The sequence below is a fragment of the Pseudomonas sp. ITEM 17296 genome (assembly GCF_028895205.1).
GTDB lineage: Bacteria > Pseudomonadota > Gammaproteobacteria > Pseudomonadales > Pseudomonadaceae > Aquipseudomonas > Aquipseudomonas kermanshahensis.
On record NZ_WJRS01000022.1, the window covers coordinates 1 to 56,814 of the forward strand.

A 56,814-nucleotide genomic window follows, 5' to 3' on the forward strand; every position below is an offset into this window, starting at 1 on the left:
TGGAGCAGCCTTGTGCTGCGAAGAGGCCAGTGACAACACAGAGAATCTTCGCTGCTGTTGCCGACCTCTTCGCAGCACAAGGCTGCTCCTACAGTGGCGTGCGTCAGCAGCGGGTTAGGCCCTACTACTTTAGTACTGGCTTTACTGTCTATCGTCGCATTCACAAAGCACCGCCGCTGGCATGTAATGGGCCTATAACAAAAAGGATAAACCCCATGCCTCGTGCCCTGCCCAGGCTGCCACGTGCTTTGCTGGCAGCCCTTTCGCTAAGTCTGCTGCTGGGCGTCGCCCAGGCCGACACCACGCCGCTGTTTTCTGCCGAGGGGTATCGCACCACCCTCTACCGCAGCCCGACACCGCACCAGGTCGAGGGCGCCCAGGTCATCGACACCGCCACCTTGCAAAGCCTGCTGGGCCAGCACCCCAAGCCGGTGCTGGTCGATGTGTACCGCCGGCAATGGCTGCAAGGCCGCTTCATCGAAGACGAAGCCCACGCCAACCTCCCCGGCAGCCACTGGTTGGCCAACACCGGCGACGGCGAGCTGAGCCCGGCCTGGCAAGACTACTTCGTGCACCACCTGCAAAAAGCCACCGCCGGCCGCCTGGAGCAACCGCTGGTCTTTTACTGCCGCTCCGATTGCTGGTTAAGCTGGAACGCGGTAAAACGCGCAGCATCCCTGGGCTATAAGACGCTGTATTGGTACCGCGACGGCCTGGACGCCTGGGAAGCTGCCAACCTGCCACTGCAGCCGGCCCAGCCAGAGCCCTTTCCCTGAACTCACCACCGGTAAACGCGTGCGCGCCCCATCCAATAAAAACGAGGTGAAAAGGCCATGTACAAAATTCTGATTGCCGACGATCACCCACTGTTTCGCGAAGCCATCCACAACGTCATCAGCGATGGCTTCCCAGGCAGCGAAGTCATGGAGACTGCCGACCTGGACAGCGCCCTGGCGCTGACCCTGGAGCATGACGACCTCGACCTGATCCTGCTCGACCTGAACATGCCCGGCATGCACGGCCTCAATGGCCTGATCACCCTGCGCAACGAGGCCCCGACCACACCGGTGGTGATCGTCTCGGCCGAGCAGGAAAAACAAATCGTGCTGCAGGCCATCACCTATGGCGCCGTGGGGTTCATCACCAAGTCCTCGCCACGTTCGCAGATGATCGAAGCAATCGAGCAGATCCTCACCGGCAATGTCTACCTGCCACCCGACATCATTCGCGCCAACAAAAGCAGCACCAGCCGGCGCCAGAGCGATACCCCAAGCTTCCCACCCGAAATGCTCCAGGCCCTGACCCGCAAGCAGTTGCTGGTGCTCGAGCGCATGACCAAAGGCGAGTCGAACAAGCAGATCGCCTACACCCTGGACATCGCTGAAACCACGGTCAAGGCCCACGTTTCGGCGATCTTGCGCAAACTCAACGTGCACAACCGGGTGCAGGCCATCCTCAGTGCTGGCGATATCGACTTCGGCGACTACCTGCGCCGTTAAAGTGGCTGAACGGGGCTGTTGGCCAGCAAATGGCTCATCGCAGCCTTGAGTTTCATTGGCCGCACCGGCTTGTGCATCAGGGTGTGGCCCCGCTCGCGGATCTGTTGCTTGAGTTCGTTGCTGTAGTTGGCGGTAATCATCAATGCCGGAATCGGCACGGCGCGGCGGGCACTGATCCTGGCCACGGCATCGACACCATTGCAGTCGTTGTCCAGGTGGTAGTCGGCGATCAACAGGTCGGCTTCGGCGTGGTAGTTGTCCACCTGCCGCGCCAGGTCTTCCTCCGACAGCGCAGTGACCACCCGGCAACCCCACCCTTCCAGCAGGGTGCGCATGCCGGCGCAAATCGCCGCATCGTTATCCAGCACCCACACCCGCGCACCGCGCAGGCGTTCGAGCATGGGCTCGCTGATGGCCAGGCTCGGCGGGGCCTTGGGCGCGGTTGCGCTCAGCGGCACTTCGACGGCGAACACCGAGCCTTTGCCGAGCCAGGAACGCACCCGAATCCGATGGCCGAGGATGCCCGCGATCTTTTCGACGATCGCCAGGCCCAGGCCCAAGCCACGGTCTTGGTCCGGGCGCTGTACATCGCCCCGTTTGAACTCCTGGAACATTTCGTCCAGGCGCTCTTCGGCGATGCCGATCCCGCTGTCCCAGACTTCGATCCACAGGCCCCGGCGCTGGCGCCGACAGCCCAGCACCACGCGGCCGCTGCGGGTGTAGCGGATGGCATTGCTGAGCAGGTTGCGCAGGATCCGCGCCAATAGCTGGATGTCACTGTGCACCAAGGCCGAACAGCCCACGAAGTGCAGTTCCAGCCCTTCGCTGCGCGCCACCTGGGCGTATTCGGCAGCCAAATTGTCCATCAGTTCGCTAAGGGCGAAGGGGGCGATATCGGCCTTGATCACCCCGGCGTCAAGCTTGGAAATATCCACCAGGGTGCCTAATAGGTTTTCCACATCCTCCAGGGAATTACTGACGTTGCGCACCAGTTGAACGCTCTGGTGCGGCTCGCGGCGTTCGAGCAACGCGCTGGTGAACAGCCGCGCCGCGTTCAGGGGTTGCAGCAGGTCATGGCTGACCGCAGCGAGAAATTTGGTTTTCGACAGGTTGGCCTGCTCGGCCTCGCGCTTGGCCTCGCGCAACCGTGATTCGGCCCGGCTGCGCTCATCGATCTCGCGCAGCAACTGGTCGTTGAGGCTGGTCAGCTCGGCAGTGCGCTCGCGCACCCGTTGCTCAAGGTTCTGGTAAGCCTGGTGCAGCGCCTCGGCGCTCTTGCGCCGCTCGGTAATGTCGCGGATCAACACAAAAATCCCCACCACTTCGCCATTGGCCAGGCGGTTGGGGACGTAGGAGCGCAGCATGTAGCGCTCCTGGCCGTTGATGTTGTTTTCGGCAAACTCGAAGGTCACGCTCTCCCCCGCCAACGCGCGCGCCACGTAGGCCTCCAGGCGTTGGTAATGCGACTCGCTGTGGGCCTCGCGCAGGCTTTGGCCCAACATCACGCCGCGGGGCCAGCAGTACCACTCCTCGTACACCTTGTTGGTGAATTCGTAGACCAGGTCAGCATTCAGGTAGGCGATCAGCGCTGGAACATGGTCGGTGATCAGGCGAATCAGTTGCGATTTCTGCGCCACCGCTTGCTCGCGGCGCAAGGTCTCGCTGAGCTTGACCTCGGTGATGTCGGTGAACAGGAACACCCGCCCGCCTTCGCAAGTGGGCCGTTCGCTGACTTGCAGCCAGCGCCCGTTCTGCAGGCGGTACAGCAGGTGCTCATCGGCCGGCCCGCGGGGCTCTTCGGTGAACACCCCGCTGGCGGTCATCAGTTGCTTGACCTCGGCCAAGCGCATGCCGGCGATGATCCGCACCCGGCTGTTGGCCCAGAACGCCTTGAAACGGCTGTTGCACAGTACGATGCGCTGGTTCTGGTCGAACAGCACGAAGGCGTCGGAGATGCTTTCAATGGCGTCGATCAAGTGTTGGTGGGCGGTCTCGGCCCGCAGCCGCGCTTCACTGAGCAGGTGGTTACCGGCCTTGAGCTCGGCCATGGCCTGGTTAAGGGCGTCGGTGCGTTCGCGGACCTGCTCAGCCAGCACCACCGAGTGCTGAAATGCCGCGTAGGGGTCGTTGCCGCGGGTCACGCCCGACTCGACGCGTTCGATCAGCGCAGTGTTGATGCGCTGCAGCTTGCGGTTCTCGTGCTGCAGCCGAACGACCTCGGCCTGCAGTTCAGCGGCTGACGGGTGGCCGGTTGCGGGCAATGGCGACCCCGGTGAAGGTCTGGTTGATATGCATGCCATTGAACTGTTCTCCATAGGTGTTGAAGCCCATCACCCGCTGCTCGCGCAAGAACGCGCCGACCTGCTCCAGGCCGTCGTGCGCTTCCAGTTCCAGGCGCCGCAGGAAACAGTCGCAGCCAATGGTCAGCAGCAAGGGGCCCAGGCGCTGGTGCAGCCCGTCGAACAGGGTGTGCAGCTTTGGCAACAGCGGGCCCGGTGTCATGGCCGTGAGCACGATGCCGTTTTCCACCGCACAGTAAAAACTCAGGCTCAGGTCCGGGTGCACCTGCTGGATTGCCCGGACGTAATACTGATCGTGAATCCGCACCGCCAACGGGTGGGCAGCGAATACCCGGTGATCGAGCTCGGCCACCGGCACGCCGATGTGCCGGGCGTATTCCTCGGCAGCGGGTTCGGCATTGAGTTCGAAGACCCGCCGCTGAGCGCTGTCGGCGCCGGTCACCACCAGCTTTTCATCGCGCGGCAGGATGTGGTGCGTGGTGAACACTTCAAAGTCGAGCCAGGTATTGACCAGCACCACTACCGCTGCGCCGCTGTGGAACGCCCCGCCGAAGTACACGTGGGTACGGGTCAGGTAGTTGTCGTCGCCGGCCGACCCGCCGAAATGCGGGATGTCCCCCAATGCCGCGCTCAGGGCGCCAAGGAACATCTCCTCGCGGCTGGACAAGCCGTCGAGCAGGGTCAAAGCAAAGCTGTGGCCTTTGATCGGCGCGAGGGTATTGCTGCGGCACGTGCCGACCAGCCGTTCGACCATCTGCTGGGCGTCGATCAGGCTGAAGCGTTCCATTTCATCGATCAGTTCGGTGGCGATGGAAAACTGCCGATGATCGAACCCCAGCGCCGTCACGCAATTACGGCCGTAGCCTAGCGGGGTGATTTCGCCGGCACTGGTGCAGCCCACCAGGCGAATGCCGCCGAAACCCTGTTCCAAGGCCTCGCCCAGTTCCTGCAGGTCATATTCAGCAGAACAGAAGAACAGCACGAACCCCAGGTGCGGGTGCAGCAGCTGCCGCGCCAGGTCCTGGGCTGCAAGCCGCGCATCGGTTGCCTGGGACATGGCGCTGACCACACCGTCGTTCTGGGCCTGCTGCATCGTGGTCTCCGGCGCGGGTTGGCTGAAGGTTGAGTGTACGGAGGACGTCCAGGGGGGCGAATGCTACTTGGGTAGCGGGTAGGCGGTTCCATGGGAGTATGGGTTGGTTGTAGGGGCCTGCCTTGGGGGTTGTGGTGGGGCGCAGATCGAGCGCCGCGCGGGCGGCGCTCGATCTCATGGGCGCAGAAAATGCCGAGGCGAACACCTCGCACGCCAAAACGCTACCAGGTCAGCACCGCCCCCAATGCAAGGGTATCGGTGTCTTCGTTCTGATCGCTGGTGTCATGCCCATCAATGGAAAACTGGTTGTACTCGGCCACCAACGTGAGGTTGTCATTGACGTCATGAAACAGCGCCACACCCCGCGTCTCGTAATCCGCGCCACTGCCCACCACCCCGTTGCCATCGTCCTTGGTCTTGCCGTAGGACAACGCCAGGCGGTTTTTGCCAACTTTGTACGACCCTTGCAGCAGGTAGCCGTCGCTGTCGACATTGCGCAGGGTCGGCTCGCCGGCGTTGTTGGTGAAGAACGGGTTGATACCCTTGGCCTGGAAGCCGGAGCCGGTGAGCGACAGCCCGCCCATCTTCGCCTGCACGCCATAGCCGACACCTTTGGAGGTGATCGACTTGACCGTCGAGTCGGTGTTGTCCGAGGTCTGGTAGCTGCCATTGATCCAGCTATAGATCTTGGCGCCGGCCAGGTCGAACTGATAGGTGATCTCGCTCTCGGTGCGGGGGTTTTCCTGATAAGCCTTGCCGGTCGGGCTACTGTCGTTGGTGTCCACCGGGTCCATGATGCCCACCGCCACCCGCAGGCCCTCCATCACCGGTGTGCGGTAGGTGATCTGCGAGGTAGGGAACGGGTACGGGTAACCGCTGCCGATGTTGCCGAACGATACCCCGCCGCCGTCCACCAGCCCCAGGCTGTCACTGACCTGCCCGTAACCAGCAAGCAGCTCGTCCAGCAGAATGTTGGAACGCGCAAACAGCCCGAAGTCCTTGCCGATCAGCACCTCGCCCCACTCGGGGTTGGCCACGGTGCCGTAGAACTGACGCACGTCGATGGCGGTGTCGGTGCCGTTGGTTTCGCTGTCGTTGATGGTCACCCAGAACGAGGCACGCGCCCCGAGCTTCAGGTCATCAACTTGTTTACCCATGTTGAAGCCCAGGTAGTTGGGCAAAAACCCCATTTTCACCCGTGACTGGCGGCGGTCAAACTGGTCGCCCGCCCGGTCGACATCACTGTTGACGTAAAAGGCATTGATGTAGCCGTCGGTGGAAAACGTGGTCTGGTCCTTGTCGTACAGCATGATCTCGGCCTCGGCGACGCCGCTCAGGCCCAGGGTCGAAAGGCTGGCGATGACAGCCGTCAGGATACGAGGCGATAGTTTCTTATTGTTGTTGTGCATGACGCGCTCCAAAAACGTGGGCTCGGTGTTGGAGGCGATTATCAGAAGCAGGCTCACCGCTCGGTACACTGCCTTGGAGGGGGTTGCAGACTGCTTTGGGCCTGCGCGCGTGGCGCGATGATTAAGGCCCGAGACCGGCTTAGGCCAAGAGGCAACACCAAGGGTGTACGCCTGATGAACAGCCAGGCACCCAGTGTGTCATCATCCGCATGACCCCTTTCGAAATTGCAGGATCATCCATGCTCTACGTCGTCATGCTCGGCGGACGCCACCCCCGCGCCAGCATCGAAGTTCACGATGTGGTATTTGCCCAGGCCGACTCGCTGGAGCAAACCTACCCCCTCTTGCGCAACGCCTGGTTCGGCAGCCCCAAAGGGTTGCACATCGACTCCTGGCTGGAAGTGCACGGGGTGGAGGGTTATCGCATCGAATTCAGCCAGGCAGCACCACCGCCAGGGGCCATGCGCCTGTTCTTCCTGAACCTGGGGGGTTACGAGCGGCAGGTGTTTGGTGAAGCTCACCGTTACCTGCTAGTGGCTGCTACTGACAAAGCCGCCGCCAAGCAACTGGGTAAGCAGCGTATGGCGGCAGGTTGGTTGAAACCCCATACCGACGCGGTGCTCGATGTCGACGATTGCTTACCGATTGATCTGCTGGAAGGGCGCTATGTGCACCTGGTTGAGGGTGAGCATGACGGCATTGTGCAACGTAGCGATTACATTCTGATTTGAGTGACAGGTCATCAACGCCTGTACATTCCGTGCAGATGACGCGCGACTAACAGGGGATCACATAGTCTCTTCGATTGTTCTGACCGTTATCGTTTTCGCGAAGAACAGCCGATTGGTTAACACATTCGCGCGGTTTTTAGCGTTTTCGCTGCCTCTCACCAGCGCAACATCCGGGGCCCTGCCAACGCCCCCACCAACGTGGGGACCAGCATGCCCAACAGGTACCAGGTCCCCCAGAACGGCACCTGCATTTCCGGGCAGTGCAGGCAATACGCCAAGGTCGCAGTCGAACCAGCGAGTAGCCCAGCGGCGCCACCAGCCTGGCGCAACCGTATTGGGGCCAGGCCGCGCACTGCCCAGAACACGGCGATGAACACCGGCACGCTCAACAGCGAGATATTCAACGCGCAGGTGCGCCAGGTACGGCCGAAGATCAACTCAGCACGGGCCTCGACCGGGGCGCCCGACAAGCTGATCGCCGCACCCACCCAGACCAGCAGCAACGGCAGCCCCAGCAGCCCCCAGGCCAGCCCACCCTTCACACCCGGCCGGGCCAAACGTTGCGTGAGCCATAGCGCAAGCAGCGCGAGGCTGCCAGGCAAGGCCAGCTTGGCCCAGAACAACGGCGTGCGCGCCACGTCGGCAAGGTCGCTGCGCACGCCATAGAGGGCCACTGTCATCAGTACTGCGGCGAGCAGGCCCGCGAGCAACGCCTGGGCCAGGCGCCGCGCCAGGGCATGGCGGTCCACCGGCCCTTCGCCAGCGGCCAGCAGGGTAATCAGTTCATCGGTTTTCATCGTCTTCACTGCCTCGAATCAGCCTGGCCAAGGCCTTGAGCCCACGGTGTATGCCTACCTTGACCGCCGAACTGGAGAGCCCGGTGATACGCGCGGTCTCCTCCACCGACAGGCCCTCGAGCTTGACGTGGACGATCGGCAAGCGCTGGCGCTCCGGCAACTGCCCCAGCAGTTTACCCAGGTCTCGGCTGGCCTGGGCTGGCGCTTCGTCGCTGGCGGCGAACAGGTCACTGTCGTCGTCCAGCAGGTCGTGCAGCGCATCGTGATGCGCGTAGCGGCGCAGGTAATCCGCCAGTTTGTAGCGGGCAATCGCCTGCACCCAGGCCGTCAGCGGCTGTTGCGGCTGATAGGTTTGCCGCGCGTTATGCACGGCCAGCAACACCTCCTGCAACAGGTCTTCGACCTCGGCAGGGCGCTGTTGCAGGCGCCGCTTGAGAAAACCCCGTACGTGCAGCGCCAGTGCCGCGAGAAATTCGCGGTAGGCCTGCGCATCACCCGCCAGCCCGCGCAGCAGCAAACCCTGCAACTGCGTCTCGCGAGCGGCGAGGAGGTCCTGTGGGTTAGTTCGTTGCATTGGACGCCAGGGTTACACCGTCGGAAGGTTTCTTTTATCGAACCTTAGATGAGCCACAGCCAGTGGAAAAAAATTTTCGTCGGCCTGTAACCCGGGCAGCGATCGCCGCGAACTACTCAATGAGCCTTCGGTACAACACCCTGGCCCCATCCTCTGGAGACACCCTCATGAAAACCCTCGCCCTCGCCCTCGCCACCGCCGCCCTGGCCCTCGCTTCAATGGCCAGTGTCGCCTTCGCCGGCACCACCGCCGGCACGGGTACCGCCATGGAAAAATGCTACGGCGTCGCCATGGCCGGCAAAAACGATTGCAAGGCCGGCGCTGGCACCACCTGCGCCGGCAGCGCGAAAAAGGACTACGACGGCATGCACTGGAAGAACGTCCCAGCCGGTACCTGCACGTCGATCAAGACCCCCAACGGCATGGGGTCGCTGACCCCGATCAAGTCCTGAGCAGAGGCCGCCGACCATGAACCGGAACTTACCCCTGGGCGCTGGGCTAGGGCTCAAGGCCGAACACTATGCCCAGGCCCTGGCGTGCAACGCCGAAGGCCTGTGGTACGAGGTCCATCCGGAAAACTACATGGTCGGCGGCCCGCGCCTGGCCTGGCTGCAGCGCATGGCCGAGCGCCATCCGCTGTCGCTGCATGGCGTGGCGCTGTCACTGGCAGCGGACGCCGAGCCGGACGCCACCCACCTGCGCCGCTTGCGCACGCTGATCGACCAGGTAAAGCCGGCGCTGGTGTCCGAGCACCTGGCCTGGTCGACCTGGCGCGGCCAATACCACCCCGACCTGCTGCCGTTTCCCCGCAGCAGCGAAGCGCTAACGCGCATCAGCGACAATATCCTGCGCACTCAGGATGCACTGGGGCGGTCAATCGCCCTGGAAAACCCCAGCCACTACCTGCAGGTGCAAGGGCATGAGTGGGACGAGATCGATTTTCTCGACGATCTGGTGCGCCGCACTGGGTGCACCCTGCTGCTGGACGTCAACAACGTGCATGTCAGTGCCCACAACCTGGGTTTCGACGCCGCAGCCTATCTCGACCGCTTCCCTGCCCAGGCCATCAGCGAAGTGCACCTGGCCGGGCACACCCACGACGCGCAGGGCGCGCTGCTGATCGACTCCCACGATGCCGCGATTGCCGAACCTGTATGGGCGCTGTTCCGCCGCTTGATCGCACGAATCGGCCCACGCCCGACGCTGATCGAGCGTGACGGCAACCTGCCGGCGTTCGACGACTTGCTTGCCGAACGCGCCATCGCCCAAACCACCCTCACGTCTGCGGGAGACTTGCCATGAACCTGCCCCTCGGCCAGTTCCAGGACGCCTTCATCGACGCGCTCTACCAGCGCCCTGCCCCGGCGCTGCAAAGCCTGACCGGGCAAGCGGCGTTCGCGGTCTACCGCAATACCGTGCTGGCCGGTTGCGTCGACGCGCTGCGGGCCAACTTCCCCAGCGTCGAGACCTTGGTCGGCGCCGATTGGATGCAGGAGGCCGCGACCGCCTACGCCCAGCAGTCCCCCCCGGACGATGCCCGGCTGATCCACTACGGTGCGGGCTTTGCGGCGTTTCTGGAACAGTTGCAGGCCAGCCATGGGCTGCCCTACCTGGCCGATGTGGCACGCCTGGACTTGTACTGGTGTGAAGCGTTCAGTGCTACCGAAGACCCTTGCCTGGCGCTCACCGACTTGGCTGGCATGACCGCCAGCGACTTGATGCACAGCTACCTGGCCCCCCGCCAGAGCGTGCGCTGGCAGTGGTTCGATCCGCACCCGGTGCTCAGCCTGTGGCGCTGCAGCCGTGAAGGCCTGCCGTGGTCGGGCGCGCAACCGTGGGTGGCCGAAGGCGTGCTGCTCAGCGGCGGCCTCGACGGCGTCAGCTATCAGCCGCTGGAAGCCGGTGGTTGCGCCTTTCTCGATGCCTGCGCGGCAGGCCATACGCTGGAAACCGCTTCGCAATGCGCCCAGCAACGCCAACCCGACCTGGACTTCAGCGACCTGCTCGGCCGCCTGATGCAAGCCCGGGTCTTTCGCCCACTCTCATTCGCATGAAGGAATGGCCATGGACACCCTGCGCCCCACTGCCCCGGCAATCAGCCTGCGCCAACGCTGGAACGGCTTGGCCGAACGCCTGCAATTGCTGCTCAACGACACCGTGCTGTGCCTGGTCGCACGCCTGGGTATCGCCTCGGTGTTCTTCATGTCTGGCCGGACCAAGGTGGAGGGCCTTCTGAGCATCACGCCCAGTACCTATGAGTTGTTCCAGAGCGAGTATGCGCTGCCACTGGTCTCACCCTGGCTCGCGGCCCACTTGGCGACCTATGCCGAGCACCTGTTCCCGCTGCTGCTGGTGCTTGGCCTGTTTACGCGGCTTTCGGCGCTGGCCCTGCTGGGCATGACCACAGTGATCGAGGTGTTCGTCTACCCGGACGCCTGGCCTACGCACCTGTCCTGGGCGGGCCTGCTGCTGTTGCTGGTGGCCAAGGGCGCTGGCGCGCTGTCACTGGATAGCGTGTTGCGGCTGCGCTGAGCGCCGCCTAACAGGCTCTGTACGAAACGTTTTGTGGGAGCGGGCTTGCCCCGCGAATGGGGCTACGCGGTGCATGGCACCGGCTTCGCCGGTGTTCGCGGGGCAAGCCCACGTGCGTCAATGTTTAGAAATTGCGCAACAAAGCCTAAGACCTAGGGCAACCCGACGCGCTGGCACGCACGGCGCTGGCGAGCTTCTGCAGGTTGGCCTGCTGGGCGCCGACCAGGCTGCCGACGCTGTTTTGCGCGGGGGTCTGCACGGAGGTGCGGCAGGTGATCTCGTCCTGCCCGGGGCGCTTCAAGCGCCACACCGCCTCCAGCAGTGCGTACTGGCCAGGGACTGAGTCGAAGCGCTGCACATCCACCCGCAGCAGTGTGCTGGGCGTGCCGCCGACCGGCCCGCCTAGCTGGTCCTGCAAGGCGCTGCGGAACTCATCGACCAGGTTGGCGCCCCACCACTCGGTTTCCAGGATTACCAAGCTGCTCGTGCCCTGGCGGATCACCAACTGCGGGCGGTCCACCTGCGGCGGCATGCTGACCCGCTCGACCAGGATCTTCTCGCCCGCCGCGTGGCTGGGCTGCGCAGCGACCAACGTGTGGTAGTTGTTGGGCGCGCTGCGACAGCCCGCGGTCAGCACCACCAGCGTGGCCAGCAACAGGGTAGGCAACGTGCGCATCGGCTCTCACTCCTTGGGCGTGGTCAGGGTTGCACGTCGTCCGCGCCTGCCGCTTTTGGCCGGCCGCGAATGAGCGATTCGGGATGACGGCCGAGGTAATCCGCCAGGTCCCTCAGCGAACGGGACATACGCTCCAGCTCCTGCAGCGTGTCACCGAGTTTCTCCCGCTGCGGCGAGTTCTCGGAGATCGCTGAATTGGCCGTGCGCAGGGTTTTCTGCAGTTCATCCAGTGTGGTCGTCAGCCCAGGCAGGGTTTGCCCATCGACGCGCTTGGCCGCGCTGCGCAGTTCGCGCAGCGTGCCGTCCAGATTTCCGGCAATGCTTTCGAGCGGCAGCTTGCCGATGCGCTCGACCACACCCTGCAACTGCTCCTGGAGTTTTTCCAGGCTGCCGGGCACGGTGGGGATGACGATCGGGTCGGCGCTCATGTCGAAGGCGACCTTCGGCGCCTCGGGGTAGAAGTCCAGCGAGATGTACATCTGCCCGGTGATCAGGTTGCCACTGCGCGCCTGGGCACGCAGGCCGTGCTCGACGAACGTGCCGATCAGTTGCCGGGCACCGGCGGCGTCGCCTTCGGTGTGCTTGAACACCTTGAGCATTTTCTGGTGCACCGGCCCCAGGCGTTTCGGGTAGATCGCCGCATCGACCACCACAGGGAATATCTGCTTCTTCGGGTCGTAATCCAGCGTAATCGACGTCACCCTGCCAAATTCAACCCCTTTGAACTCCACCGGCGCGCCCACCGTCAGCCCGCGCATCGACTGGTCGAAGCGCAGGCGCAAGTACTGCGGGCTGCCCGTTGGCGGTGCGAGGGCCGCATCGCGGTCGGCGAACAGCTCGAACGCCTGCTGGTCGGCGGCGGGCTCGGCTGCAACGGCATATTCGGGCGTGCCGAAGGCCAAGCCGCCCATAAGGATCGACGACAACGACTGCGTCTCGACCTTCAGCCCGTTGGCGCCAATCTGCATGTCGATGCCGCTGGCGTTCCAGAACCGCGTATCGAGGGTGACGAAGGCGTCGTAGGGGGCCTGCACGAAAACGTCGATGTCCACGCCCCTGCCATCGGGCTGCAGCGCGTAAGACACCACCTCGCCCACCGGGATCCGGCGAAAATAGATCGATGAGCCGATATCCAGCGAGCCGAGGTCATTGGCGCTGAGCACGAAGCGCTTGCCCTTCTCGCCATAGGTTATGGCCGGCGGTGATTCCAGGCCGACGAAGGTCTTCGCGGGCTTTTTCGACTCGCCGGCATCGGCGCCGATGAAACTGCCCGACAGCAAGGTGTCGACCCCGGATATGCCACCGGCGCCAATGCGCGGGCGCACCACCCAGTAGCGTGCGCTTTCGGTGGCAAACGACTCCGCCTCTTTCGACAGCTCGACCTTGGCCACCACGCTCTTGTGGTCCGCCGCCAGCTCCACCGAGGTGACTTCACCAATCACCACGCTGCGGTAGCGCACCTGGGTCTTGTGCGCCACCAGCCCCTCGCCGCTGCGAAAGGAAATCGAGATCACTGGCCCCTGTTCCATCCAATTGCGCACCACCAGCGAGGCGCCCACCAGCAGTGCCAAAATCGGCACGATCCACACCAGCGAGACACTGAAGCGGCGTGTGCGTACCTGCGCCTGGCCGGGCCCAGCAGGGTTCTCAGTCTCCAGCGCCATCGTGGTGCTCCCCGTCGTGTGGATGGTCGTCCCAGATCAGGCGTGGGTCGAAGCTCATGGCCGAGAGCATGGTCAGTACCACCACCAGGCCGAAGAACAGGATGCCAGGCCGCGGCTCGATGGTGCCCAGCCCGCGCAGTTGCACCAGCGCGGCCACCAACGCCACCACCATGACGTCGAGCATCGACCAGTAGCCGATCAGCTCGACAAAGCGAAACAGTTGCGAACGCTGGCGGCGCGCCCACTGGCTGCGGCGCTGGGCAGTGAACAGCAGCAGGCCAAGGGACACGAACTTGATGCCCGGCACACCGATACTGGCGATGAAGATGATCAGTGCGATGTCCCAGGCGCCCGCCTCCCAGAACTCCAGCACCCCGCCAACGATGGTGCTGTCGCTGCCCTGGCCGAGCATCTCGGTGCGCATCACCGGCAGCGCATTGGCCGGCACGTAGAAGATCAGCGCGGCAAACAGAAATGCCCAGCCCCGGGCGATCGGGTTGGCCTTGCGCCGGTGCAGCGGCGCGCCACAGCGGTCGCACTGGTGCAGGCCTAGGCGCAGGTCGCAGGCCTGGCCGCAGCCGTGGCACAGGCACAGGTGCAGTTGGTCGGCCAGCGCCGGGGCGCTCATACCTGCACCCACAAGTCGCGAATATCGCGGCCGGCAATGAAGATCATCAACACGCTCAACGCCGCCAGCGCGATCAGCCCAATCCCCGGGATCACCTCGAGTAGCCCCGCCAGCTTGATCACCGCCACCATGGCGCCCAGCAAGCACACCTCCAGCATGCTCCAGGGCCGCAACCCCTCCAGCGCCCGCATGCAGGCGGCAAACCCCGGCGCGCGGCGCCTGCCCAGGGCAAACCCTAACACCCAGCACAAAAGGGCAATCTGCAACACCGGGGCAAAGATGATCGCCAGCGCCAGTACCAGGGCGATGAAGGTGATGCTGCCTTGGCTGAGGATCTGCACCGAATCCCACAAGGTCGCCGAATTGCTCAAGCCGCTCATGCTGATGGTCATCACCGGGTAGGCGTTGGCGAAGACCAGCAGTACCCCACCGGTGATGCACAACGCCAGACGCTGCTGCACATTCAGTGGGTTGTGGCGATAAAGCACGCCGCCGCAGCGCTGGCAGCAGGCACTTTGATGACGGTGCAATGGCGTGCGCCGGTACACGGCGTCGCAGTACTCGCAAATGATCACATCATCCGCCTGGGCCATGCGTGCCCCCCGAATTGGCGCTTACCTGGCAGATAGCGTAGACAACGGGTCGGCAATCTGCTCAAGCACCTTGCTCAGGCGAAATTTGCTTGCTGGGGATCTTGGCAGCTATTACGCGCCGCACATTCGAACTCGGCTTCGGCGCGCGTCGAAAAGCTCAGGCTGAGGCGCACTTTCTCTTGTGTATCGTAAAGGTCATAGCCCTCCCCCAAGGCACTGGGAAAACCAATGCGCCGAGGGAAGATCTCTTTATGGCGAGGTACCGCGGGAACCACAACGAAGCGCATGTGCATAATCAGCCCTCTCCGGCAGTTCTTTAGTATTAGTCTGCATATGGGAAAGACTCAAGCTGGCTCATGCAAAGAAAGTGGTTAAACCCAAAAAGCTCAGGATTATTGGAGCCATAAATACCGGGCCGGCGGTTGTTCAGGCGTTTTGTCAGAATCCCCAACAATAAATGCACCGCCCAAGATTGCCCCGAAGTCACAACTGAACACAGACCTTCCTGTGTGTGAACAGAGGTATGCAGTCATGGCGAACAATCAAGACTGGGGTGCAAACCAAGGCGGCAACGCCAATACCGGTGCCGGCGATGCCGGTCAGAAAGGCGGCCAGGGTGCCGGGGGCGACATGCCCGACAAACAGAAAGGCGGCCAGCAACCAGGACAGAAACCTGAAGACAAGATGAACAAGGACTGGGACCGCTCAACTGACACGGGGCGCCAAGGTGGGCAGCCCGGCACTGACCAAGCCAACCGCCAAGACCCCGCCGACAAGGGCCGCATGGGTGGCCAGGCCGACCAAGGGGATGATCAGCAACGGGATGAAGACCGCTGATGCCTTTGGCCCCGGGGTTGTACTACTGCCCTGGGGCTAAAGTTTGAAACGCACATGGATCGTGCTTTTTGCTTGCGCACGGTCAACCGTAATCGCCTGGTTGCCATAACCCGAATAGCTTTTAACCAAGCGCATACCCAGGCCGGTACCCGTTGGTTTTGGGTAGGACTCCGGAAAACCATCGCCCTCGTCGGTGACGGTGATCAGCGCATGATCCCCTTGGCCACTCACGCTGACCTCCACCGTGCCTTTGCCATACTTCAAGGCGTTGGTGATGAGTTCGGAAATCACCAAACCCAGTGGCGCCATCCGTTCGGCGGGTAGGATGAACGTGTCCGCGTTGAGCAAGATTCTGCGTTCGGCCAAGGCTTTGCCCAGATCACCCAATAACGCCGCAAGGTAATCACAGGCCCGCACGGCTTGGGCCTCAGCGTTCTGATAAAGCCGCTCATGCACGCTGGCGATGGTCAATACCCGAGTCGCCGCCGTCTCAAGCTGCAGCTTTACCGCTTCATCCTGGGCCATGTTTGCCTGCAGCAACAGCAACGTATTGACCAGGTGCAGGCTGTTTTTGACCCGGTGATGGATTTCTTCCAGGTACAGGTCGCTTTTGCTCAGTTTGATGTTCTGCGCGTCGATCAACGACAGCAACTGGGCTTCATGATGACGTCGCTCGGTGATGTCGCGGGAAACAGCGATCATCTTTTGAAAGTCCCCTTGCTCGCCAAAAATGGGCGCAACCGTCACGTCCCACCACTTAGGCTCCTGTTGCTGGGTTGGGCAAAAAGCCTCGAACCGGGTCGACTCGCCGCCTGTGACTTTACTGATCGCTTCCAGCACCAGGTTTCGGGATTCGTCAGGCCAGAGCTGCGACCACGCCACACCGCGAACCTGGGCCAGGTCGCCAATGTGCATCAGGCACATGCCGGCATCGTTCATGAATTCTATGTCGCCGCTCGCGGACAGGATCTTCACGCAATCGGGGCTGGCGTTGAGCACGCTCTCCGAATAAGGGTCGGACGAATGCATCTCCGAGCTTGCAGAAATTCGCTCGACCGCCATGGAGATGACGTTGGAGATGCCCTCCAGGAACACCAGGTCGCTTTCGATGAAGTCTTCGCCATTGCTGCTGTCGGCTTCGAGCACGCCGAACGGGGCGGATGGCCCGCGAATGGGTACGTTGATCGCACGCTCGATGCCGTACTTTTTAAGCAATGAAGGGGTTCTGAAGCGTTGCTCCTGCCCCAGGTGGTTCGACAGCACTGGCCGGTAGGTGGAAATGGCATAGCCTGCGGGGCTGGCAATGTCCCCGCCCACCGTGGCATGCCCGATGTCGGCCTCGTCCCAACCCACGCCATGGGACAGCAAAAACTCGTCGCTGTCCGCCACCGGCGTGAGCACCTTGGCGAATGGCGTCTCCATGCCCTTGGCCACGACATCGCACGCCAGCGTCAGCAGCGCATCCAGGTTAGACGACTTCAGTGACATGACGCCGTACTCGACGACCAGTTCATGCTGCCGCCGGAGCCTGGCATGCGACTTCTGCAACGCGGCGCGAATGGTTTCGTCGGGAGATTGATGCTGCATGGGGACTATTTCCAGAAACGAGATAAAGATGCACGCTGAAGCGCTTTCGCCAGTGCGTCAGCACTGTGGTTTACACCGCGCATTGCCCTGATGCAACAACGAAATCAGTCTAACCCCGCCGCTCATGCGCGCCGAACACATGGCAGGTCATCTGTTCAACTCACCAAGATGGCCTGATGGTGTTCGATAGAGGGTATGGATACCTCCTCTCGCCGGGCGGCAAGCCACGCCCGCATGCGCTCGGTATCGAAAATCTGCCCCTCCTCCATCATCACTAGAATGAGTGATTGAGACATTCTGTAACACCCGCATTGCGAGCAGCGTCGCTCTTCCCACCCGAGCGGGCATTCGACGGAATCAGCATGTCCAGCGCAAATCAGACAACTCATGAAGCCCCCTTATGCTCTTTTTGGCGTGGGAAGTTGTGTACAGGTCGACAGGATGGGTCGCATAACGGTTAGGCATGAGATTTTCATGCCAACTTTAAAATCCCCCTCATGTCATGACCGCACATCGAGTTGTGCTAGCCAAGGCTAAGTCGCACCTTGTCGAGCAGATCACCGATCTGGAAGGGTTTGATCAAGAGGTCCATCCCCGTTTCCAGAAATGCCTGCCGATCCAGCGCCGTCTCGGCGTAACCGGTCATGAACAAGACCGGCAGCCCAGGGCGGTAAGTACGCGCCATGTCGGCAAGTTCGCGCCCACTCATGCCCGGCAGCCCGACATCGGTCAGCAACAACTCGATGTCGGCGTCTTCGCGCAGGTGGTCCAGCGCTTGCTCGATGGTTTCGGCCAGGGTGCAACGATAACCCGCGTCGGCCAGCACTTCTGCCACCGACAGGCGCACAGAGGCCATGTCTTCGACCACCAGCACATGCTCGCCAGCGCCGCGCTGGTCCAATTGTGGCACCTGTGCCTCACAGGTGACCTGGTGGCTGCTGGCCGGCAACATCAACGTCACCTCGGTCCCCTGCCCTGGCACGCTGCAGATCGACACATGCCCACCCGACTGGCGGGCGAAGCCATAGATGGTCGATAGCCCAAGCCCGGTCCCTTGGCCTACCGGCTTGGTGGTGAAGAACGGGTCGAACACCCGCTCCAGCACCTCCGGTTCGATGCCGCCGCCATCATCGCGCACGCTCACCGCCACATAGGGGCCGTCCTGCAGGTAAGGGTTGCCATGCGACCAGCTCGCCGCGGTGTTGACCCAGATATGCCCGCCCTTGGCCAGGGCATCGCGGGCGTTGATCACCAGGTTGAGCACCGCACTCTCCAGCTGGATCGGGTCGACCAGGGCGATGGTCGGCTCGCTGGATAGCTCCAGTACCAGCACGATCCGTTCGCCGATGGTGCGGGTGATCAGCTCTTCAAGCGAGCGCACGCGCTCGTTGATGTCCACCGGGCGGGTGTCCAATGGCTGCTGACGGGCAAATGCCAGCAGCCGGTGGGTCAGCGAAGCGGCGCTCATGGCTGAACTGAGCGCGGCGTCCGCGTAACTCGGGATCTTTTCCAGACGGTTCTGCGCCACCCGTTTGCGGATCAGCTCCAGGCTGGTGATGATGCCGGTCAGCAGGTTGTTGAAATCGTGGGCGATGCCCCCTGTCAGGCTGCCCAAGGCGTCCATCTTTTGTAACTGCAGCAGTTGCGCCTCGGTCTGCGCCCGCTGGGCCATTTCTCGCGCCAGCTGGGTGTTGGCGTCATCCAGACGTGCCAGGTGCGAGCGTTCGCGGTGGCGGTGTTCGGTGACGTCCTCGACGAACACCAGGCAGAACCCTGGCGCTCGGTAGGGCGAAAGCTGCCACTCGGTGTCCCGTGGCTGGCCGTGCACGCTCATGCCCAGGGTGCCACGCCAGCGCTGGCCAGCGGCCAGGTGCTGGCGCAAGGCGGCGATGGCGGTTTGCTGACCGTCGACAAAGCACTCCTGCAGCGCCTTGGGGTTACGGTTGTCTTGGGTCAGCTGGGCGAATGCATGGTTGCACTCATGCACCTTCAGCTCGGCATCGAGCACGGCGATGGGTGCCGAGACATTGGTGAAGATTTCCCGAAAGTTGGCCTCGCTTGCGCGCAGCGCCCGCTCGGTATCGCGCACCCGCATCAGGGTCCGCAGGGTCGCCACCAGCACATCCGGGTCCACTGGATGCACCAGGTAAGCGTCGGCACCGGCATCGAGCCCGGTAATGATGTCGCCGGTCTGGATCGACGCCGCAGACACGTGAATCACCGGCAACAATGCAGTCTCAGGGTCCGCGCGCAGCAACCGGACGATATCGAAACCGCTCATGTCCGGCAGGTTGACGTCGAGGATCAGCCCGTCTATCTGCTCGCTGCCGATCATGGCCAGCCCCTCGCCACCGGTGCCCGCCTCCAGCACCTGGTAGCCATGCAGGGCCAGGCGGCGACGCAGCGCATAACGCGTGGCGACGTTGTCGTCGACAATCAGCAGGCGAATGTCAGGGTTCATCAACGCTCTCCTGGGCCAGCGCCAGCGGGATGACGACAAAGAACGACGACCCTTCGCCCGGCACACTGTCCACCCCTACTTCACCGCCCAGCAAGGCCGCGAAGCGCTTGCACAGTGACAAGCCGAGGCCGGTGCCGCGCAGGCGTTTCTGCAGCGGCGAGTCGATTTGGGCGAAGTCTTCGAACAGCCCGCCCAGCAGCTCAGGTGCGATGCCGATGCCCGTGTCGGTCACAGCAAAACGAATCTGGTCGTTGCCCTGCAAGTGCGCCGACACCCGCACTTCGCCACGGGTGGTGAACTTCAGCGCGTTGGAGATGAAGTTGCGCAGGATCTGCGCCAGCTTCTTGTCATCGGTATACATCTTCGGCAGCCCGTGTGGCTCTTCGAAGATGAGGTCTACCGAGCCCATGTCGACGATCGGGCGGAACATCCCGCGCAAGGCAGCGAACAGGTCGAGCATGTCGAACCAGGCCGGCGAAATGGTGATGCGACCGGCTTCGATCTTGGCCAGGTCGAGCAAGTCGTCGACCATGTCGCTGAGTTCGCGCGTGGCGTTGCTGACGAACGCCACCTGCAATTGCTGCTCCTTGCTCAGCGGCCCATCCACTTCGTCGGCCAGCAGGCTGGTGATGCTCAGGATCGAGCCCAGGGGTGTGCGGAACTCGTGGCTCATGTAGGAAAGGAAGCGGCTTTTCAGGTCCGAGGCCTGGCGCAACTGTTCGGCCTGGGTATCGAGTTCGGCGTAAAGCGCCAGCACACCCTGGTTGGTTTCTTCCAGCTCTGCGCGCAGGGCTTGGTTTTCGGCCTGCAGGTGTGCCACGCAGGCAGCCTGCTCGGCCTGGTTGTCGTCAGGCATGCACCGTCTCCAAATCGAGGACCAGCACGGTCACATCGTCCCGCCCACGGCAGAAGTCGCGATGCAATACCGCCGCGATCACAGCCGGGTGGCGGAGCACGAGGCCCGGGTAGGCTTGAAGGTTCCAACGGGACTGCAGGCCGTCACTGAACATGATCAACAGGTTTCCCTTCACGTGAGCGTAGTCGAACACTTGCCCTTTGCGGTATTGCCCGCCGACGATGCCGGGGTGCGAGGCCAGGCCCCGCGGGCGTTCGCCGCCGACCAGGGTGGCGCCGATGTTGCCGATACCGATGAACGCGACACTGTCACGCGCGCCCTCGTACTGGGCAATCGCGACGGCCCCGCCGCGCGTGCCGGCCATGGCCTGGTGCAGCTCGCCCAGCAGCTGCTGGGGCGCGCTGAAGGGGCTTTGGGCAAAAGCCTGCGCGCCCGCCTTGGCGGCGCGTTCCGCTTCTTCGCCATGGCCCAGGCCGTCGATCAACAAGGCACTCACACGCTGCTCGCCGAGGGTCACGTGCCATGTATCGCCACAGGCTGGGTCGTCATGCAATGAATGCTGGCTGACGCCCAGGCGAATGTCCTTGGGCGTGCCGTCTTGTTTATAGACCCGCGCCAGTACCACCGCGCCTTGTGCGTCGGTGTGCACATCGAATACCTGTGCCAGGCGGCTCACAGCGCCCAGGCCGATCCCTTGGGTGCCCCCGGTGGAATAGCCATCGACCAGGCAGTTGGCCAGGTCGAAGCCATGGCCGCGGTCCACCGCCAGCAACTCGATGCCAGGCTGGTCGCCATGGGCAAGCACGCGCAGGTGCAGTTCGCCGCGTGCGGCGTGCTTGAGCACATTGCTGGCAAGTTCGGTGGCGACGAGGGCTGCCCGGCCTGCATCGGCGGCATCGAAGCCCTGTTGTTCGGCAAGTTTCTGCACCACGCGTCGGGCGTGACCGACCTGGCTGGCATCGTCGAGGCGCAGCACCTGGGTCAGGCCTGCGCTCAGGCTCATATCCATCGGGTGATCATTACCCGGGTACCTTGCCCGGGCGCGGTGTCCAGCTCGAATTCGTCGACCAGGCGTCGTGCGCCGGTCAGGCCAAGGCCCAGGCCGCCGCCGGAGGTCCAGCCATCGGTCAGGGCCAGTTTGATGTCGGCAATACCCGGCCCTTCGTCACGGAACACAAGGCGTACGCCGACACGGCCGGCCTCTTCGATGACCTCCCAGTCCATGTCGCCGCCCCCGCCGTACACCACGGTGTTACGGGCCAGTTCACTGACGGCGGTGACCAGTTTGGTCAAGTCGACCAGGCGCATGCCGCAATCGCTGGCGATCTTGCGCGTCAATTGGCGGGCCAGTACCACGTCCTGCTCGATACGTACCGGCTGGCTGCCACGCTCGCGGGTGCTCATGAGTGGCCTACCCGCTTACGCAACAGGTGCATGCCGCGATCGACATTGAGCGCGGTGCTGACACCCGGCAGGGTCAGCCCTAGCTCCACCAGGGTGATCGCCACCGCCGGCTGCATGCCGACCAGCACGGTCTCGGCATCCATGATGCGCGACAGCCCCGAGATAGTGGCAATCATGCGGCCGATGAACGAGTCGACCATGTCCAGTGCCGAGATGTCGATCAGCACGCCACGGGCCGAGGTGTGCTCGATGCGATCGGTCAGATCGTCCTGCAGGCGCAGCGCCAGTTGGTCATGCATATCGACCTGGATGGTCACCAGCAGGAACTCGCCCATTTGCAATATGGGGATTCGCTCCATGGACTCAGCCCCGCTCGCCAGCAGCGGTACCCAGGCGCGCCAGCGCCAGCTTCAGGGCATCGGCGAGGTTGGACTTGGTGGTCAGCGTGCCCAGGTCCAGGCCCAGGTGCACGATGGTTTGCGCAATTTGCGGGCGCACGCCGCTGATAATGCAGTCGGCGCCCATGAGGCGGATGGCGGTCACGGTCTTGAGCAGGTGCTGGGCCACCAAGGTATCGACTGTTGGCACGCCCGTGATGTCGATAATGGCGATCTCGGAGCCTGTGTCGACGATGCGTTGCAACAGCGACTCCATCACGGTCTGGCTGCGATGGGAGTCCAGGGTGCCAATCAGTGGCAACGCCAGGACGCCTTCCCACAACTTGACCACAGGGGTCGACAGCTCCAGCAGTTCTTCCTGCTGACGCTTGATCACGGCTTCGCGATTCTTCTGGTAGGTGCGAATGGTGTGCAGGCCAAAGGCATCGAACAGCGACGAAATCTCCCACAGCTGCTCGGCCAGCAGCTGCGGCTGCTCACGGTAATGGGCTTGCAGCAAGTTGAACAGCGGGCCCTTCAGCGCAAAGATGAAGAACGCGGTCTGATGGGACTCTTGGCCCACCTGGGCGCGGCTGGCAGACAGCTTCTCGAGGAAGCGGCGTGTCTCTTCCCAGCCTTCGGCAGCGATGTTGGTGCCGCTTTCATTGCGCAAGCCGTCGACCACCAACTGGAGGAATTCACGGGTTTCCTGGCGCAGTTCCTGTTCGCGGATGTTACGCGTCGCCCCGTTGGCTTCGAGTGCGGCGTGCCACTCACTCAGCAGCTGCGCCTGATTGCTGACAATCGCTTCCAACGTACTGTTTTGCAGTGCTGCCATGTCGAGTTAGCTCCGTAAAATGCGTGGCCGGTGCCCCATAATTCGTACCGGCTCCGAGAAGTGACATTTGCCGATGGAAATAGTTGTGGCGACTGGCAATTAATTGCATTGCGCCATCGCACGTGCCGCTAACTCTAGGCCAAGAATGCCTGGCGCGTTGCGAATCGAAGCCCGCCTACACCGGCAACTCGGTGGTGAGCTTGATTTTCTCCATGGGCACTTCGGTCTTGACGTTTTGCACCACACTCAGGCTGGTCAAGTGAGCGATCTGGAAGCGGCGATAGGCCTCAAGGTCCGCTGCCACCACCCGTAACAGCAAGTCGCAGTCGCCCGCCATGACGTGGCACTCCACCACTTCGGGCAAAAGCCGCACGGCCTCGACGAACTCATCGGTGGTGTCCTGGTCTTGGCGCTTGAGCCACACCCGCACGAACAAGGTCAGGCCCAGCGCCACTTTGGCCGGGTCCACCAGCGCCACATAGCGCTCGATAACGCCGGCTTCTTCCAGCAGGCGCACCCGCCGCAGGCACGGTGAGGGCGATAACCCCACCTGTTTGGCCAGTTCCTGGTTCTGTAGGCGGCCGTCGCGTTGCAGCGCCCGCAGGATACGTCGATCGATGGCGTCGAGCTTGATTGGCATTGAAGACCTTTGATTGGAATATTTCGGCAGCAGATGCCAAATAATCACGCCAGTAGAGCCACTACGCAACCCGATTTCAGCGATTCATTGGAATAATTTGCCCCCACTGGAGGTGACCATGAATGCCCTTGAATCCGTAGTTGAAGATCCCCCTGCAACGCCAGAACGCGAATGCCCCGCTGCCGCGTCCACCGAGCCACCACCGCAATCGAGCCCGCGCACCGGCGCCACTTCTTCGAGGGGGTGTCAGTGGGTGGCCTGGGTCAGCTTCATCACGCTCGGCGCGTTGATCGGGCCGCTGCTGGGTGACCTGCACCCCTACGGCTTGGACACGGCATTAGCCGCCGTCTTGCTGGTACTGCTCAAGGGCCTGTGGAAAGGGGTGCACGCCGCCCTGCCCTGGCTATTCAGCCTCGTGACTGCAGGGCTGTTCTACCTGCTGATTCCCGGTGGCGGGTACGTGCTGGCGGGCACGCTGGCCGGTCTGGTCAGCGCGTACCTGTGGGCCAAGCCATTCACCCGGGTGCTGAACGCCGCCCCTGGCTGCGTGCTGGTTGCCGTGATCACGCCCGCCTTCGTTTCTGGCCACCCCGCAGACCTCATCGCCCTGGCACTTACCGCTTATGCCGCTTCACGGTTTTCAATCTTGCCAGTGATGCTGTTCGCCCTCGCCGTGACCGCTGCGATGCGTACGCTACTGCCCGCCTGACGCCAGCACGCCGGCAGCCGGCAAGCTGTCGAGAAATGCGCCAATCTGTTTGCTGCCACGCACGTGCACGACAGGCACCTGCGGCCCTTTCGCCAGGCGCTGCGCCTCGATGCCTGGGCGGTAGCCGCGATCGAAGTTCCACACGAAGTTCAGGAAAGTCAGGAACGCCCGGTCAAGTTTCTCTGTGCAACCGGCGGGTAGGTCTGGACGGGGCCGGTTCATGACGCTGCGCAGGATCACCCGGGTGAAACAGGTAAGCCGGGGCGTATCGAGCCAGATGACCAGGTCGGCACGGGGCAGGCGCAGGTCGAATGTGCGCCGGGCGTAGTTGCCTTCACACACCCAGCTGTCCCCTGCTGTCGCCTCGCCGACCCGCTGGCGGAACTGCTCGGCATCCGGTTCGACCCAGCCGGCCTCCCAGAACAGGGTATCCAGGTGAACCACCGGCACGCCGAGCCGCTTGCCCACGGCACGAGCAAGGGTGGATTTACCACTGCCGGCATTTCCCAGAATCACAATCCGTTGCATGGCGGCTTCCTGTCGCGAAAAAGCCGGCAATTGTGCAGGTTCGGGAGGGGCAGTCCAATCCCTACACAAAAATAGACTTCATTGGTTTAGCCGGCTTCCATAGGACAGCACATAACTTATTGGTTTAGCAGGGACCTGGGGGAGCAACTGTCTGCGCAATTTCTAAAAATTAACGCACGTGGGAGCGGGCTTGCCCCGCGAACACCGGCGAAGCCGGTGCCATGCACCGCGTAGCCCCATTCGCGGGACAAGCCCGCTCCCACGTCAAAATTGCGCAAGACAGTTGCTCCCACAGGATTGGGGCTTGCTACAGATTGTTCCCCTACACCCCCATATGCATCTCGCGAATCAGCTTCTTGTTGATCTTGCCGATGCTGGTCTTGGGGATGTCGGTGACGAAGTGCACCTGCCGGGGGATCGCCCACTTGTTGATCTGGCCCCGATCGACGAACTGTTTGAGGTGCGCCTCGAGCATCGGCTGGTCAAGGCTGTCACCGGGCGCGCGGACCACCAGGGCAATCGGCCGCTCACCCCACTGTTCATCGGGAATGCCGACCACCGCCACGGCGCTGACCGCCTGGTGCTGGCTGATCAGGTTTTCCAGGGTCAGCGAGCTGATCCATTCACCGCCGGTCTTGATCACGTCCTTGATGCGGTCCTTGATCTCCAGCACGCCGTGGCGGTCAATCGAGCCCATATCACCGGTGTGCAGCCAGCCGTCCTGCCACAGCTCGGCGCCTTTCTGCGGCTCGTGCAGGTAGCCCTGGGTCAACCAGGGCGAGCGCACCACAATTTCCCCCAGCGACTCACCGTCGTGTGGCATGTCGTTGCCTTGCGCATCGACGATACGCAAGTCGACCATCGCCACCGGGGCGCCGGTCCTGATGCGCTGCGCTACCTGCTCGCCCATGGGCAAGGCCAAGTCTTCTTCGCGCAAGTGGGTCAGGGTCAGCAGCGGGCAGGTCTCCGACATGCCGTAGCCACTGTAGATCAGCATGCCGCGCTCGCTAGCCTGACGGGCCAGGCCGTGGGTCAGCGCGCTGCCACCGAGCAGAATCTTCCAGCGGCTGAAATCGGTGTGCCGGCCTTGCTCGCAGTCCAGCATCATCTGCAACAGGGTCGGCACACAGTGCGAGAACGTCACCCCCTCGTCGCGGTACAGCCGGACCAGCGTGTTCGGCTCGTAGCGCCCCGGGTACACCTGCTTGACCCCCAGCACCGTGGCCACGTACGGCACACCCCAGGCGTGCACATGGAACATCGGCGTGATCGGCATGTACACGTCGCTCGAACGCAACAGCGGCTGGCCGTCGTAAGCGGCAAAGGTGCCCAGTTCGTTGAGGGTGTGCAGCACCAACTGACGGTGGGAGAAATACACCCCCTTGGGGTTGCCCGTGGTGCCGGTGGTGTAGAACAACGTGGCCACCGAGTGCTCGTCGAAGTCGTCGAACTCGGCCTGGCAACTGGCACTGGCCAGCAGCGCCTCGTACTCGCCCAGCACTGGCAGCGTGGTGGCCGTGGCCTGTTCGTCGGTCAGTTGCAGGTAACCTCGCACCGTGCCCAGCTGGCCCTGAATCTGCTCCAGCAGCGGCACGAAGTCGTCGTGCACCAGCACCAGGTCGTCTTGCGCATGGTTCATGGTGTAGGCGACCTGCTCCGGCGATAGCCGCACGTTCACTGTGTGCAGCACGGCGCCTAGCATCGGCACGGCAAAAAAGCACTCCAGCGAGCGGTGGCTGTCCCAGTCCAGCAGCGCCACGGTGTCGCCCGCCTGCACCCCGGCAGCACGCAGCACATTGGCCAGGCGCCGAACCCGCTGGTCGAGGTCGCGGTAGGTGTAGCGCAGCCTGTCGGCGTAGACGATCTCCTGCTCAGGATGCTGCCGTACCCCCGACATCAGCAGGCGCTTGATCAGCAAGGGGTAGGCATAGGCACCGGCTGCCGGCGGCATTATTTTTGTCTTGGCCATGAAGGTAGATTCCAGTTTCCGTGTTCGTTTCAACTAATAGGGCGCTCATGCGCTCATCCGTGTGTGCGCCCGGGGTTCGCTCACTTGCTCACCCGGCGGCGCGGTGGGCGCGCAGGGTTGGGGCGCAGCGGCGACAAAGCGTTTGTCCGGCAGCAGGAAGTACGACAGCGCGGGGATCAGCACCAGGGCGCCGAGCATGTTCCACAGGAACATGAAGGTCAGCAGGATGCCCATGTCGGCCTGGAACTTGATCGGCGACCACGCCCAGCCGACCACCCCCGCCGCCAGCGTAATGCCGACCAGCCCCACCACCCGGCCGGTGAAGGCCACGGCGTTCTGGTAGGCCTCGCCCAGCGAACGACCTTGGCGTTGGTAATGCAGCTGCACGCTGAGCAGGTACAAGGCGTAATCCACACCAATGCCGACGCCCAGGGCGATAACCGGCAACGTGGCCACTTTCACGCCAATGCCCATCACCACCATCAAGGCCTCGCACAGCACCGAGGTCAGCACCAGCGGCAACAGCGCCACCAGCGTCGCCCGCCAGCTGCGGAAAGTGATCAGGCAGAACAGCGTCACCGCCAGGTAGACGAACAGCAACATGGTGCGGTTGGCTTCACGGACCACAATGTTGGTTGCCGCCTCGATGCCAGCACTGCCGGCCGCGAGCATGAACTGGCGGTCGGGGCTGCTGTTATCGCGGGCAAAGCGGTCGGCGATGGCCACCACGTCGTCCAGGGTCTGGGCCTTGTGGTCTTTGAGGTAGGCGATCACCGGCATCATCGAGCAGTCGGTGTTGAACAGCTCCGGCGCATTGACCGACGCTTGCTGGGCGGCGTAGTTGAGCATGTCCTGGTTGCGTTGCAGGCTGCTCATCTTCGGGTTGCCCTCGAATGAACCCGCCGTGATCTGGCGCACGGCATTCACCAGCGACACCGTGGTCTGCACGCCCGGGTACTGCTGCAGCTCCCAGGCCAGGCGGTCGGCGAGCATCAGCGTCTGGTAGCTGAGGCAGCCTTCCGGCGGGGTCTTGATCATCACCGCGAACAGGTCGCTGGACAGCGCGTAATGCTGGGTGATGTAAGCGTTGTCGCGGTTGTAGCGGGAATCGGCGCGCAACTCTGGCGCCCCGCTGTCGAGGTCACCGATCTTCAACTGCAGGCTCACCCAGAACCCACCCACGCCCATCAGCGTGGCCACCAGCACGGCGCCCGTGGCCCACTTGCGCGTGGTGAAGCGGTCGAGCGCATCCCACAGTTTGCCGAAGCCGCGGTGCTCGGCAGCGCGCTGGTCGATGCGCAGCGCCCGTGCGGCGGCCTTGCGGCCCACGCCGACGTAGGACAACGCCACCGGTATCAACAGCAACGAGGTGAAGATCAGCACCGCGACACCAATACTGGCGGTGATTGCCAGGTCCTTGATCACCGGGATGTCGATCAGCATCAGCACGGCAAAGCCCACGGCGTCGGCCAGCAACGCAGTGACCCCGGCCACGAACAGGCGGCGGAAGGTGTAACGTGCCGCGACCTGCCGGTGCGTGCCACGGCCAATGTCCTGCATGATGCCGTTCATCTTCTGCGCCGCATGGGACACGCCGATGGCGAAAATCAGGAACGGCACCAGGATCGAATAAGGGTCGATGGCATAACCCAGCCAGCCGACGATACCCAGTTGCCACACCACCGCCGTGAGCGAACAGAACACCACCAGCAAGGTACTGCGCACACAGCGGGTGTACAGGAAGATGATCACCAGCGACGTGAGCACCGCCAGAGCAAAGAACATCATCACCTGGACCAGCCCGTCGCTCAGGTCGCCCATCAGCTTGGCAAACCCGATGACCCGCACCTTGTACTTGCCATGGCCCTCTTCGCCGGCCTTGCGCGCCGTGCTGTCCCCCGCGTACTCGTACTTGTCGCGCAGCTGCTCGAGCATCTGCGAGAACTGCCGGTAATCAATGCCGCGGCCGGTGGCCAGGTCGTGGTCGAGCAGTGGCACCACCAGCATGCTCGATTTGAAATCGGTCGCCACCAGGCTACCGACAATGCCAGCGCGGTTGATGTTCTGGCGCAGTTGATCGATGTCGGCGGGCTTGCCCTGGTAATCGTCGGGCATCACCGGGCCACCCTGGAAGCCTTCCTCGGTGACTTCGGTCCAGCGCACCCCTGGGCTCCACAACGACTTCATCCAGGCGCGGTCCACGCCCTGGGCCAGAAACAGCTCGTCGTTGATCTGCTTGAGCACGTCCAGGTACTCAGGGTCGTAGATATCGCCCTGGGTGTTCTCTACCACCACCCGCACCGCGTTGCCCAGGCCGCGCAGCGACTTGCGGTTGTCGAGGTAATTCTGGATGTAAGGCTGGCTCTGCGGGATCATTTTTTCGAAGCTGGGACGCAGCTCAAGGCGGGTCAGCGCCAGGTACCCCAACACCCCCGTGACCAGCACCATGAACAGCATGAACAGCGGGCGGTAGTTGAAGACCATGCGCTCCAGCACGTTGCCGGAACGCGGGTCGAAATCCCTCAGGTCGCGGATGACCGGCAGGGTGTCTTGCTTGATGTTGGCCATCACTGGGTTCTCTTGGAATGCTTGGAGGCTTATCGGGCGGGCAGCACGCGTACACCGCGCTCGCCTACCAGCACGGTGGCATTTGCGCCGGTCTGCAGGGCGCCGGCCACCGGTGCCGGCGGCACCTGCGGTTGCACGGCAAAGCTCAGGCCGCCGTCGCGGCTGCGCAGCACCTGCCCGCCCTGGCTGAACAGCCAGTAGTCACCGTGGCTGTCGAGGCTGGCGGCGGTGATGCTCTGGGTCACCCCGGTGTCCACCTTGGCCCAGCTCTGGCCGCCATCGAGGCTGCGTGCCACATGGCCGCGCAGGCCGTAGGCGAGCACCTCGCCAGGCTTGCCGAACACGCCGAACCAGGTACCTGGGTAAGGGCTGGGCAAGGCGACGAAGCGCTGCTGGCCGGCATCCCACTTCAGCAGCAGGCCCTGTTCGCCAACCAGGTACAGCGCATCGCCGACGGCCCGGATCGCATTCAGGTGAAAACCTTGCGGGTTGTCGGTGCGGTCTTGCATCGGCACCCAGGTGCTGCCGCCGTCGTCGGTGCGCAGGATCAGGTTGAACACCCCCACCGCGTAGCCGTGGCGGGCGTCGGCGAACCACACACCGAGCAACGGCTTGTCGGCGCCCTCCTGCTCCAGGCGCTGGCCCTCGGCGGCAAACTGCGCCCATTGCGCGTCCTCGGGATGGGCCTTGGCCAAGGCCTGGTAATGGGCCGCCACCAAAGCGCCAATCTGCCGGCCATCGAGCTGCACCGCCCAGTTGGCGCCGCCGTCACGGCTGTGCAGGATCACCCCATCGTTGCCCACCGCCCAACCTTCCAGGGCAGTGGGGAACACCAGGGCATTGAGGTCGGCACTGACCGGCACGCTGGCCTGGTGCCAATCCTGGCCCTGGTTGTCGGAATACACGATATGGCCACGCGGCCCTACCGCGACCAGCCGCTCACCGGCCAGTGCTACATCGCGCAGCGCACTGTGCACCACCAAGGCACTGGTTTTGGCCGGCAAGTCCAATACATCGACATAGGCCGCCTGGGCCCCACCGCAAGCGCAGCCCAAGGTGAGCGCGACGGCCAGCGCCCACGGCGTAAACGTGTTCAAAGTAGCCATGCCACATCCTCTGCAAACCCTGCCGGCGGCCACCTGTGGCCAGCCGGCAGGCTGATCGTCGGGGTCAGCGAATACCGGCGCCGGCCAGGGCTTCCGGCGACCACTGCGCCTTGGACAGAGGGGCGATGTACTCGATACCGCCGTGCGGGCCGATCAGGCCATTGACGTTGTAGCTGCCACCCACCAGGTCGTAGACCACATGCGGGTTGTTGTTGGGGATCTGCACGTCGTAGCTCTGCGTGAAGAAGCTGAACGAGCCGCGATACAACTGGCCACGGGCGTCGTACTGGTCGGAGGCCAGGGCGAACCAGCTGTCCTCGTCGAGGTAGAAGCGGCGCTTGGCATAGATGTGCCGCGCATTGCCCTTGAGCGTGCCTTCCACTACCCACACGCGGTGCTTCTCCCAACGCACCTGGTCAGGCGCCAGGTGGTTCGGCGTGGTCAGGGTTTTCGGGTCGTGGATGTAGGTCAGCCGGTAGGTGTTGTACGGCACGTACATCTCGCGCTTGCCTACCAGGTGCCAGTCGTAGCGGTCCAGCGCGCCGTTGAACACGTACACGTCATCGAACGTGCCCGAGCCGGCGGTGCCCGGGTTGGGGGTGTCGTAGGCCAGGTTCGGCGCCAGCTTCACACGGCGCTGCCCCGGCAGGTACTGCCAAGCGCGACGTTCTTGCACCAGCGGGTTGGCGGCGTCCTTGAGCATCATCGACTCACCGGCACGGCGCGCCGGGCCTTCGAAGTACAGCTTGGTCTGGAAGTAGATGTCCTTGGCTTCGATGACCTTGTTCAGGTCTTCGTAGATCGGGTAGGCGTTGTAGGCCAGGCCCGTGGTCGCCAGGGCCGCAACACCGGCAGCGTCGACGTTCCAGGAGTCGTACTTGGCCTTCTGCGCCACGCCTTGGTAGCGCAGCAGGTGGTTCCACATGGCCTCGGCACCCGATTGCGGCACCGGGAACGGCACGCCTGGCAGGACATTTTCGATGGCCATGCCGTCCTGCAGGGACTTGGCATTGGCGGCGTTCTTCAGGGTGTTGTCGAGCAGTGCCTTGGGCAGCGCGGCAGTGCGGTGGCTGGGGTAGACGTCGATGTGGAAAGTGGGGAAGCGCTTGGCCAGCTCCACCGTGGTGGCGGTCAGCGCGTCCTTGTACTGGTCGACGTTCTTGCCGTCGATCACCAGCAGCGGCTTTTCAGTGGCAAAGGGGTCGGGGCGCAGGGTATCGCCTTGCTTGAAGCCCGCGGGCGGGGTGTTCAGGCCGCCCTGGTAGGCCGGGATCGAACCGTCGGCGTTGCCCGCCTTGTCAGCACCCACCGCGGTCAGGTCCTTGCCCAGCCGGGCGACATCCTGGGCCGGGGCGGCCGCTTGGGCGCCCCCGGCGATAACGACCGCAAGCGAGGCCGACAGCAGGCTATTGAGATACTTCATCAGGTTTCTCCGCTTGTTGTTGTAATGGAGTTTCAGAAGGTGGTCTTGAACGAGGCAGTGACCATGCCGCGGTCCTTGAGCAGCGGCGCCAGGCCGGCCTGCGACGTGATCTGCCCAGGGATGCACTGGTAGCGCCCGTTGGTGCCTGGGGTGTTGTTGTCGGTACCGCTCGAGCAGGTATCGAACTTGCCGAAGGAGTCGACGTACTTCAGGTCAAATTTGTATTTTTGGTAGACATCGGCGGCGATCCCCACCGAGTAGCTGCCAGAGTCCTCGTTACCGCCCAGCTGGATCGCCGAGTTGCCCTTGAGGCCGACGTTGTAGGACAGCGGCATCGACACATCGACCCCCGGCAGCGCCTGGAACCAAGTCGGGGTGAAGTTGACCGCCAGGGTGTAGGCGTTGGTGGTGACCTTGTCGACGCCGTGGTAGGTGGAGTCGCCCTTGAAGGTCTGCTCACCCTTGTCGACGCTGACCAGGTGGGTCATCGCGCCCTCCACGGCCAACGACGACGCATTCCACAGCGGCGTGGCGCCAAACGACACCAGGCCATTGAGCACCACATGGAAGGTTTTACCGCGGGCCAGCCCGGTTTCACCGTGGCCTGGCACCTCGCCGATCAGGTTGGTGCCGCCGGCGGTGCCGGCCAAGGCCTCGTACAGCGGCCCGTTGATGGTGCTGAAGTTGCTGATCAGCGGCATATTCTCGCGGTAGTTGACGTCCAACCCCACGCTGACCGGGCCGACGCTCTTCGCCAGGCTGATGCCGTAGATGTCGATGTCGTCGGCGTAAGCGGCCATGTAGCTGCTGCCGGCCAGGCTGCCGGTGTGCAGGTTGGGGGCGTTGATCAGCACGGCCGGGGTCGGGTCGGAGGTGTTGCGGTAGTAGAAGCCCAAGGTGCCGTCGAGCCATTCCGGGCTCCACTTGGCCATCAAGCCGAAGTCACCCGTGTTGTGGGGGCGAATGTCATGCCCGCGCGGCGCGCCGTAGAAGGCACCGGCACCGCCGACGGCATTGGGCACCGGCAACCAGAAGATCTCACCGCCATCGCCCAGCATGTCATAGGCACCCATGTAGGTACCGCCTTCGGGCAGGCGCGAGTTCTCGAACTCGAGGAAGTACTGCGCCGCCAGGGTCAGTTCAGGGTTGACCGTGTAGCTCAGCGACAACTGCTTGCGCGGCAGGAACAGTTCTTTGGTTTCGGTACCCGGCACGTTGTACAGCTTGGCCAGGTCCAGGGCCGACTGGCCATAGTTGATGCCGTTGGCGGCGTTGAACAGGGTCTCGCCCCAGTACACCGAGTGCCAGCCCAGCTTGCCGCTCAGCATCGACTCGTCGCCGATTTCGGTGTTGTAGAACACGAAGACATCCAGAAACTCGCCCGACGGCCCGTTGTAGTAACGGTCGCTGTAACGGCTCAGGCCATGGTGGCGTGCCGGGCCACCGGCCAGCACGGTACCCGCCGGCAAGCCACCGGCCGGGCGTGCCAGCACCAGGTTGCCAGCGTTACCCGCTTGGCCGGGGAACGGGTTGGAATGGGACCCCACGTCGTCATAGGCATGGTCGTACCAGCTGGCCGCACTGACGCGCATGCCCATGGTGTTCTGATAGACCACATCCAGCTCGGTGAGCAGGTCGAGGCGCTGGGTGACCGCGCTGCCGACACTGAAGTTCTTGTCACCGTCATTGAGGTTGGCGGTGCGGGCGATCTTGGCGTTTTCGCCTTCGACCCGCTGGCCGTAGCTGAGCTTGGCGGTGTTGTCGAAGCGCACGCTCCAGTCGGGGTTGGCGATGTCCAGCTGGAATGCCTGGGCAGCCGGCGCACCGGCGACCAGCAGCAATGTAGCCATCACGTTACGGCGGGGAAGGCAGAAGAGAACGTTTTTATTGTTGTTCATGCGATGTCTCTGCGTGGGGGTTAGGCGCGGCTCAGCGGTCGAGTTGCTGTATCAGGGCCTCGGCTTGGGGCCACGGGCCGTAGCCCGAGGCAGGGTTGAGGTGGCCAACGGCACCGAGCTCGATCAGTGCGCTGCCCCACTGCGTGGCCAGACCGGCGACTGCGCTCAGGCTGGCCAGGTGGTCGTTGCTGCTGGCGGCTACCAGGCTGGGGAACGGCAGCGGGCCGCCTGGCAATGGCGCCCAACCCTGGGCGCGCAGGGAATCCGGGGTGGGATAGCCTTGCGGCCAATCGCTGTGCAGGTCTGGCGGTGCGGCCAGCAAGGCGCCCTTGATCGGCCGCTGATAGCGCGCCGCCCAATGCGCCACCATCAGCACGCCGGCGCTGTGCGCGACCAGGATCACCGGGCCCTCGATTTGCGCCAGCTCACGCTCGATCGCTTCGACCCGTGCCGTGCAGCTGAGCTTGTCGGTTTCCAGTGGCGGCACCGCACGCACCTTGGCCAGGCGCGCCTGCAACAGGGTCTGCCAATGTTCAGGTACATGGTCGCGCAGACCGGGAACGATCAGCACGGTGGCGGCGGTTTGCAGTTTTTCCATGTCAGGGCCCTTGCTCTGTTCACTCGGTCGATTGCCGACTGCTTGAGGGCCAGAGTAATGAGTCGGTCCGGCACACGCTTTACATTGCGCGTCACGGATTTTTCAGTTGATGACACGGCCGACGCGGCCGCCCGCAGCCCCCTCGCCACGGGCGACCAACGGCAGGAAAATGGCTTTGCATCTGATGACACAGGCGCTATAAGTGACTACCCGCCAGCGCAGCGGGATGCCCATCAAGAACACGTGGAAAACAACAATATGACCGTGCTCGCCCGAGCGGCTTCGCTCACCAATTACCTGGAAGTTTCCCGCCACCTGGGCCTTAACGGCCATGGCCTGCTGGCCCAGGCTGGCCTCAGTGCGTCCTTGCTCGAAGCGCCTGACCAGCGCATCCCGGTGGCTGCCGCCATCAGCGTACTTGAAGAATCGGCGCGGCTGAGCGGCTGCGAAGCCTTCGGCCTGCGCATGGCCGAACTGCGCCAGTTGTCGGATTTTGGTGAGGTCAGCCTGCTGATCAGCCACCAGCATTCGCTGCGCGATGCGCTGCAGGTGATCGTGCAGTACCGCCATGTGCTCAACAATGCGCTGGCGATCCACATCGAAGAAACCGGCAAGACGGTGATCATCCGCCAGGAGGTCATCACCGAGCAGCCGATACACAGCCGCCAGGCCATCGAGCTGGCCATCGGTGTGATGCACCGCTTCTGCTCAGCGCTGCTGGGCGCCCACTGGCACCCGATCAGCGTCAACTTCACCCATGCCGCCCCTGCCGACGTGGCCATTCACCGGCGTATTTTTGGCTGCAAGCTTGAGTTCAACAGCGACTTCAACGGCATCGTCTGCTCGGCCTCCGACCTGGACACGGCCAACCCGCAGGCCAACGAAGCCATGGCGCGGCTCGCCCAGCGCTACGTGTGTACGCTGCAGGATGACGGCAACCCCTCCCTGGTGCACGAGGTGCGCAAGTCGATCTTTTTGCTGATGCCCATGGGCCGCGCCACCATCGAACACATCGCCCAGACCCAAGGCATGAACGTGCGCACCTTGCAGCGCCGGCTGGAAGAAGAAGGCGCCACCTTCAGCGATCTGGTCAACGGCGTGCGCCGCGACCTGGTGCTGCGCTACCTGGAAAGCCCCGGCTATTCGCTGGGGCGTATCGCCGACATGCTCGGCTATTCCATGCACAGCTCGTTCACCCGCTGGTTCATCAGCCAGTTCGGCCAGCCACCGGCCACCTGGCGTGTTCAGCATGACCTGCCCACGCCACTCAAACGCGCCCGCAGCGCGGCCCAGGGGCCAGTCACCACGCGCTGAGCGCGTGGTGACAGACTTCGGTTTCGACGCACAGCACAAGCGCTCTCTTGGGTGGGTTTAAGTACAACCCAACGATGTCGTGAACTTATCGACAAACAGCGGAGCACTAGCAAGTTTGAGCTTTACCCGGCGTAACAGCTCCGCTTTCTCGGCTTCAGAGTGTAATAACAGTTGCTGGTCGGCCCATGTCGATACACAACTCTTGAGAGCGGCAAGCAGCACCTGTTCGTGATGGCGCCCCCCTTCAAGGTATGTGTGAGGCCTGGGGCGAATAATCCCGAACGATTCACCATCAATCCGCACCCTCTCATTCCGGGACCTTACACCCAAGCGTTTTTTACCGCTTCAACGTGCCCTGAACAGACGCCCCACCGGATAACGCTTGGCAAAGCCATCCCAGTTACCCCAAGGCAGCCAAGTATCGTTATTCACTTGGCCGTTGATGTCATCGAGTGAGTCACTGAAGGTATTGGTCATGCCCAACAAGCCTGTAACGGTACAGGCGAGGGTATTGGCGTCACCGCTGTCAAATATTTGACCCAGTGCTTTCCAAGACGGTTGAGGTTGATGAAGAGGAGCGTTTAGATCGTCTACCAGATGTTCAAGCGCTGCAAAGGACCCACGGCGTTGACCGATTTCCTGCATGGCTATTTCACTTCTTAGCTGTGGGGTCACTGCAGGTCTATATTTGCTTGCCGCCCCTCCAGCCGTGTTCAACAGATGCTCCAGACACTTACCAGAGCGATTGCCCAGCTTGGTTGACAGCTTGCGCAGGGATTTCATTGCGAACATCCCTGACTTTCTCAGTCCATTCGCGCCTCCTGCAGCAATTGTCGTGGCGAAACTGACCCAGCCCAGTATCTCGGCGGTGTTGGGGTCTGTATCTTCGATCGCTACGGACGCCACGGCCGTTGCAAATGCAACCAGTGATAACCCGATAATTGCTGCCGTTAGCCAAAGGCTCAGGCCACCCGTAGCGATTGCCGTGGCAACTCCCAAGCCCGCCCAGAAGACTGTGGAGATAATGTTCGCCGCTTTCTCACCCACCACGTTGGCAAGGCCTTTATGGACCTCATTGGAGAACAGATAAGACGTAAACAAGCTAATACCTTGAGGGATTAGTCCAACCCAAAAGTGGCCTGAAGGATCTTGACGATTGACCGGGTCACCGTCGCAGTATCCATACGTATGCACACCACCTTCGTCAAATGGGCTTAGACTGTCCTGGCTGTAAAAGCACATTGTTTCGGGTACGTACCAGCGGTACCCGTTGCCCAGTGGGTACTGGTCAGTATCGGCATCGCGGTACTCGCCGTTGAAACCTGCCAGTGCTTCGCTCTCGGACGAACTCTGTTTGCCGTAAGCGGTGTAGGCGTGATGGGCTAATGTATCGGCAGTCAGGTCATAAGTAATCAGCACGGTACCATTGAAGTCCTTGAGTTGGGCCAGAAACCGTTTTACGCCAACGTTGACTCTACAAATAACAGAGATACCCACACCTTCCAGGCAACAATGGCGCATAGCGCTGGAATTGACTGCATACTCCCCGCGCACAGTCAAATCATCGTAGATAATCAGGTTTTGATCCTGGCCGTTACCCGATGTCATCAGCCTGCTTAGGGGGTCGTAGGTATAGCGTTTACTACCCGCTTTAACCCTTCGTCCTAACACATCATACTCATAGGTTTTACCGGTGTGGTCTTTGATCACACGACCGGCGTTGTCATAAGAAAGCTTTCCACTGCTGCCCAAGGATTCATCGCTGTGCTTCACCTCGAGGAGTCGTGTGCCGGAGTAGGAAAAGGTTGAAGTGACGCTGGGTGATGATGCGAACTGCGTCGTGCAGCGCGAGATGTTACCCAAAACATCATAAGTGAACGCCTGTTTTTCAATGGTTTTACCGTTCGCAGTTGGCTGCCATACACCGGAAGTGCTGCAGCTAGCGAGTTTACCCTGTAGGTTGTAGCTCAATGTGCGCTCACCCAGCACCTCGCTATCTTGAGTCAACTGCGTATGTGTCAAGCGCCCATGGGTATCATAACCACGGGTCACCCTCAGTTCCCCCTTGTGTGTTTTGAACGTACGTTCGATTTCGCGACCTTCAGTGTCGTACTTGTAATGTGTGCTTAATGGGTGGCTGAGCCCAGATGTGGTCTTTTTGCATTTACTCACGCTCAGCGTTTCATTGGCCAACTGGCCCAAGGTGTTGTAACTAGAATGCAGCTCACTCAGTTCGGAGCCACCGGCATGCTGGTGCTTGGTCGTGGAGCGCCTGCCATGCTCATCGTAGTCGAAAACGGTTGTACCACCACTGGCATCGTCCTCAGAAAGCAGGCGCCCTGCCGGCGAACGTTTATAAACAGTGATCTTTGTGGTTTTGGGCGTTTCAGGCTTAGCCGATGCCGGTACCACGGAGGGCTTAAATTGTGTCTCAAGCCGAGTTACGCCCCCGTACGGATCATGGGTGAAACGAACATGCTGATTTTCTTCCGCTGCCAATGAGGTAGGCTTGGAGGCTGTTGCATAGGTGAAGTGCTGTGTGAGTGACGTGGTCTTTTCCTTGATGCTGGCGACCCGATTGCCGAGTTCCTTGATATAGGTATAAGTTAATATTTTACCGTCGGCGGTAACTTTCGAAGTAGGTACCAAGCTATCATCTTGATATGAAAACGTTTCCGTATATCCGTCGCGCGAGAGGGTTGTCAATCGCCCCGCGTCGTCAAATGTGCGTTTGCCGAGGGTGTTGTAGTTGAGGGTCACACGGGTAGATTCCGTTGCAAGCAAATCATCAGGATATGTGTACCGGTATTCGGCGTACTTGCTTGAACCGCTTGAACCGAAACGGTGGGATGTAGATAAAAATTCTGAAAGGTAGTCTTTGAAGCTGTCATCACTCCAGCAACGGAACTCATCGATGTAATGTCTTGTGCCACAGAGGCGCCCGATGGCATCGTAGTCATGGATCGCCACGTGGTATGCATTGCCGTCCAATGTCACATGCTTACTGACCAAGCCAGGCCCACAGTAATTGAAGCCTTCGATTTTTTTAAGGGTGCCTGTAGCGTCTCTCCATTCGACTTTTTTTACGGTATCGTCGATATTGTAATAAGTGAATTGTCCGTGAAGCTCGTCGGGCGCGCCTTGTCGTTCTACGCGCATGTGCTGCTTGGGGTCGTAGCTATTGACGACCACCTCACCCGTGGAGAAGCGCTGGACTGCTGCATTACCCCAACAGTCATACTCATGCTCACACCGTTGCGTGACGATTTGTTCTCCGTCTACGTGGGGTAGGTAATCGTAGTTCAGGGTGGTACTTGGGCGCCCGCTGTTATCGAACTCTGCGGCCTTCACCAACTTCCAAACGACAGCTTGGTTGTTCGAGGCAGGCGCTGCCAGATGCTCTTTAACGACATTGCCCCGCCCATCGTAATCATAAGCGCGACGGACACCGTTGGGCTCAATAACCTCCACACGGGAGGCCGAAGGGTGCTGATAAAGCGTGGCCTCACGGAATTCTATATTTTGCGCGCACGTGGTGCGCTGGGTCAGTCGCCCATAAGCATCATAGTCAAATGTAGAGCAGTTACCGTCGGCGTCGGTTTCGCTGATAAGCCGGTCGTTAAGAACATGGTAAGTTTGAGTGGTTTCTCGCGTGATCGTCCCTAAGCGCTCAGTCGTCGTTGTCGTAAGGGCAAAACCAGACAGGCTATGGCTGACAGTTTTATGGGACTGATGCCCTGTTGAATGCTCGGTCGTCAATTCTGCCAGCCCACGATGGTCATAGCGGTAACGTTGTTCGATCCACTGTGAATCGTCGCTAAAGAACTGTTTACGTGTGGCGGGGCGTGAGTCGATGGTATTGTAAGTGAACCGTGCTGACATAGAGGTGCCGTCAGGGTATACGGTTCTTTCTGTCGCTATTTTGCTTGGGATGAATGAGTAGCCATCGTCACCCTTTTTCTCAACGGTGTGGCTGTCAGTGAAATACGTCCACTCTTTGGTCTCTTGTGGGCAGCCACGCTTGACGATTAGTGCACCGTTAAATTCGCTTCTGGTTTCGGTTTGTAGCTGGCTATTGATGAAATTTCGCGTGGAGATGGAGCCCTCTTCATAGGTATAAAATGTGCGCGCAATGTCTCCGCTATTAGACAGGTTATGGATTGAGGTCATTAGGGTCTGATGATCGACACCAAAATAGATAGTTTCGACGTGGCTTGCGCATTGGATAATGGTGCGATAAGCAGATTGCAATTTGAAATCGATGCCGAACTGATCAACTAAAGCTAGAATGCAAAAAGAGTATTTTAGCCCTGGAATAGCCTCTTCAAAGTAAGGCACGCCAGACAGTGGGCGGTTCACCCCACGAAAGTCACCTAGGTCTATTAGGGCACCTTGCAACTTCTTGCAATGATAAGCATCAGCAAGATGAAGGAGATTTAAATATGAGTTACATGTAGCGAGCTCGCCAGTTTCGAGCCAAGGATAGAAAAAGCAAACAGCCTCGTTTTTTTGGGCCTCTTCAGTACCCAGATACTCCGCCAGGCCTGAGATTTGCTTTGCACTGAGCAAGTACCACTCCTCTTTTATGTATGAATATTGCTTGATAACTTTTGCTACTTCATTCGCAGGTGTAGTCGTATGTGTTGCAACGCAAGGTAAGCTCGACAGTTTGCTGTCATTCAGAAAGGTCAGGCCGTTATCCTTGTAGGTGACCGTTTCAGTCAATCCCTCTGGAGTCGTTAACGCGGCCAGCAAATAGCCGCATTGCGCGTGGTCGTCATAGGAAAAGGTGTATTGATGCCCTTCAGGTAGTGTGACAGTTGTTAATGCATAGTCATTGAGTGTCAATGCGTAAGTGCAGGCAAGGGGCGCACAGAACTCCCAAAAACCTATTCCAATTTCCTGAATATCCGCATCATCGGCAGCGTATTGCAGACGCACATGCACCCTCACTTCATCCTGCGCAGCGTTTTGTGCAGGTGCGGTATCTGCTATGCTAATTAGCCTGATTTGGTAGTGTACGGTATCATCGAGTACTCGCTCTTTTGCCTCCCACGCAAGGGTGGCGAAGCTTTTACCATCCTGGCTGATACTGACCGGTACGAACACCTGGCTGACACCGGCACGCTTCAACACCTCCACTCGCCCGTCAGGTCGTTTGACCGTCAGGGCCGTGTGGTCTGCAGCCCAGTAGGCAATGACCAAGGGGCCAGGAAGATCCTTTTCCTTCTCAACGGTTATGGCCTCACCAGAATGCAGCCGCAGCTGGTTAATAGCTTCATTATAGGTAGTAAACGCAAACGACCAGCCGTCACCAAGGCCTGCGCGATTATCGACCATGGGGGTGTAGCTAAGGCTCATGTCAATTGCCGGCCCCAAGCCCATGTTGCAGGTAATTGTGGGTAAGGGCACGTACGCCTCAAATAGCCCTGTGCGCGCGTCTACACCTGTGCTTTTTTTGCTGGTGGTGTTGAATATTTCGTTATTTTCACTATTAAAAGGGTCAATACCCATAATATTCTTCGACATACGCCACCTCACGCTTAATGAGACACCGAGCGGGTGCCCGTTTAGAAAAGGTGACATGAGCGCTTGCTGCACCGCTACTGACAAAAATGTCAGGTGTGTAGAGCCGGTATGCCTCAAATGTCACTGGCTAGTGGTGTGTCAGAAGTACCAATGAAAATTTGGGCTAGGCTCTGTAGATCCTCACGCATCAAGCGTTGTGTATCGACATAGGTCGACCAGCAACTGTTATGACTCTTTCTGAAGCCGAAAAGAGGAGCTGAAACCTACAGCACTGCTTCGTACAAAACCTAGAGCCCCACGTGCAACAGCACCAGCACCAGCGCCACCAAGAACACCGTCTCGCCGACCATCAGCAAAATCGGCTTGATGCCCACGGCGGCCAGCTCCTTGAGCTGGGTCTTCATGCCCAGGGCACTGATCGACACCACCAGGCACCAGCGCGACAGCTCGTTGACCCCACCCTGCACGGCCAACGGCACCCACCCGGTGCTGTTGATGCAGGCCAGCGCCAGAAACCCCACCGCGAACCAGGGCAGCAATGGCGGGCGCTTGCCTGCGGTGTCGGTACCCTGGCGGCGCGAGATCATGGCCGCGACAACAATCACCGGCACCAGCATGGCGACGCGCATCAGCTTGACCACCGTGGCGGTGTCGCCGGTTTCGGGCGACATGCTGTAGCCCGCCCCCACTACCTGGGCGACGTCATGGATCGTCGCGCCAAGAAAGACCCCGGCAGCCTGTGGCGACAGGCCAAGCGCGTTGGCGATCATTGGGTAGAGGATCATCGCCAGGGTCGACAACGCCGACACACCGATCACAGTGAACAGCGTCGCCCGCTCTTTTTGCGGGTGGCTGGGCAGCGCAGCGGCCAGCGCCAACGCCGCCGAGGCGCCGCAGATCGCCGTGGCGCCACCGGTGAGCATGCCGAACAGGCGCTGGAACCCCAGGGCCTTGGCCGCCACCATCGACACGCCGATGGTCACCACCACCAGGATCACCACCAGTGCGACGGCCTTCCAGCCCAGGCCTGCCATCTGCTCCAGGGTGATACGCATGCCCAGCAATGCCACGCCCAGGCGCAATACCGTGCGTGCGGTGAATTCGATGCCGGCTTTGCATTTGCCATCGCTGGCCAGAAAATTCAGTGCCAGGCCTAGTAGCAGGGCGAACAGCATGACCGGCGCGCCATAATGCTCCGCCAGAAAGCTTGCCGCCCCAGCGGCAATCAGGCTGACGCTAAGCCCCGGCGCCAACTCCCGCGCGCGGTGGTTGACCTGGGCAAGCGCAAGGGTGCTCATGACACCACCTCCTGGCCGGTGATGATGATAAAGACCTGGTTGCCCTCCACCTCCACCGGGTAGCTGGCCACTTTGAGTGCCTTGGAATTGAGCAGGTAGCCGCTGGCAAGGTCAAAGCGCAGGCCATGGGCGCGGCACTGGATCACAGCGCCGTCCAGTTGCCCGGCGCACAACGATGAACCCTGGTGCGGGCAGCTGTCGTCGATGGCCAGCAAACGCCCGTCGACATTGAACAACGCCAGGCTTTTGCCCCCGTGTTCGAACAGCACACGCTCGCCGACGCCGGGCACGCGCTGGGCCGGTACCTCGATACGCCCGTTCACGCCTGCACCCCCGCCGAACGCGACAGCGCCAGGTGCATGGCGTCGAGCAGTTGTTCTGCCGGTTGGGCACCGAACACGCGCAGGTGGTCGTCGAAGACGAAACACGGCACGCCCCTGCTGGCGATGTCGGCGCTGGCACTGATGAACGGCCGGCCATCAGCGCTCAGGCTCCCGGCCAGCGCGGCAGGCGTAAAGCCGCACTGTTCGGCGATGCGCAACAGGGTGTCGCGATCGCCCAAGTCTTCGCCCTCGCGGAAATACGCGGCAAACAGCCGCTCCAGTAGCGCCTCGACCTGTTGCTCGCTGCCCAGCTCGACCGCATGCAGCAGCAGGCGATGGGCGTCGGCAGTATTGGGCATGCGCGCGATCCGGCTGAAGTCGATCAGCTCGCCCACGGCACGCGCAGCCTCCTGCACTTGCCCTTGGCGTTGCCGCACCGCCTCGTCGCTGCCCAGGCGGCGGCGGTAGAAATCGGCGAACGGCTGGCCGGTTGCGGGCAGGTCGGGCAACAGCTGCACGCCGTGCCAGGCCAGGGTGACCTCGACCTCGGGCCGGGCTTCGCGCAACTGAGCCAGCGCGGTTTGCAGTTGCCGCTTGCCGATCAGGCACCACGGGCAGATGAAATCGAAATACACGTCAATCGACAGCGAATGCTTCACGTACGGGCCTCCAGTACAGGCTCGACAGGCGCTTGCGGGCTATTGCCACAGGCCAGGCGCGCCATGTCAGGGTGGTAGTGGCGCTTGGCGTAGAAGAACACCGCCGCGGCGGCGATGCTGATCAACGGCACCAGTTGAAAGGCGGCTTGCAGGCCGATCAGGTCGGACACCTTGCCGGTGATCAACGGGCCTGTGGCCAGGCCGAGCAGGTTGTTGCTCAGGGTCAGGGTGGCGAATGCCGTGCCATGCACCGTGTAGTGGGTCAGGTTGGCGACCATGGCACTGGACGGGCCATTGGTGCCTGCGGCAATCATCATGCCCAGGCAGATCAGGACCAGTTGCGGCAGGCCCGCCGGCATGGCGAAGGCCACTGACAGCAGCACACAGCTGCCCAGACAGTAGGCGATGGCCAGGCTGATCTTGCGATCAGGGCGATCGCGCCCCATGCGGTCGCACAACATGCCGCACAGCACGATGCCGACGCCGCTGCACAGCACGATGATTGCTGCCACGGCGCCGGCCCGGTCGGTGCTCATGGCGTAGTAGCGGTTCAGGTAGCTGGGGATCCAGACGATCACCGTGCCGCCGACGAACAGCTGCAAGCCGCTGCCGACATAGGCGCTGATCACTGAGCGGCTTGAATAGAGCGTGCGCAGCGGGCGCAATGCCTTCAAGGCGGCCTTGTCGCTGGCGCTTGCCTGATTTTTCGGGGCAATGCGCGCCTCGCGCACGATCAGCGGGTAGAGCAGCGCCAAGGCCAGGCCGAAAAACGCCATGCCAGCGAACGCCCAGCGCCAACCCAGGTGCTGAGCCATCACCCCGCCCAGGGCCATGCCCAGCACCGAGCCGAACATGCCACCGGCCATGAACGACCCAGCCAAGGTGGCACGCATCTCACGCGGGAACACCGCCACCACCACGGCAATACCGACGCTGCCATAGGCAGCTTCGCCGACACCGACCAGAAAGCGCGCGATGAACATCTGCTGGTAGTTTTCGGCAACTGCGCAGCCCAGCGTGGCCAGGCTCCACATCACCGCCATGAAGGTCAGGCTCTTGATGCGGCCGATGCGGTCGGCGAGCAATGACAGCGGAAAGGTCAGCAGCCCGACCATCAGGGCGACGATGCCGCTGAGCAGGCCGAGCTGGCTGTCGCTGAGCTGCCATTCCTGCTTCAACAGGGGGAACACGGCGTTGAGCACCTGCCGCGACATGTAGTCGGAGATCAACAGGCCGAAGGTCAGGGCAAAGACGATCCAGGCATAGCGCCGGGGGATGCCCAGTGATGTATCCGTGCCTGGGTCCGTCGCACCGGTGTGATAGGTGGCCATGCTGCCTCCTCGGGTATCTGGCTTGGGTTGTTTTTGTTGTTATGAACAAATGCCAAAATCTGTGCTGCGGGTGCTGGCCTCATGCCTCGCGTCAGACGCGCGCCCCTTGTAGGAGCAGCCTTGCGCTGCGAAGAGGCCGGTGAAAGAACCGCAGATCTTCGCAGCAATCACGGGCCTCTTCGCAGCACAAGGCTGCTCCTACAGGCTGCGAAGAGGCAGAACCGCGAATCTTCGCAGTAATCACGGGCCTCTTCGCAGCACAAGGCTGCTCCTACAAGGGAGTGAGGCCAGTGCCTTAGGCGCGCTGTGGCACGCCCTTCTGGCCTGGCCGGCGGTTCGGCGCCATGCCGTTGGCCAGCAAGGTTTCCTCGACGGATGCGTACTGCTCGCCGATCCGGTAGATCGCCCGGGCTTCCTTGCCATTGGCCACTTCACGCCCCAGCTCATGCGCCACACGCACGGTCTGCTGGATCTGCTGCACCGAGGTGAACGGCTTGCCGTGCTGGTCGATGATGGTGTCTTCGATACCACAGCGCGGGTGCAAGCCCATGGCCAGGGCCATGGTGTTGAACGGCAGCACGTTCTTGAGCAGCGACTCTGCGGTCAGGGTGCAGCCATCCGGCGCACGGTGCACAAAATTGAAGAAGTTGAACGGGTTCGGGCCATCGAAACCGCCACCAATGCCGATCCAGGTCAGGTTCAGCGGGCCTTTGTAAACGCCTTTGCGCACCAGGCGCTCGAGGGTTTCCAGGGCATGCATGCCGGTCAGCTGGAAATGCGGCTGGATATTGCTGGCCTGCAGCCGACGCAGGTGCTCCTCGACCCAGGCCGGCCCGGCGGGCACGGTCATTTCACTATAGGCGGCCTGGATCCCAGGGTTGGCCAGCGATGTGCCTTCCAGGTATTCCGGGTACAGCAGCTCCATGATGTTCATCTGGGTGGTGTTGATCGCCACCGTCACCTGGTCAGGCTTTGGGGTCAGCTCGGCCAGCATGTGGCGGGTGTCGTCGCTCAGCCACTTGGCCGCTTCACCCTCGCCTTCGGGTGCGAACGAAATCGAGCCGCCGACCTGGATGATCATGTCCGGCACCGCTTCACGCACCCCGGCGATCAGCTCGTTGAACTTGGACAGGCGCTTGGAGCCGGTGCCATCGAGTTCACGCACATGCAGGTGCAGTACAGTGGCGCCGGCTTCGTAGCAATCGACTGCCTTTTGCACCTGCTCGTCCATGGTCACCGGAATGTCCTGGGGGAAATCGTCGGGCATCCACTCGGGGCCATAGGGGGCCACGGTGATGACTACCTTTTCCATGTTTTCCGGGTGCAGCGAGTCGTCGAAGAATTGCATGTCTGATCCTCAGTCTTGTTCTTGTCTGTTCAGAAAGTGCTGTCGCCCATGATCCCGGCTCGCTCCATCTTGCGGTGGCAGGCCGGGTAGTCCATGACGGCGTAGTGCTGGGTGCTGCGGTTGTCCCAGATGGCGATGCTGTTGGGTGACCAGCGCCAGCGCACCTGGTACTCGGGGATGTACACCTGGCTCACCAGGTAGCGCAGCAGGTCGGCGGCGCCGGGGTTGGCGTCCTGGCCGAAGCGCACGCGCTCGGGGGTGTGGTAGTTGGTGAAGTGGGTGGCGAAGGCATTGACGAACAGCACCTTCTCGCCGGTTTCCGGGTGGGTGCGCACCACCGGGTGCTCGGCATCGGGGTAGCGGGCCTTGAGCGCCAGGCGCTTGTCGGTCGGCAAGGCGGCGCCGAAGCTGGCCTCAATGCTGTGGCGGGCGCGCAAGCCCTCGATGCGGGCCTTGATCTCGGCCGGCAGGTTGGCGTAGGCCAGAACCATGTTCGCCCACATGGTGTCGCCGCCCACCGGCGGGCACTCCACGCAGCGCAGCACGCAGCCCATTGGCGGGGCTTCGCGCCAGGTGGCGTCGGTGTGCCAGGCGTTTTCGTAGCGGTCGGCCGGCTGGTCGGGGCGTTTGTAGATTTGCACCAGGCCCGGGTGCTCCGGGTCGCTGCCAGCGACGGGGTGATCCTCCAGCTCACCGAAGCGACGGGCGAACGCCACGTGCTCGGCGCGGCTAATGGCCTGGTCGCGCAAAAACAGCACCCGGTGCTTGAGCAGCTGGGCGCGAATCTCGGCGAACAGGCCGTCATCGTGAATGGCATCGGCCAGCCTGACGCCGACCAGTTCGGCACCGATGGCGCAGGTCAGTTGTTCGACTTGCATGGCAGTGCCCTCAGATGACGAAGATCGACGAGCCGGTGGTCTTGCGCGACTCCAGGTCACGGTGCGCCTGCACCGCATCCTGCAAGGCGTAGTGCTGGTTGATCTCGATGCGGATGCGGCCGCTGCTGACATGGTCGAACAGCTCGGTGGCCAGGCGGGTCTTCTCTGCCGGGTCGGCGATGTAGTCGGCCAAGGCCGGCCGGGTCATGAACAACGAGCCTTTGATCGCCAGCAACTGCGGGTCGAACGGTTCGATCTTGCCGGACGCGGTGCCCACGCACACCATCAGGCCACGGCGCTTGAGCGAGTCCAGCGAGCCCATGAAGGTGTTGCGCCCGACACTGTCGAACACCACGTTGACGCCTACGCCATCGGTCAGCTCGCGCACGCGCTGGGCGACGTCTTCGTGGCTGTAGTTGATGGTGTGGTCGCAGCCATGGGCGCGGGCCACTGCCGCCTTGGCGTCAGTGGAGACGGTGCCGATCACGGTCAGGCCGAGCAGCTTGGCCCACTGCGAAACGATCAGGCCGACGCCACCGGCCGCCGCGTGCAGCAGGATGCTGTCACCGGGCTTGAAGTCGTACAGGCGGCGCATCAGGTACGAGGCCGTCAGGCCGCGCATGGTCATGGCGGCCGCCGTCTCGAAGGAGATGGTTTCCGGCAGTTTGATCAACGGCGCGGCGGGGATCAGGCGCTCGGTGCTGTAGGCGCCGAGGGTGTTGAGGAAGCCGGTGTAGGTCACTCGGTCGCCGACCACCACATGGCTGACGCCCTCACCTACTGCCTGCACCACACCCGACGCTTCCACGCCCATGCCGTTGGCCAGCGGGATCGGGTAGGTGCCATTGCGAAAATAAGTGTCGGCGTAGTTCAGGCCAACCGCCACATGGCGCAAGCGCACCTGCCCAGGGCCGGGCTCGCCGACGTCGACGTCTTCGTAACGCAGGACCTCAGGCCCTCCGGTTTCGTAGAAACGTACCGCTTTGGCCATGCCAATCTCCCTTCTTGTCATTGTTGTTGAGCACACAAAGTGCGTCTTGAGGGGCAATTTAGGCCGTTGCGCCAAGCGCCGCTTATCATCGGACGACAACGGTTTTACAGTTGATGACAGCGCGCCTGGCGCAGGGGCTCAGAACGCCGAAAGGCCGCCGTCGACGGCGATGGCCTTCTGGCCTTGATAGCTGTCGAACTTCATTTGGCGGCCCCCGTGGCCGCGCGGGCGAGGATCTTTTTCGCCAGGCTCATCCGGTGCACTTCGTTGGGGCCGTCATAGATGCGGAAGCTGCGGGCATCGCGAAAGATCCGCTCGACGATCGACTCGCCGGTAACGCCCTGCCCGCCCAGCACCTGCACACTGCGGTCGATCACCCGCCAGATCGCCTCCGAGCTAAGCACCTTGGCCATGCTCGACTCGACGTTACCCCGCTCGCCCTGGTCCAACACCCAGGCGCAATGCCAGATCGCCAGGCGCGTGGCATGCAGGTCTATCTCGTTGTCGGCGAGCATGAAGCCCACCCCTTGATGCTCGCCCAGCGGCTTGCCGAACGAGACCCGGCGGTTGGCATAGGCACAGGCCTCGTCATGGGCGCGGCGGGCCTGGCCCAGCCAGCGCATGCAGTGGGTCAGGCGCGCTGGCGCCAGGCGCACCTGGGCGTAACGGAAGCCTTTGCCCACTTCGCCGAGCACATCGCTGGCCGGCACCCGCAGGTTTTCGAAACGCAACACCGCATGGCCGCCGGCGAAGCAGCTGTCCAGCGAGTCCATCATGCGCTCCAAGATGAAGCCCGGGCGGTCGGTGTCGGTCAGGAACATCGTCGCGCTGCCGTCTTCCATGCGCGCCATGATGATCGCCAGCTGCGCGCCTTCGGCCCCGGTGATGAACCATTTCTGGCCATTGATGATGTAGTCGTCACCATCACGCACGGCCAAGGTGGTCAGCATCGAGGGGTCGGAGCCGGCGCCCGGGCTGGGCTCGGTCATGGCGAAGCACGAGCGGATATGGCCCTGCACCAGTGGCCGCAGCCAGCGGTCTTTTTGCGCCGGCGTGGCCACCTGCTCCAACAGGTGGATATTGCCCTCGTCCGGGGCGTGGATGTTCAGGGCCACCGGGCCGAGTGGCGAATAGCCCGCTTCTTCGAAAATGATCGTCTTCTCGATATGGCTCAAGCCCAGGCCACCCATTTCACGCGCGGCATGCGGGGTCAGCAGGCCGTGCTCGCGGGCCCGATCGAGCAGCGCCTGGCGCAGTTCGGGCGAGGGGCCGTGGGCGGTCTGGCGGCGGTCGTGCTCCAGGGGGATGACGCTTTCGGCAATGAACTGCCGGGTCTTGGCTTGCAGGGCGAGCAGCTCGGCTGAAAGGGCGAAATGCATGGTGGGGTTCCTTGTAGAGGGAAAGGCTCAGGCGTGCAGGCGGCGCGGGTCGATGGCGGCATGCAGGTGCTCCATCACGGTTTTGTCGATCGAGGCCTTGCCGGGGTCGTACGGGGTGTAGTTGAGGGTGCGGATGAACGCGTGCTGTGCTTGCGTGCCGGCCATGTCGATATCGACGATGTTCAGGCAAGCAGGGTCTTGTTCGAAGGCGGCCAGCCCGCCCAGCCCCGCGCCGCTGGCCCAGGCCAGGAGGATGCGGTTGACGGCGTCGTGGCTGACCAGCAGCAACGATGTCCAGCCGGGCTCGGCCAGCAATTGCTGGAAGCTGTCCAGCACCCGTTGCTGGAACGCCACCCAAGGTTCGCCGCGCAAAAAGGCGGCGCCGGGGCGGTCGGCCAGGTGATAGGCCTGGGCCACTTCGCGGTGCAGGCAGCCTGGGGGTATTTCCCGCAGGCGGCCGGCCCGCACCTCGCGCAAGGCGGCGCGCTGCTCCACCGCCAAGGTGCGCGGGCCCAGCAGTTGGTCGAGGGTCTGGCGGGTGCGCGGGTAGTCCGAACACACCGCCCGGTCGAACCGGGTGTGCGCCAGCACCTGGCCCAACGCCTGGGCCTGGGCTACGCCTTGCGCCGACAGCGGCACATGGCGCGGGTCGAGGGGCCGGCCATCGGCGTCGAAGTAATCGACATGGCCATGCCGAACCAGGTAGCAGCGGCGACGCTGGGCGGGCTGGTCAGTCATGGGCCAGCACCTTCGGGTTGCTGATGCTCAACTGCGCCCGGTTGATCGCCCGCAGCGCCGCCAGTAAACGTGTTGGGTCCTGATCGTAGGCACCTTGGCGAATGCGCCGTGCCAGCAACGCACGGGCCTGCTCAAGCCCCGTCGCTGCCTGGCCGTGCTGCGCCAACAAAGCCTCCAGGGCCTGGCGCTCGACCTCGGCACAGTCCGCCGCCTGCGCCAGTTCGCGGCTGGCGATCAACATGGCGCTGGCGACCATCCGGCCTTGGTAGTGCAACCCTTTCGGCAGCGCCGGCAGTAGATGGGTGAGCAGGGTGTCGCGCGCCGTCACAAGCAGGTCGCGGGCATCGGGCTGGTTCATGCGTGGCCTCCACGGGTGAGCAAGAGGATTTCCTGTTCGAGTTCGCTGACCATCCGCCCGGTCAGCGCCAGCTCCAGCGAGCGTTGCTGGCCAGACACATGGCGTTCGGCCTGCTGCAGGGCGATTACCGCCCAGCGCAGGTGGGCCATGACCTGCCAGAAGCGCAGCGCCTGGCTGTCCAGTTCCAGTGCCGACACGCTGCGGTATCCGACGAGCAAGTCCTGCAGATGGCCGATGCCGCCCGCCTCCAGGTCCGGCCGGCCGAAGCGCCAGCAGCGTGCGGTGAACCAGCCCAGGTCTTCACGCGGGTCACCCCAGCCAGCGAACTCCCAATCCAGTACGCCGGTCAGTGCACCGGCCTCGACCATGTAGTTGCCGGTGCGGTAGTCGCGGTGCAGCAGGCACGTGGGCAAGGGCGCAGGCTTGTTCAGCTCACACCAGCGCAAGCCCCACTCCAGCACCGGGTGGCTGCCTGGCAAGGCATCCAGAAACTGGCGGTACTGGTCGACGCTGGCTTGCACCGTGTCGGGTGCAGCGGCGGGCAGAAACGCCAGTGCCTGCTGCGGCGGGCGTACCTGATGCAGGCGCGCCAGGTTGGCGCCCAACTGCCGGCACAGTGCCGGGTTGCCCTGGGGCGCGTCTTGTGCGGACGTCAGGCGGTGGCCACTGGCAGTGCCGGCCAGCGCCTGCATGATGAAAAAGTCGCGGCCGATGACCTGCGGGTCCTGGCACAGCCAAAGGGGCTTGGGTACGTTGACACCGGCTTGGTGGACCACGTCGAGCACCGCGAACTCCTGCTCGCGGGTCATGCTGGCGGCTACTGCGGAAGCGGCGTCGGTGCGCAGTACCCAACGCTGTGGTTGGCCTGCGACTTCGGCCACGAGCAGCCAGTTTTCCTGGATGGCACCGCCTGACAATCGCTCGCTGCGGGTGAGGGTCACGGGGTGGCTGTCGAGTTGGTTTTGTAGGTAGGTAGAGAGCTGTGAATGGGCGTCTGGGATGTCGATGCGAGCGCTGGGGGGGAGCGCGGGATGGGTGATGGGCATGGTGGGTCCAATTGGCTGGTCGTTCGTGGACTAGCCGTTTGCAAGATGATTGCCAGGTCGTTTTTTGGTTTTATTATTTGTTATTAATCAATGGCTTATAGCGATTTCCGGGTTTGATTTGATGGCAGATTTGAACGGGGCGGTTTCAAATTTGAACGGGTTGTTCAGGGCTGATGTGTTCGCCACAACATTTGCAGCGCCTGGGAGATCGAGCGCCGCCCGCGCGGCGCTTCGCAGCACAAGGCTGCTCCCACATCTGTTTCGGGCCAGTGAGGTCTGTGAGATTTGCGCGCGACCGCCCTAGGAATAATTGGCCCGAGAAAAATGTAGGAGCAGCCTTGTGCTGCGAAGCGCCGCGCGGGCGGCGCTCGATCTGCCAGGCACCAAAAATGTTGTGACAACCCCCCCCACCCCCTACGATACCTGGCTGACCCGACGGAGCACTGCTCGCCATGCACCTTCCCGCGCTCAAACCCAACCAGCTGCGCCCACCCGCCGAACCACCCAGGGCCTTACAGCGCACCCGGTTGCTCGACCACCTGGCCAGCGCACTGGACGACGGCGCTGTCATCCTCCTGCAAGCGCCCTTGGGCTACGGCAAAAGCACCCTGCTCGGCCAGTTCGCCCGCCGCCTCACCAGCCCCTTTGCATGGCTGCGCCTGACCCGCGCCGAAAACCAGCCCCTGGCCCTGCTGCTGCACCTGCACGCCGCCCTTCTATTGCCGGCGTCACACCGCGAATCCCCCCAGGCCGAACAGCTGTGGAGCCACATCCTCGCCGACCTCGAAGCCCGCCAGGCCCCGGTAACGTTACTGCTCGACGACCTGCACCTGCTCAACGCCGCCCAGGCCTGGCAGTACCTCGACACCCTGCTGCACGACCCGCCGCCAGCACTGCGCCTGCTCGCCGCCAGTGAAGGCCCGCCGGCGTTACCCCTGGCCCACCTGCGCCGCGACGGCCGGCTGGCCGTGCTAAGTGCGCGTGAACTGGCCCTGGACAGCGAAGAGACCCGCGAGCTGGCACTGGCCCGTGACGTCCGCCTGGGCAGCGACGCGCTGTACCAACTGCGCGCCGGCAGCGAGGGCTGGCCCAGCGGCGTGCTGTTCTGGTTCGAGGCCTACCGCGAAGCGCTGCAGAGCACCGGCCAGCCGCCCGGCGACCTGCGCCCGATCACGCGTCAGGCCTACGCCCATGCCCGGCAGTTTCTGGAAGAAGAACGCCTGCAGCGCTTGCCCACCGCCTTGCGCGGCTTTCTTGAACACACCGCCGTGGCCCAGGTGTTCGATGCGGGGCTGGCCGGTGAATTGGCCACCGATACCGATGTGACGGCGGCGCTGCGCCAATTGCAGCGGCTGGACCTGATCATCGAAATGCCCCAGGCCAGCCACGCCGAATACCGCTACCACCCTGCCCTGCGCAACAGCCTTTACCAACGCCTCGAACAACGCGACCCGCAGCGCCTGCGGCAACTGCACCGCCAGGCCGCGAACTGGCTGCTGGCGCAGCGCCGCTTCACCGAGGCGATCTACCAGTACGGCCGGGCCAGGGACCTGGACGCCGTGCTCGGCATCGTCGACCGGCATGGCTTCGAGCTGTTGCGCGAAGGCAAGGTCAACACCCTGGTCGATGTGCTCGACGAGGTGGCCGGCCATGCCGGCAACGACAGCTTCACCCTGGCCGTGACCGAAGCCTCCACGGTGATGGTCACCAACGACATCGCCCAGGCCTGCCAGTGCCTGCACCAGCTGTATGCCCTGCAGCGCCGCCACGCTGTGCCGCGCCACCCCGAGCGGGTGCAGCAGACGGTGATGTTCCTGCGTAGCCGCCTGGCCTACCTGGGCGGCAACCTGGCGCACGGCCTGGCCTTGGCTGCACGGGCATTGCAGCAGTTTGGGCAGCATAACGCCGCGCGCTCGGTGCTGTATTTCGACCGGGCCAACTGCCTGGCGGCCTTGGGTGAACTGCAACCGGCCCACGCCGAAGCCAGCCGCGCCCTGGTCGAACTGCAAGGCTTCGGGCTGAGCGGCTACACCAACTTGCTGCAACTGCTGCTGGGCCAGATCGAACTGGCCCAAGGTGCCAGCGAAGCGGCCTGGGAACGCCTGCAAGGCATGGCCGAGCAGCCCGCTGCCGGCAGTTCGGGGCGCTTCTATGAGCTGTTCCGCCACTTGGGCAAAGGCCTGGCCCTGCTGCAGGCCAACCAGCTGAGCCAGGCGCGCCACGCCCTGGCCCAGGCCGAAGTACTGGCGCTGGGCTTCCCGCACAGCGCCGCGCTGCCCTGGGTGTTCCACCACCAGGCCTGCCTGCACTGGGCGCTGGGCGAGACCGCTCAAGCGAAGGCGCGCTGGCAAGAAGTGCGCCGGCTGGCCTTGCAGTTCCGCCTGTTCACCCTGTACCGCCAGGCCGGGGCCTGGCTGGCGCGCCTGGCGCTGCGTGACAACGACACCGACTACCTGCCCGGCTGGCTTGACCAGTGGCACTGGTGCAGCCGCCAATATGACCAGCAGTTGCTGCCTGAAGAGTGGCTGGCCTATGCCTGGGTGCAGCGCCACCTGGGGCAGCGCGACAAGGCGCGGCAGATCCAGGCGACACTGCACGCCCAGGCCAAAGCGAACACCAACCGCCGCCTGTTGCTCGACACCCTGTTACTCGACGCAGCCCTGCACCAGGACCGCGGCGCCCACGACCAGGCCCTGCACAGCCTCGAACAGGCCTTGCAACTGGCGTGTGAATACGGCTTCGGGCAATTGTTGCAATACGAAGGCGAAGCGTGCCTTGAACCCTTGCGCGAGTTGCTGCTGCCACAGGCTCGCGAGCGCCTGGCCCTGGCGGCCCCGCCACCGTCACGCGAGCGCCTCAATGCCCTGTTCCGCCCACTGCTGGCAGGGCGAGACAGCACCGACAGCGCGTTGATCGTGCCGCTGTCGCGCCGTGAACTGGAGGTGCTGCAACGCATGGCACGCGGGCAGAGCAACGGGCAGATTGCCGAGGCGATGTTCATCAGCCTGAGCACGGTCAAGACCCACATCAACAACCTGTTCCGCAAACTCGACGTGGCCGACCGCGACAGCGCCTTGTGCTCAGCGCGCGAATTGCAATTGCTGAACTGATCTCCACCCGCACGCCACGCCGATTCCACCCCCCATTCCACCGGGGGGGTGGACGCGCCGCGCGGGGCCTGCCTGCTACAACATGCCGAATCCACCCAGCCAGGAGTCCGGCATGCCCAGCTACACCGCCCCGTTGCGCGATATCACCTTCGTTGCCCAGGAGCTGCTCGACCTGAGCGGCCACTATCAACAACTGTCTGGCTGCGAAGCCCCCGACGCGGACACCTTCGCCGCCATCGTCGAGGAAGGCGCCAAGTTCGCCGAGCAGGAACTGGCACCGCTCAACGCCGTGGGCGACCAGCACGGGTGCCAATGGCAGGATGGCAAGGTCAGCACCCCGCCAGGCTTCGCCGAGGCCTTCAAGCGCTTCGCCGCCAACGGCTGGCTGGGCCTGGACAAAGACCCAGCCTACGGCGGCCAGGGTTTGCCGCCCTCGCTGGGCTTCGTCAACCACGAGATGATCTGCAGCGCCAACCACGCCTGGGGCATGTACGGCAACCTCACCGGCGGCGCCATCAGCACCCTCAGCGAGCATGCCGACGAGGCTCTGCGCCAGCGTTTTCTGCCGCCAATGATCGCCGGCCGCTGGAGCGGCACCATGTGCCTGACCGAGGCCCATTGCGGCTCGGACCTCGGCCTGCTGCGTACCAGCGCCCTGCCCCAGGCCGACGGCAGCTACCGCATCAACGGCAGCAAGATCTTCATCTCGGCCGGTGAGCACGACCTGACAGAAAACATCGTGCACCTGGTGCTGGCGCGCATCGAAGGTGCACCGGCCGGGGTCAAGGGCATTTCGCTGTTTGCCGTGCCAAAGGTCCAGGTCGATGCCGATGGCAGCCTGGGCGCCCCCAACGGCGTCAGCTGCGGGTCTATCGAACACAAGATGGGCATCCACGGCAACGCCACCTGCGTGCTCAACTTCGACGGCGCCACAGGCTACCTGCTGGGCGAAGCCAACCGTGGCTTGAACGCCATGTTCACCTACATCAACGAATCGCGCCTGGCAGTTTCACAGCAGGCTCAGGCCCACGCCGAAGCCTCGTTCCAGGGGGCCTTGGCCTATGCCCGCGACCGCGTGCAGATGCGTGCCACACCGCGCTTGCGCGCCGGCCAGCCCGCTGACCCGATCATCGGCCATGCCGATGTCCGGCGCATGCTGCTGACCCAAAAGGCCTATGCCGAAGGCGGTCGCATGCTCGCCTACACCTGCGCCAAGGGCGTCGACCTGCTGCACCACGGCGCCACCCCAGGTGTGCGCCAGGCCGCGGCACGCCGGCTGGCCTTGCTCACCCCAATTGCCAAGGGCTTTTTGACCGAAACCGGCAACGAAGCTGCGCAGTTGGGCATCCAGGTCTTCGGCGGCCACGGTTTCATCCGCGAATGGGGCATGGAGCAGATCGCCCGCGATGTACGCATCACTGCGATCTACGAAGGCACCAACACCATCCAGGGTATCGACCTGCTGACCCGCAAAGTGCTGGCCGATGGCGGTGAAGCCCTAGACGAACTGCTCAGCGAAATCGAAGCCTTCATTCAAAAAACCTCGGCCTCGGCCGACCTCGCCCAGGCCTTGCAACAGCGCGTCAGCGCCTGGCGCGACGTCAGCGAATGGCTGCGCGACGCCAGCAGCACCGACACCAACCTGATCGGCGCCAGCGCCTTCGACTACCTGATGCTCTGCGGCTACACCCTGATCGGCTACCTGTGGCTGCGCGCCGCCTGCGTCGCTGAACAGGCACTGGCGGCCGGCAGCGACGACGTCGCGTTCTACCAGGGCAAGCGCGAGACCGCGCGTTTCTACCTGCAGCGCCTGCTGCCGCGGGCCAGCCTGCACGAGACGCTGATCCGCACAGGCAGTGACAACCTGATGAACATCAGCGACGCCGCCTTCGCCCGCTGACCCTGCCTGGCAGGCTCCGCTGCCGAGTCCCCAGGGCAGCGGGTTTTTCGGCGGTGGCCAACGCTCCGGGCCGCCGCCTCGTTTTTTTCAGGACACCAACAGGAAGGTTCCCATGCCGCTGATCGACTATCGCCGCGATAACCAACTGGCCTTGATCGGCCTGTGCCACGCCCCCGTCAATGCCCTGGGCCACGACCTGCGCCAGGCACTGCTCCAGGCCTGCACCCAGGCCGCCAGCGACCCTGAGGTCAAGGCAGTCATCCTGCATGGGCGCTCACTGCCGTTCAGTGCTGGCGCCGACATCAGCGAGTTCGGCA

General features: G+C 62.8%; 50 protein-coding genes (1 of these 50 only partly in view). 13 read left to right on the forward strand and 37 right to left on the reverse strand.

All coding sequences use genetic code 11. The annotated features are described in order from the left end of the window. Nucleotides 1-215 precede the first annotated feature (215 nt). Together GIB19_RS21015 and GIB19_RS21020 are read left to right on the forward strand one after the other, a co-directional pair. Nucleotides 216-776 carry a PQQ-dependent catabolism-associated CXXCW motif protein gene (locus GIB19_RS21015; protein WP_099429612.1) on the forward strand — a complete coding sequence of 187 codons (561 nt, stop codon included), beginning with the start codon at nt 216-218 and terminating at the stop codon, nt 774-776. A gap of 57 nt (nt 777-833) precedes the next feature. Then, a complete protein-coding gene (locus tag GIB19_RS21020) occupies nt 834-1,499 on the forward strand; it encodes a response regulator (protein ID WP_027596434.1) in 666 nt (221 codons plus the stop codon). On the opposite strand, the gene GIB19_RS21025 is transcribed toward GIB19_RS21020, so the two are convergent. The 3 genes from GIB19_RS21025 to GIB19_RS21035 form a co-directional block, all read right to left on the reverse strand. After that, nucleotides 1,496-3,799, reverse strand: a complete 2,304-nt coding sequence (locus GIB19_RS21025; protein ID WP_274887857.1) for a hybrid sensor histidine kinase/response regulator — start codon at nt 3,797-3,799, stop codon at nt 1,496-1,498. The genes GIB19_RS21020 and GIB19_RS21025 overlap by 4 nt on opposite strands. Then, nucleotides 3,729-4,892 carry a nitric oxide-sensing protein NosP gene (nosP, locus tag GIB19_RS21030; protein ID WP_027596432.1) on the reverse strand — a complete coding sequence of 388 codons (1,164 nt, stop codon included), beginning with the start codon at nt 4,890-4,892 and terminating at the stop codon, nt 3,729-3,731. Before nosP ends, GIB19_RS21025 begins: the two co-directional genes overlap by 71 nt. 221 nt (nt 4,893-5,113) lie before the next feature. After that, the gene (locus tag GIB19_RS21035; RefSeq protein ID WP_027596431.1) at nt 5,114-6,301 is read right to left on the reverse strand and encodes a porin; all 1,188 of its coding nucleotides are present in this window, start codon (nt 6,299-6,301) and stop codon (nt 5,114-5,116) included. A 239-nt stretch (nt 6,302-6,540) separates the two neighbouring features. Here GIB19_RS21035 and GIB19_RS21040 point away from each other — a divergent pair, with 239 nt between their 5' ends. Further along, nucleotides 6,541-7,032 carry a DUF1543 domain-containing protein gene (locus GIB19_RS21040; RefSeq protein WP_099429615.1) on the forward strand — a complete coding sequence of 164 codons (492 nt, stop codon included), beginning with the start codon at nt 6,541-6,543 and terminating at the stop codon, nt 7,030-7,032. 155 nt (nt 7,033-7,187) lie between these two features. On the opposite strand, the gene GIB19_RS21045 is transcribed toward GIB19_RS21040, so the two are convergent. Then, nucleotides 7,188-7,829 (reverse strand): DUF1109 domain-containing protein, encoded by a 642-nt coding sequence (locus GIB19_RS21045; RefSeq protein WP_274887858.1) that lies wholly within the window; start codon nt 7,827-7,829, stop codon nt 7,188-7,190. Beyond that, nucleotides 7,816-8,403 (reverse strand): sigma-70 family RNA polymerase sigma factor, encoded by a 588-nt coding sequence (locus tag GIB19_RS21050; RefSeq protein WP_027596421.1) that lies wholly within the window; start codon nt 8,401-8,403, stop codon nt 7,816-7,818. Before GIB19_RS21050 ends, GIB19_RS21045 begins: the two co-directional genes overlap by 14 nt. Nucleotides 8,404-8,570: 167 nt before the next feature. Here GIB19_RS21050 and GIB19_RS21055 point away from each other — a divergent pair, with 167 nt between their 5' ends. The 4 genes from GIB19_RS21055 to GIB19_RS21070 are packed head-to-tail and all read left to right on the forward strand — an operon-like array spanning nt 8,571 to nt 10,935. Next, complete coding sequence (locus tag GIB19_RS21055) at nt 8,571-8,855, forward strand: BufA1 family periplasmic bufferin-type metallophore (protein WP_274887859.1); 285 nt, start codon at nt 8,571-8,573, stop codon at nt 8,853-8,855. 16 nt (nt 8,856-8,871) lie between these two features. Beyond that, nucleotides 8,872-9,705 carry an MNIO family bufferin maturase gene (gene bufB / locus GIB19_RS21060; RefSeq protein ID WP_274887860.1) on the forward strand — a complete coding sequence of 278 codons (834 nt, stop codon included), beginning with the start codon at nt 8,872-8,874 and terminating at the stop codon, nt 9,703-9,705. Further along, on the forward strand, nt 9,702-10,457 hold the full coding sequence (locus tag GIB19_RS21065; protein WP_274887861.1) for an HvfC/BufC N-terminal domain-containing protein: 756 nt from the start codon (nt 9,702-9,704) through the stop codon (nt 10,455-10,457). The genes bufB and GIB19_RS21065 overlap by 4 nt, the downstream gene beginning before the upstream one ends. A gap of 10 nt (nt 10,458-10,467) precedes the next feature. Continuing rightward, nucleotides 10,468-10,935, forward strand: a complete 468-nt coding sequence (locus GIB19_RS21070) for a DoxX family protein (protein ID WP_274887862.1) — start codon at nt 10,468-10,470, stop codon at nt 10,933-10,935. A gap of 145 nt (nt 10,936-11,080) precedes the next feature. On the opposite strand, the gene GIB19_RS21075 is transcribed toward GIB19_RS21070, so the two are convergent. The 5 genes from GIB19_RS21075 to GIB19_RS21095 all read right to left on the reverse strand — a co-directional run bounded on the left by GIB19_RS21075 (nt 11,081) and on the right by GIB19_RS21095 (nt 14,795). After that, on the reverse strand, nt 11,081-11,611 hold the full coding sequence (locus GIB19_RS21075; protein WP_274887863.1) for a PqiC family protein: 531 nt from the start codon (nt 11,609-11,611) through the stop codon (nt 11,081-11,083). Nucleotides 11,612-11,634: 23 nt separating this feature from the next. Continuing rightward, nucleotides 11,635-13,275 (reverse strand): PqiB family protein, encoded by a 1,641-nt coding sequence (locus GIB19_RS21080; protein ID WP_027596415.1) that lies wholly within the window; start codon nt 13,273-13,275, stop codon nt 11,635-11,637. Next, a complete protein-coding gene (locus GIB19_RS21085) occupies nt 13,259-13,903 on the reverse strand; it encodes a paraquat-inducible protein A (protein WP_274887864.1) in 645 nt (214 codons plus the stop codon). The genes GIB19_RS21080 and GIB19_RS21085 overlap by 17 nt, the downstream gene beginning before the upstream one ends. Continuing rightward, complete coding sequence (locus GIB19_RS21090; protein WP_099429621.1) at nt 13,900-14,496, reverse strand: paraquat-inducible protein A; 597 nt, start codon at nt 14,494-14,496, stop codon at nt 13,900-13,902. Before GIB19_RS21090 ends, GIB19_RS21085 begins: the two co-directional genes overlap by 4 nt. Nucleotides 14,497-14,570: 74 nt before the next feature. Further along, complete coding sequence (locus GIB19_RS21095) at nt 14,571-14,795, reverse strand: hypothetical protein (protein WP_027596412.1); 225 nt, start codon at nt 14,793-14,795, stop codon at nt 14,571-14,573. Nucleotides 14,796-15,027: 232 nt separating this feature from the next. Here GIB19_RS21095 and GIB19_RS21100 point away from each other — a divergent pair, with 232 nt between their 5' ends. Next, complete coding sequence (locus GIB19_RS21100; protein ID WP_265968296.1) at nt 15,028-15,333, forward strand: hypothetical protein; 306 nt, start codon at nt 15,028-15,030, stop codon at nt 15,331-15,333. A 36-nt stretch (nt 15,334-15,369) separates the two neighbouring features. On the opposite strand, the gene GIB19_RS21105 is transcribed toward GIB19_RS21100, so the two are convergent. From GIB19_RS21105 to GIB19_RS21140, 8 genes are all read right to left on the reverse strand, one after another. Then, nucleotides 15,370-16,920, reverse strand: a complete 1,551-nt coding sequence (locus GIB19_RS21105; RefSeq protein WP_274887865.1) for a sensor histidine kinase — start codon at nt 16,918-16,920, stop codon at nt 15,370-15,372. Between the two features lie 523 nt (nt 16,921-17,443). Next, nucleotides 17,444-19,381 carry a response regulator gene (locus tag GIB19_RS21110; protein WP_274887866.1) on the reverse strand — a complete coding sequence of 646 codons (1,938 nt, stop codon included), beginning with the start codon at nt 19,379-19,381 and terminating at the stop codon, nt 17,444-17,446. Beyond that, on the reverse strand, nt 19,371-20,237 hold the full coding sequence (locus GIB19_RS21115) for a sensor histidine kinase (protein ID WP_265968291.1): 867 nt from the start codon (nt 20,235-20,237) through the stop codon (nt 19,371-19,373). Before GIB19_RS21115 ends, GIB19_RS21110 begins: the two co-directional genes overlap by 11 nt. Then, nucleotides 20,230-21,246 (reverse strand): ATP-binding protein, encoded by a 1,017-nt coding sequence (locus GIB19_RS21120; RefSeq protein ID WP_274887867.1) that lies wholly within the window; start codon nt 21,244-21,246, stop codon nt 20,230-20,232. The genes GIB19_RS21115 and GIB19_RS21120 overlap by 8 nt, the downstream gene beginning before the upstream one ends. Further along, nucleotides 21,237-21,641 carry an anti-sigma regulatory factor gene (locus GIB19_RS21125; RefSeq protein ID WP_099429624.1) on the reverse strand — a complete coding sequence of 135 codons (405 nt, stop codon included), beginning with the start codon at nt 21,639-21,641 and terminating at the stop codon, nt 21,237-21,239. Before GIB19_RS21125 ends, GIB19_RS21120 begins: the two co-directional genes overlap by 10 nt. Continuing rightward, entirely contained in the window at nt 21,638-22,000 is a 363-nt protein-coding gene (locus tag GIB19_RS21130; protein ID WP_027596405.1) for an STAS domain-containing protein, read from the reverse strand. The genes GIB19_RS21125 and GIB19_RS21130 overlap by 4 nt, the downstream gene beginning before the upstream one ends. Nucleotides 22,001-22,004: 4 nt before the next feature. Continuing rightward, a complete protein-coding gene (locus GIB19_RS21135) occupies nt 22,005-22,856 on the reverse strand; it encodes an STAS domain-containing protein (RefSeq protein WP_274887868.1) in 852 nt (283 codons plus the stop codon). A 175-nt stretch (nt 22,857-23,031) separates the two neighbouring features. Next, nucleotides 23,032-23,496 carry an Lrp/AsnC family transcriptional regulator gene (locus GIB19_RS21140; protein ID WP_081717555.1) on the reverse strand — a complete coding sequence of 155 codons (465 nt, stop codon included), beginning with the start codon at nt 23,494-23,496 and terminating at the stop codon, nt 23,032-23,034. 118 nt (nt 23,497-23,614) lie between these two features. Between GIB19_RS21140 and GIB19_RS28515 the strand changes: the two genes are divergently transcribed. Next, nucleotides 23,615-24,205 carry a hypothetical protein gene (locus GIB19_RS28515; protein ID WP_446731403.1) on the forward strand — a complete coding sequence of 197 codons (591 nt, stop codon included), beginning with the start codon at nt 23,615-23,617 and terminating at the stop codon, nt 24,203-24,205. Here the strand turns inward: GIB19_RS28515 and GIB19_RS21150 are convergent. From GIB19_RS21150 to GIB19_RS21180, 7 genes are all read right to left on the reverse strand, one after another. Next, nucleotides 24,191-24,733 (reverse strand): AAA family ATPase, encoded by a 543-nt coding sequence (locus GIB19_RS21150; RefSeq protein WP_274887869.1) that lies wholly within the window; start codon nt 24,731-24,733, stop codon nt 24,191-24,193. The two genes, GIB19_RS28515 and GIB19_RS21150, sit on opposite strands and share 15 nt — an antisense overlap. A gap of 322 nt (nt 24,734-25,055) precedes the next feature. Then, nucleotides 25,056-26,702 (reverse strand): fatty acid--CoA ligase, encoded by a 1,647-nt coding sequence (locus GIB19_RS21155; protein ID WP_238211569.1) that lies wholly within the window; start codon nt 26,700-26,702, stop codon nt 25,056-25,058. A gap of 45 nt (nt 26,703-26,747) precedes the next feature. Further along, nucleotides 26,748-29,270, reverse strand: a complete 2,523-nt coding sequence (locus tag GIB19_RS21160; RefSeq protein WP_274887870.1) for an efflux RND transporter permease subunit — start codon at nt 29,268-29,270, stop codon at nt 26,748-26,750. A gap of 29 nt (nt 29,271-29,299) precedes the next feature. Further along, entirely contained in the window at nt 29,300-30,376 is a 1,077-nt protein-coding gene (locus GIB19_RS21165) for a WD40/YVTN/BNR-like repeat-containing protein (protein ID WP_274887871.1), read from the reverse strand. A gap of 64 nt (nt 30,377-30,440) precedes the next feature. After that, nucleotides 30,441-31,799: a DUF1329 domain-containing protein gene (locus GIB19_RS21170; RefSeq protein WP_099453819.1), complete on the reverse strand. Its 1,359-nt coding sequence runs from the start codon at nt 31,797-31,799 to the stop codon at nt 30,441-30,443. Between the two features lie 32 nt (nt 31,800-31,831). Next, nucleotides 31,832-33,697 carry a DUF1302 domain-containing protein gene (locus GIB19_RS21175; RefSeq protein ID WP_274887872.1) on the reverse strand — a complete coding sequence of 622 codons (1,866 nt, stop codon included), beginning with the start codon at nt 33,695-33,697 and terminating at the stop codon, nt 31,832-31,834. Between the two features lie 31 nt (nt 33,698-33,728). Beyond that, complete coding sequence (locus tag GIB19_RS21180; protein WP_238211559.1) at nt 33,729-34,295, reverse strand: RBBP9/YdeN family alpha/beta hydrolase; 567 nt, start codon at nt 34,293-34,295, stop codon at nt 33,729-33,731. A 258-nt stretch (nt 34,296-34,553) separates the two neighbouring features. Here GIB19_RS21180 and GIB19_RS21185 point away from each other — a divergent pair, with 258 nt between their 5' ends. Next, complete coding sequence (locus GIB19_RS21185; protein WP_274887873.1) at nt 34,554-35,609, forward strand: AraC family transcriptional regulator; 1,056 nt, start codon at nt 34,554-34,556, stop codon at nt 35,607-35,609. A gap of 345 nt (nt 35,610-35,954) precedes the next feature. On the opposite strand, the gene GIB19_RS21190 is transcribed toward GIB19_RS21185, so the two are convergent. The 12 genes from GIB19_RS21190 to GIB19_RS21245 all read right to left on the reverse strand — a co-directional run bounded on the left by GIB19_RS21190 (nt 35,955) and on the right by GIB19_RS21245 (nt 51,487). Continuing rightward, a complete protein-coding gene (locus tag GIB19_RS21190; protein WP_274887874.1) occupies nt 35,955-41,138 on the reverse strand; it encodes an RHS repeat domain-containing protein in 5,184 nt (1,727 codons plus the stop codon). 287 nt (nt 41,139-41,425) lie between these two features. Then, entirely contained in the window at nt 41,426-42,436 is a 1,011-nt protein-coding gene (locus GIB19_RS21195) for a YeiH family protein (RefSeq protein ID WP_274887875.1), read from the reverse strand. After that, a complete protein-coding gene (locus GIB19_RS21200) occupies nt 42,433-42,759 on the reverse strand; it encodes a Rieske (2Fe-2S) protein (protein ID WP_099429632.1) in 327 nt (108 codons plus the stop codon). The genes GIB19_RS21195 and GIB19_RS21200 overlap by 4 nt, the downstream gene beginning before the upstream one ends. Continuing rightward, complete coding sequence (locus GIB19_RS21205) at nt 42,756-43,418, reverse strand: DsbA family oxidoreductase (RefSeq protein WP_274887876.1); 663 nt, start codon at nt 43,416-43,418, stop codon at nt 42,756-42,758. Before GIB19_RS21205 ends, GIB19_RS21200 begins: the two co-directional genes overlap by 4 nt. Beyond that, the gene (locus GIB19_RS21210) at nt 43,415-44,749 is read right to left on the reverse strand and encodes an MFS transporter (RefSeq protein WP_085273821.1); all 1,335 of its coding nucleotides are present in this window, start codon (nt 44,747-44,749) and stop codon (nt 43,415-43,417) included. The genes GIB19_RS21205 and GIB19_RS21210 overlap by 4 nt, the downstream gene beginning before the upstream one ends. 295 nt (nt 44,750-45,044) lie before the next feature. Next, complete coding sequence (locus GIB19_RS21215; protein WP_027596390.1) at nt 45,045-46,097, reverse strand: 3-keto-5-aminohexanoate cleavage protein; 1,053 nt, start codon at nt 46,095-46,097, stop codon at nt 45,045-45,047. A gap of 29 nt (nt 46,098-46,126) precedes the next feature. Then, a complete protein-coding gene (locus GIB19_RS21220; protein WP_274887877.1) occupies nt 46,127-46,975 on the reverse strand; it encodes a TauD/TfdA dioxygenase family protein in 849 nt (282 codons plus the stop codon). A 10-nt stretch (nt 46,976-46,985) separates the two neighbouring features. Beyond that, nucleotides 46,986-47,966: a quinone oxidoreductase family protein gene (locus tag GIB19_RS21225; RefSeq protein WP_027596388.1), complete on the reverse strand. Its 981-nt coding sequence runs from the start codon at nt 47,964-47,966 to the stop codon at nt 46,986-46,988. Nucleotides 47,967-48,166: 200 nt separating this feature from the next. Beyond that, entirely contained in the window at nt 48,167-49,345 is a 1,179-nt protein-coding gene (locus GIB19_RS21230) for an acyl-CoA dehydrogenase family protein (protein ID WP_274887878.1), read from the reverse strand. A 27-nt stretch (nt 49,346-49,372) separates the two neighbouring features. Beyond that, nucleotides 49,373-50,083, reverse strand: coding sequence for a histidine phosphatase family protein (locus GIB19_RS21235; protein WP_027596386.1), 711 nt, complete (start codon nt 50,081-50,083; stop codon nt 49,373-49,375). Further along, nucleotides 50,076-50,441, reverse strand: a complete 366-nt coding sequence (locus GIB19_RS21240; RefSeq protein WP_027596385.1) for a DUF6285 domain-containing protein — start codon at nt 50,439-50,441, stop codon at nt 50,076-50,078. Before GIB19_RS21240 ends, GIB19_RS21235 begins: the two co-directional genes overlap by 8 nt. Then, nucleotides 50,438-51,487, reverse strand: a complete 1,050-nt coding sequence (locus GIB19_RS21245) for a phosphotransferase family protein (RefSeq protein ID WP_274887879.1) — start codon at nt 51,485-51,487, stop codon at nt 50,438-50,440. Before GIB19_RS21245 ends, GIB19_RS21240 begins: the two co-directional genes overlap by 4 nt. Nucleotides 51,488-51,939: 452 nt before the next feature. On the opposite strand from GIB19_RS21245, the gene GIB19_RS21250 reads away from it, so the two are divergent. The 3 genes from GIB19_RS21250 to GIB19_RS21260 form a co-directional block, all read left to right on the forward strand. Continuing rightward, a complete protein-coding gene (locus GIB19_RS21250; protein ID WP_274887880.1) occupies nt 51,940-54,597 on the forward strand; it encodes a LuxR C-terminal-related transcriptional regulator in 2,658 nt (885 codons plus the stop codon). Between the two features lie 112 nt (nt 54,598-54,709). Further along, a complete protein-coding gene (locus tag GIB19_RS21255) occupies nt 54,710-56,497 on the forward strand; it encodes an acyl-CoA dehydrogenase C-terminal domain-containing protein (RefSeq protein WP_274887881.1) in 1,788 nt (595 codons plus the stop codon). A 112-nt stretch (nt 56,498-56,609) separates the two neighbouring features. After that, a protein-coding gene (locus GIB19_RS21260) for a 3-hydroxyacyl-CoA dehydrogenase NAD-binding domain-containing protein (protein WP_274887882.1) crosses the window boundary here: on the forward strand, nt 56,610-56,814 show its 5' end (the start). Its footprint extends 1,889 nt past the window's final position; the window shows 205 of its 2,094 coding nt (coding positions 1-205); it begins with the start codon at nt 56,610-56,612; its stop codon lies beyond the right edge, outside the window.

What these genes read in the sequence shown, in the direction of transcription:
- GIB19_RS21015 (WP_099429612.1), top strand. Translation starts at nt 216, where the DNA reads ATGCCTCGTGCCCTGCCCAGGCTGCCACGTGCTTTGCTGGCAGCCCTT.
- GIB19_RS21020 (WP_027596434.1), top strand. Translation starts at nt 834, where the DNA reads ATGTACAAAATTCTGATTGCCGACGATCACCCACTGTTTCGCGAAGCC.
- GIB19_RS21025 (WP_274887857.1), bottom strand. Translation starts at nt 3,799, where the DNA reads ATGGCATGCATATCAACCAGACCTTCACCGGGGTCGCCATTGCCCGCA.
- nosP (WP_027596432.1), bottom strand. Translation starts at nt 4,892, where the DNA reads ATGCAGCAGGCCCAGAACGACGGTGTGGTCAGCGCCATGTCCCAGGCA.
- GIB19_RS21035 (WP_027596431.1), bottom strand. Translation starts at nt 6,301, where the DNA reads ATGCACAACAACAATAAGAAACTATCGCCTCGTATCCTGACGGCTGTC.
- GIB19_RS21040 (WP_099429615.1), top strand. Translation starts at nt 6,541, where the DNA reads ATGCTCTACGTCGTCATGCTCGGCGGACGCCACCCCCGCGCCAGCATC.
- GIB19_RS21045 (WP_274887858.1), bottom strand. Translation starts at nt 7,829, where the DNA reads ATGAAAACCGATGAACTGATTACCCTGCTGGCCGCTGGCGAAGGGCCG.
- GIB19_RS21050 (WP_027596421.1), bottom strand. Translation starts at nt 8,403, where the DNA reads ATGCAACGAACTAACCCACAGGACCTCCTCGCCGCTCGCGAGACGCAG.
- GIB19_RS21055 (WP_274887859.1), top strand. Translation starts at nt 8,571, where the DNA reads ATGAAAACCCTCGCCCTCGCCCTCGCCACCGCCGCCCTGGCCCTCGCT.
- bufB (WP_274887860.1), top strand. Translation starts at nt 8,872, where the DNA reads ATGAACCGGAACTTACCCCTGGGCGCTGGGCTAGGGCTCAAGGCCGAA.
- GIB19_RS21065 (WP_274887861.1), top strand. Translation starts at nt 9,702, where the DNA reads ATGAACCTGCCCCTCGGCCAGTTCCAGGACGCCTTCATCGACGCGCTC.
- GIB19_RS21070 (WP_274887862.1), top strand. Translation starts at nt 10,468, where the DNA reads ATGGACACCCTGCGCCCCACTGCCCCGGCAATCAGCCTGCGCCAACGC.
- GIB19_RS21075 (WP_274887863.1), bottom strand. Translation starts at nt 11,611, where the DNA reads ATGCGCACGTTGCCTACCCTGTTGCTGGCCACGCTGGTGGTGCTGACC.
- GIB19_RS21080 (WP_027596415.1), bottom strand. Translation starts at nt 13,275, where the DNA reads ATGGCGCTGGAGACTGAGAACCCTGCTGGGCCCGGCCAGGCGCAGGTA.
- GIB19_RS21085 (WP_274887864.1), bottom strand. Translation starts at nt 13,903, where the DNA reads ATGAGCGCCCCGGCGCTGGCCGACCAACTGCACCTGTGCCTGTGCCAC.
- GIB19_RS21090 (WP_099429621.1), bottom strand. Translation starts at nt 14,496, where the DNA reads ATGGCCCAGGCGGATGATGTGATCATTTGCGAGTACTGCGACGCCGTG.
- GIB19_RS21100 (WP_265968296.1), top strand. Translation starts at nt 15,028, where the DNA reads ATGGCGAACAATCAAGACTGGGGTGCAAACCAAGGCGGCAACGCCAAT.
- GIB19_RS21105 (WP_274887865.1), bottom strand. Translation starts at nt 16,920, where the DNA reads ATGCAGCATCAATCTCCCGACGAAACCATTCGCGCCGCGTTGCAGAAG.
- GIB19_RS21110 (WP_274887866.1), bottom strand. Translation starts at nt 19,381, where the DNA reads ATGAACCCTGACATTCGCCTGCTGATTGTCGACGACAACGTCGCCACG.
- GIB19_RS21115 (WP_265968291.1), bottom strand. Translation starts at nt 20,237, where the DNA reads ATGCCTGACGACAACCAGGCCGAGCAGGCTGCCTGCGTGGCACACCTG.
- GIB19_RS21120 (WP_274887867.1), bottom strand. Translation starts at nt 21,246, where the DNA reads ATGGATATGAGCCTGAGCGCAGGCCTGACCCAGGTGCTGCGCCTCGAC.
- GIB19_RS21125 (WP_099429624.1), bottom strand. Translation starts at nt 21,641, where the DNA reads ATGAGCACCCGCGAGCGTGGCAGCCAGCCGGTACGTATCGAGCAGGAC.
- GIB19_RS21130 (WP_027596405.1), bottom strand. Translation starts at nt 22,000, where the DNA reads ATGGAGCGAATCCCCATATTGCAAATGGGCGAGTTCCTGCTGGTGACC.
- GIB19_RS21135 (WP_274887868.1), bottom strand. Translation starts at nt 22,856, where the DNA reads ATGGCAGCACTGCAAAACAGTACGTTGGAAGCGATTGTCAGCAATCAG.
- GIB19_RS21140 (WP_081717555.1), bottom strand. Translation starts at nt 23,496, where the DNA reads ATGCCAATCAAGCTCGACGCCATCGATCGACGTATCCTGCGGGCGCTG.
- GIB19_RS28515 (WP_446731403.1), top strand. Translation starts at nt 23,615, where the DNA reads ATGAATGCCCTTGAATCCGTAGTTGAAGATCCCCCTGCAACGCCAGAA.
- GIB19_RS21150 (WP_274887869.1), bottom strand. Translation starts at nt 24,733, where the DNA reads ATGCAACGGATTGTGATTCTGGGAAATGCCGGCAGTGGTAAATCCACC.
- GIB19_RS21155 (WP_238211569.1), bottom strand. Translation starts at nt 26,702, where the DNA reads ATGGCCAAGACAAAAATAATGCCGCCGGCAGCCGGTGCCTATGCCTAC.
- GIB19_RS21160 (WP_274887870.1), bottom strand. Translation starts at nt 29,270, where the DNA reads ATGGCCAACATCAAGCAAGACACCCTGCCGGTCATCCGCGACCTGAGG.
- GIB19_RS21165 (WP_274887871.1), bottom strand. Translation starts at nt 30,376, where the DNA reads ATGGCTACTTTGAACACGTTTACGCCGTGGGCGCTGGCCGTCGCGCTC.
- GIB19_RS21170 (WP_099453819.1), bottom strand. Translation starts at nt 31,799, where the DNA reads ATGAAGTATCTCAATAGCCTGCTGTCGGCCTCGCTTGCGGTCGTTATC.
- GIB19_RS21175 (WP_274887872.1), bottom strand. Translation starts at nt 33,697, where the DNA reads ATGAACAACAATAAAAACGTTCTCTTCTGCCTTCCCCGCCGTAACGTG.
- GIB19_RS21180 (WP_238211559.1), bottom strand. Translation starts at nt 34,295, where the DNA reads ATGGAAAAACTGCAAACCGCCGCCACCGTGCTGATCGTTCCCGGTCTG.
- GIB19_RS21185 (WP_274887873.1), top strand. Translation starts at nt 34,554, where the DNA reads ATGACCGTGCTCGCCCGAGCGGCTTCGCTCACCAATTACCTGGAAGTT.
- GIB19_RS21190 (WP_274887874.1), bottom strand. Translation starts at nt 41,138, where the DNA reads ATGTCGAAGAATATTATGGGTATTGACCCTTTTAATAGTGAAAATAAC.
- GIB19_RS21195 (WP_274887875.1), bottom strand. Translation starts at nt 42,436, where the DNA reads ATGAGCACCCTTGCGCTTGCCCAGGTCAACCACCGCGCGCGGGAGTTG.
- GIB19_RS21210 (WP_085273821.1), bottom strand. Translation starts at nt 44,749, where the DNA reads ATGGCCACCTATCACACCGGTGCGACGGACCCAGGCACGGATACATCA.
- GIB19_RS21215 (WP_027596390.1), bottom strand. Translation starts at nt 46,097, where the DNA reads ATGCAATTCTTCGACGACTCGCTGCACCCGGAAAACATGGAAAAGGTA.
- GIB19_RS21220 (WP_274887877.1), bottom strand. Translation starts at nt 46,975, where the DNA reads ATGCAAGTCGAACAACTGACCTGCGCCATCGGTGCCGAACTGGTCGGC.
- GIB19_RS21225 (WP_027596388.1), bottom strand. Translation starts at nt 47,966, where the DNA reads ATGGCCAAAGCGGTACGTTTCTACGAAACCGGAGGGCCTGAGGTCCTG.
- GIB19_RS21230 (WP_274887878.1), bottom strand. Translation starts at nt 49,345, where the DNA reads ATGCATTTCGCCCTTTCAGCCGAGCTGCTCGCCCTGCAAGCCAAGACC.
- GIB19_RS21235 (WP_027596386.1), bottom strand. Translation starts at nt 50,083, where the DNA reads ATGACTGACCAGCCCGCCCAGCGTCGCCGCTGCTACCTGGTTCGGCAT.
- GIB19_RS21240 (WP_027596385.1), bottom strand. Translation starts at nt 50,441, where the DNA reads ATGAACCAGCCCGATGCCCGCGACCTGCTTGTGACGGCGCGCGACACC.
- GIB19_RS21245 (WP_274887879.1), bottom strand. Translation starts at nt 51,487, where the DNA reads ATGCCCATCACCCATCCCGCGCTCCCCCCCAGCGCTCGCATCGACATC.
- GIB19_RS21250 (WP_274887880.1), top strand. Translation starts at nt 51,940, where the DNA reads ATGCACCTTCCCGCGCTCAAACCCAACCAGCTGCGCCCACCCGCCGAA.
- GIB19_RS21255 (WP_274887881.1), top strand. Translation starts at nt 54,710, where the DNA reads ATGCCCAGCTACACCGCCCCGTTGCGCGATATCACCTTCGTTGCCCAG.